The sequence below is a fragment of the Alkalihalobacterium sp. TH-98 genome (assembly GCF_057473385.1).
The window spans coordinates 57672-101879 of the sequence record NZ_JBYCKM010000033.1 but is presented as its reverse complement, the minus strand read 5'-3'; the positions used below and the strand labels follow the sequence as shown (position 1 = coordinate 101879).

Annotated in this window: 42 protein-coding genes (1 of these 42 cut by a window edge); 5 read left to right on the top strand and 37 right to left on the bottom strand. The window is 41.4% G+C overall.

Annotated features, from left to right (window positions below; genetic code table 11):
* Positions 1-271, top strand: a 271-nt coding sequence (locus tag AC2VNP_RS12600) for a hypothetical protein (protein ID WP_486917658.1), incomplete at its 5' end; no start/stop codon positions are given.
* A gap of 164 nt (positions 272-435) precedes the next feature.
* Here AC2VNP_RS12600 and hisIE read toward each other — a convergent pair.
* From hisIE to AC2VNP_RS12505, 19 genes are all read right to left on the bottom strand, one after another.
* Positions 436-1065 carry a bifunctional phosphoribosyl-AMP cyclohydrolase/phosphoribosyl-ATP diphosphatase HisIE gene (gene hisIE / locus AC2VNP_RS12595; RefSeq protein WP_486917657.1) on the bottom strand — a complete coding sequence of 210 codons (630 nt, stop codon included), beginning with the start codon at positions 1063-1065 and terminating at the stop codon, positions 436-438.
* Positions 1062-1820 carry an imidazole glycerol phosphate synthase subunit HisF gene (gene hisF / locus AC2VNP_RS12590; protein WP_275118716.1) on the bottom strand — a complete coding sequence of 253 codons (759 nt, stop codon included), beginning with the start codon at positions 1818-1820 and terminating at the stop codon, positions 1062-1064. Before hisF ends, hisIE begins: the two co-directional genes overlap by 4 nt.
* A 1-nt stretch (position 1821) precedes the next feature.
* Positions 1822-2556 carry a 1-(5-phosphoribosyl)-5-[(5-phosphoribosylamino)methylideneamino]imidazole-4-carboxamide isomerase gene (hisA, locus tag AC2VNP_RS12585; RefSeq protein WP_486917656.1) on the bottom strand — a complete coding sequence of 245 codons (735 nt, stop codon included), beginning with the start codon at positions 2554-2556 and terminating at the stop codon, positions 1822-1824.
* The gene (hisH, locus tag AC2VNP_RS12580) at positions 2549-3190 is read right to left on the bottom strand and encodes an imidazole glycerol phosphate synthase subunit HisH (protein WP_486917655.1); all 642 of its coding nucleotides are present in this window, start codon (positions 3188-3190) and stop codon (positions 2549-2551) included. The genes hisA and hisH overlap by 8 nt, the downstream gene beginning before the upstream one ends.
* A complete protein-coding gene (gene hisB, locus AC2VNP_RS12575; RefSeq protein WP_486917654.1) occupies positions 3191-3781 on the bottom strand; it encodes an imidazoleglycerol-phosphate dehydratase HisB in 591 nt (196 codons plus the stop codon).
* A gap of 1 nt (position 3782) precedes the next feature.
* Complete coding sequence (hisD, locus tag AC2VNP_RS12570; RefSeq protein WP_486917653.1) at positions 3783-5057, bottom strand: histidinol dehydrogenase; 1275 nt, start codon at positions 5055-5057, stop codon at positions 3783-3785.
* Positions 5054-5695 (bottom strand): ATP phosphoribosyltransferase, encoded by a 642-nt coding sequence (gene hisG, locus AC2VNP_RS12565; RefSeq protein WP_275118711.1) that lies wholly within the window; start codon positions 5693-5695, stop codon positions 5054-5056. The genes hisD and hisG overlap by 4 nt, the downstream gene beginning before the upstream one ends.
* Positions 5688-6878: an ATP phosphoribosyltransferase regulatory subunit gene (locus tag AC2VNP_RS12560; RefSeq protein ID WP_486917652.1), complete on the bottom strand. Its 1191-nt coding sequence runs from the start codon at positions 6876-6878 to the stop codon at positions 5688-5690. The genes hisG and AC2VNP_RS12560 overlap by 8 nt, the downstream gene beginning before the upstream one ends.
* A 946-nt stretch (positions 6879-7824) precedes the next feature.
* A complete protein-coding gene (locus tag AC2VNP_RS12555; protein WP_486917651.1) occupies positions 7825-8346 on the bottom strand; it encodes an acyltransferase in 522 nt (173 codons plus the stop codon).
* 2 nt (positions 8347-8348) lie between these two features.
* Positions 8349-8990, bottom strand: coding sequence for a pyrophosphatase PpaX (ppaX, locus tag AC2VNP_RS12550; protein WP_486917650.1), 642 nt, complete (start codon positions 8988-8990; stop codon positions 8349-8351).
* Positions 8980-9945, bottom strand: coding sequence for a nucleoside recognition domain-containing protein (locus tag AC2VNP_RS12545; protein ID WP_486917662.1), 966 nt, complete (start codon positions 9943-9945; stop codon positions 8980-8982). Before AC2VNP_RS12545 ends, ppaX begins: the two co-directional genes overlap by 11 nt.
* Positions 9946-9970: 25 nt before the next feature.
* Complete coding sequence (gene lgt, locus AC2VNP_RS12540) at positions 9971-10855, bottom strand: prolipoprotein diacylglyceryl transferase (protein ID WP_486917649.1); 885 nt, start codon at positions 10853-10855, stop codon at positions 9971-9973.
* 282 nt (positions 10856-11137) lie between these two features.
* Positions 11138-12076 (bottom strand): HPr(Ser) kinase/phosphatase, encoded by a 939-nt coding sequence (gene hprK, locus AC2VNP_RS12535; protein WP_486917648.1) that lies wholly within the window; start codon positions 12074-12076, stop codon positions 11138-11140.
* Between the two features lie 385 nt (positions 12077-12461).
* Positions 12462-12821: a phage holin family protein gene (locus AC2VNP_RS12530; protein WP_486917647.1), complete on the bottom strand. Its 360-nt coding sequence runs from the start codon at positions 12819-12821 to the stop codon at positions 12462-12464.
* Positions 12818-13021 (bottom strand): PspC domain-containing protein, encoded by a 204-nt coding sequence (locus AC2VNP_RS12525; RefSeq protein WP_486917646.1) that lies wholly within the window; start codon positions 13019-13021, stop codon positions 12818-12820. The genes AC2VNP_RS12530 and AC2VNP_RS12525 overlap by 4 nt, the downstream gene beginning before the upstream one ends.
* A gap of 19 nt (positions 13022-13040) precedes the next feature.
* Positions 13041-14150 carry a DUF4097 family beta strand repeat-containing protein gene (locus AC2VNP_RS12520; RefSeq protein WP_486917645.1) on the bottom strand — a complete coding sequence of 370 codons (1110 nt, stop codon included), beginning with the start codon at positions 14148-14150 and terminating at the stop codon, positions 13041-13043.
* A gap of 348 nt (positions 14151-14498) precedes the next feature.
* A complete protein-coding gene (uvrA, locus tag AC2VNP_RS12515) occupies positions 14499-17372 on the bottom strand; it encodes an excinuclease ABC subunit UvrA (protein ID WP_486917644.1) in 2874 nt (957 codons plus the stop codon).
* Between the two features lie 7 nt (positions 17373-17379).
* Entirely contained in the window at positions 17380-19359 is a 1980-nt protein-coding gene (uvrB, locus tag AC2VNP_RS12510) for an excinuclease ABC subunit UvrB (RefSeq protein WP_486917643.1), read from the bottom strand.
* A gap of 16 nt (positions 19360-19375) precedes the next feature.
* Entirely contained in the window at positions 19376-19510 is a 135-nt protein-coding gene (locus AC2VNP_RS12505) for a hypothetical protein (RefSeq protein WP_486917642.1), read from the bottom strand.
* Positions 19511-20441: 931 nt separating this feature from the next.
* Between AC2VNP_RS12505 and AC2VNP_RS12500 the strand changes: the two genes are divergently transcribed.
* Positions 20442-20945 carry a sigma-70 family RNA polymerase sigma factor gene (locus AC2VNP_RS12500; protein WP_486917641.1) on the top strand — a complete coding sequence of 168 codons (504 nt, stop codon included), beginning with the start codon at positions 20442-20444 and terminating at the stop codon, positions 20943-20945.
* Positions 20935-22116, top strand: a complete 1182-nt coding sequence (locus AC2VNP_RS12495) for an anti-sigma factor (RefSeq protein WP_486917640.1) — start codon at positions 20935-20937, stop codon at positions 22114-22116. Before AC2VNP_RS12500 ends, AC2VNP_RS12495 begins: the two co-directional genes overlap by 11 nt.
* A gap of 110 nt (positions 22117-22226) precedes the next feature.
* Here AC2VNP_RS12495 and AC2VNP_RS12490 read toward each other — a convergent pair whose 3' ends face one another.
* From AC2VNP_RS12490 to ftsE, 9 genes are all read right to left on the bottom strand, one after another.
* Entirely contained in the window at positions 22227-23192 is a 966-nt protein-coding gene (locus AC2VNP_RS12490; protein ID WP_486917639.1) for a nuclease-related domain-containing protein, read from the bottom strand.
* Between the two features lie 317 nt (positions 23193-23509).
* Positions 23510-23728 (bottom strand): DUF2198 family protein, encoded by a 219-nt coding sequence (locus AC2VNP_RS12485; RefSeq protein ID WP_486917638.1) that lies wholly within the window; start codon positions 23726-23728, stop codon positions 23510-23512.
* A 127-nt stretch (positions 23729-23855) separates the two neighbouring features.
* Positions 23856-25049 carry a PDZ domain-containing protein gene (locus AC2VNP_RS12480; protein WP_486917637.1) on the bottom strand — a complete coding sequence of 398 codons (1194 nt, stop codon included), beginning with the start codon at positions 25047-25049 and terminating at the stop codon, positions 23856-23858.
* 108 nt (positions 25050-25157) lie between these two features.
* Positions 25158-26621, bottom strand: a complete 1464-nt coding sequence (locus AC2VNP_RS12475; protein ID WP_486917636.1) for a S41 family peptidase — start codon at positions 26619-26621, stop codon at positions 25158-25160.
* Between the two features lie 166 nt (positions 26622-26787).
* Positions 26788-27639: a VOC family protein gene (locus tag AC2VNP_RS12470; protein ID WP_486917635.1), complete on the bottom strand. Its 852-nt coding sequence runs from the start codon at positions 27637-27639 to the stop codon at positions 26788-26790.
* 15 nt (positions 27640-27654) lie between these two features.
* Positions 27655-28047, bottom strand: a complete 393-nt coding sequence (locus tag AC2VNP_RS12465) for a DoxX family protein (RefSeq protein WP_486917634.1) — start codon at positions 28045-28047, stop codon at positions 27655-27657.
* A 309-nt stretch (positions 28048-28356) separates the two neighbouring features.
* Positions 28357-29712: a murein hydrolase activator EnvC family protein gene (locus AC2VNP_RS12460; RefSeq protein ID WP_486917633.1), complete on the bottom strand. Its 1356-nt coding sequence runs from the start codon at positions 29710-29712 to the stop codon at positions 28357-28359.
* 36 nt (positions 29713-29748) lie between these two features.
* Entirely contained in the window at positions 29749-30642 is an 894-nt protein-coding gene (gene ftsX / locus AC2VNP_RS12455; protein WP_486917632.1) for a permease-like cell division protein FtsX, read from the bottom strand.
* Complete coding sequence (gene ftsE / locus AC2VNP_RS12450; RefSeq protein ID WP_486917631.1) at positions 30632-31318, bottom strand: cell division ATP-binding protein FtsE; 687 nt, start codon at positions 31316-31318, stop codon at positions 30632-30634. The genes ftsX and ftsE overlap by 11 nt, the downstream gene beginning before the upstream one ends.
* 433 nt (positions 31319-31751) lie before the next feature.
* On the opposite strand from ftsE, the gene AC2VNP_RS12445 reads away from it, so the two are divergent.
* On the top strand, positions 31752-32690 hold the full coding sequence (locus tag AC2VNP_RS12445) for a nuclease-related domain-containing protein (RefSeq protein WP_486917630.1): 939 nt from the start codon (positions 31752-31754) through the stop codon (positions 32688-32690).
* Between the two features lie 393 nt (positions 32691-33083).
* On the opposite strand, the gene AC2VNP_RS12440 is transcribed toward AC2VNP_RS12445, so the two are convergent.
* Positions 33084-33455, bottom strand: a complete 372-nt coding sequence (locus AC2VNP_RS12440) for a c-type cytochrome (protein ID WP_486917629.1) — start codon at positions 33453-33455, stop codon at positions 33084-33086.
* A gap of 70 nt (positions 33456-33525) precedes the next feature.
* Complete coding sequence (locus AC2VNP_RS12435) at positions 33526-34395, bottom strand: YitT family protein (protein WP_486917661.1); 870 nt, start codon at positions 34393-34395, stop codon at positions 33526-33528.
* A gap of 94 nt (positions 34396-34489) precedes the next feature.
* Here AC2VNP_RS12435 and AC2VNP_RS12430 point away from each other — a divergent pair, with 94 nt between their 5' ends.
* Positions 34490-34711, top strand: coding sequence for a hypothetical protein (locus tag AC2VNP_RS12430; protein WP_486917628.1), 222 nt, complete (start codon positions 34490-34492; stop codon positions 34709-34711).
* A 39-nt stretch (positions 34712-34750) separates the two neighbouring features.
* Here AC2VNP_RS12430 and AC2VNP_RS12425 read toward each other — a convergent pair whose 3' ends face one another.
* From AC2VNP_RS12425 to hpf, 7 genes are all read right to left on the bottom strand, one after another.
* Entirely contained in the window at positions 34751-37015 is a 2265-nt protein-coding gene (locus AC2VNP_RS12425; RefSeq protein ID WP_486917627.1) for a carboxypeptidase-like regulatory domain-containing protein, read from the bottom strand.
* On the bottom strand, positions 37012-37323 hold the full coding sequence (locus tag AC2VNP_RS12420) for a hypothetical protein (RefSeq protein WP_486917626.1): 312 nt from the start codon (positions 37321-37323) through the stop codon (positions 37012-37014). Before AC2VNP_RS12420 ends, AC2VNP_RS12425 begins: the two co-directional genes overlap by 4 nt.
* On the bottom strand, positions 37313-37858 hold the full coding sequence (locus AC2VNP_RS12415) for an RNA polymerase sigma factor (protein ID WP_486917625.1): 546 nt from the start codon (positions 37856-37858) through the stop codon (positions 37313-37315). Before AC2VNP_RS12415 ends, AC2VNP_RS12420 begins: the two co-directional genes overlap by 11 nt.
* A gap of 236 nt (positions 37859-38094) precedes the next feature.
* Entirely contained in the window at positions 38095-39201 is a 1107-nt protein-coding gene (locus AC2VNP_RS12410; protein WP_486917624.1) for an HD-GYP domain-containing protein, read from the bottom strand.
* A gap of 260 nt (positions 39202-39461) precedes the next feature.
* A protein-coding gene (prfB, locus tag AC2VNP_RS12405) for a peptide chain release factor 2 (protein WP_486917623.1) occupies positions 39462-40560 on the bottom strand; the annotation gives its coding sequence in 2 pieces (ribosomal slippage) (positions 39462-40487 and positions 40489-40560; 1098 coding nt in all).
* Between the two features lie 108 nt (positions 40561-40668).
* Positions 40669-43191 (bottom strand): preprotein translocase subunit SecA, encoded by a 2523-nt coding sequence (gene secA / locus AC2VNP_RS12400; RefSeq protein ID WP_486917622.1) that lies wholly within the window; start codon positions 43189-43191, stop codon positions 40669-40671.
* A gap of 588 nt (positions 43192-43779) precedes the next feature.
* Positions 43780-44208, bottom strand: the 3' portion of a protein-coding gene (gene hpf, locus AC2VNP_RS12395) for a ribosome hibernation-promoting factor, HPF/YfiA family (RefSeq protein ID WP_486917621.1). Its footprint extends 120 nt past the window's final position; 429 of the gene's 549 nt are visible here — the last part of the coding sequence; the start codon falls outside the window, past its right edge; it ends in the stop codon at positions 43780-43782.

The following is a 44208-nucleotide window of genomic DNA, read 5'->3' as shown; positions in this document are numbered from 1 at the left end:
TTTTGCTTCCCGTTTTTTTCCGTTACTTGAGATTTCGGGCTTCAATACGGCTTTTGCTTCCCGCTTTTTTCCGTTACTTGTGATTTCGGGCTTCAATACGGCTTTTGCTCCCCGCTTTTTTCCGTTTCTTGAGATTTCGGGCTTCAATCTGGCTTTTGCTCCCCGTTTTTTTCCGTTTCTTGAGATTTCGGGCTTCAATCTGGCTTTTGCTCCCCACTTTTTTCCTTTACTTGAGATTTCGGGCTTCAATAGTGTAATAGGAATTGGTTGAATTTCAATAGGACTCAGAAACCGTTATTTGTAAAAATGATCAATATATCAGGTTTAAGCCGACTGTCCGCGAATTTAACCGAAACCCTCATTTCCTCTTAAACTCAAAAAAGAAGGTGAATCATCAACCAATAACTCACCTTCCCTCAAAACGGTCTTTTCCTATTATTTCGTATGACGCTCCTCTAGTACAGCTAGGACTTCATCCAATGGAAGCTTTTGTTCACGCAGAAGGACGAGCAGGTGGAAAAGTAAATCTGCGACTTCCCATTTCAGCTCTTCTGGATCACGATTTTTCGCTGCAATAATGACTTCGCCAGCTTCCTCACCGACTTTCTTCAAAATCTTATCGACACCTTTGTCAAATAAATACGTCGTATATGATTTCTCCGGCATTTCAGCTTCACGCTCTGCTATCAATGACTCTAAGCGAGAGAGAATTCCAAAGCGGTCTTCTTTAGCCCCTACCTCATCTTGATTTAATAAAGAGTCGGCAAAGCATGTGTACACACCCTTATGACAAGCAGGGCCACTTGGATCAACAAGCACTACTAAGGCATCTGAATCACAATCGTAACGTAAGTCAGTCACTGTTTGCGTATTTCCCGAAGTTGCCCCTTTGTGCCATAACTCTTGGCGAGAGCGACTATAAAACCACGTTTCTCTCGTTTCGATCGTTTTTTCAAGAGATTCTCGATTCATATAAGCTAAAGTTAATACTTCTTTACTTTGCGCATCTTGAACAATTGCGGGGATTAAACCTTTTTCATCGAACTTTAAATTTTCTAAATTCATCGCATGGGTACCCCCTTTTCTTTTAACAAAGTCTTTACTTCAGCTACAGATGTTTCTTTATAATGGAAAATAGAAGCAGCCAATGCCGCATCACATTTTGTTTCGGTGAATACATCATAGAAGCACTCTTTTGCACCCGCACCGCCTGAAGCAATGACGGGGACTGTTACAGCTGCGTTTACAGCTTTCGTCAGTGGTAAATCAAAGCCCGTTTTTTCACCGTCTTGGTCCATACTCGTGAGGAGAATTTCTCCTGCACCGCGACGAACAGCTTCTTTTGCCCATTCGATCACTTCCCAATCCGTTGGCGTTCGGCCGCCATGTGTATACACACGCCACGAACCGAGCTCCTCATCATACTTGGCGTCAATCGCCACAACGATACACTGGGAACCGAAGTAGTCCGCACCTTCTGTAATCAGTTCTGGCCGATTAACAGCAGCTGTATTGAGCGACACTTTATCCGCACCTGCACGAAGCACACGCTTCATGTCCGCTAATGAGTTGATGCCTCCACCAACAGTAAAAGGAATCGCCAGCTTTGCAGCCACTTCCTCAACGACTTCGACCATCGTTTCTCTTCCTTCATGAGAGGCGGAAATATCGAGGAATACGAGTTCATCAGCGCCTTGCTCATCGTAAAAAGCAGCAAGTTCAACAGGGTCACCCGCGTCACGTAAATTGACGAACTGAACCCCTTTAACGACACGACCTTCTTTAACATCGAGACATGGAATAATTCGTTTTGTCAACATCTTATTCCACCTCACTTAACGCTTGCGCCAGCGTGAATTGGTTCGTATACAGTGCTTTACCGATAATGACACCACGAACGCCTTCAGCAGCATAAGGCTTCACTTCTGTTAAATCCGCTAATTGGCTGACACCGCCGGAAACTATGACTTCTTTTCCAGTTGCCTTTGCTAGTGAGCGACATGCCTCTACGTTTGGACCTGATAGCATTCCATCGCGAGAAATATCAGTAAAAATAAATACTTCTGCACCGAAGTCAGCCATTTCTTTCCCGAGTGCTTCTGCTTTGACTTGAGACGTTTCGAGCCAGCCTTCTGTTGCAACATACCCATCACGAGCATCGAGACCGATCGCAATTTTCTCACCGCCATATGTAGCTAGCATTTCTTTTGTAAAATCAGGGTCGTTCACAGCAACGCTTCCGAGAATGACACGGTCAACGCCTTGATCTAGATAAAAAGCAACATCTTCCTTTGTACGAATACCGCCACCGATTTGTACGTTTACATTTAACTCTTTGGCTACTCGAAGAACGTACTCAAAATTAACTGGTTTCTTTGCCTTTGCTCCATCAAGGTCGACCATATGAATCCACTCAGCCCCAGCTTCAGCAAATGTTTTAGCCATCTCAAACGGCGAGTCGCCATATACCGTTTCCTGGTCATAATCTCCTTGGATCAGGCGGACACATTTTCCGCCACGCATATCTATTGCAGGATATAACGTTACTTTACTCATTTGATAGGCCCCCCTCTACCAGTTTCACATAATTTGCAAGAATACTCATTCCGATTGAACTACTCTTTTCTGGGTGAAATTGCGTTCCCATAATATTATTTCTACCGACTACAGCAGGTACTTCCCCGTCATACTCGCTGCTAGCAATCAACACTTCTTTATCGTCTGTACGAACGACGTATGAGTGAACAAAATAGACGTGACCGTTCTCAACGTCTTTTAATATCGGGTGATCTGGCTGATGAAACTCCAGCTGATTCCAGCCCATATGCGGTACTTTGTACGCTTCTCCTTCGTCCGTTACACCAGGAAACCTACGCACGGCACCAGGTAAAAGATTTAACCCTTTTGTTTCCCCGTTTTCTTCACTTTCTTCAAATAAAAGCTGCATGCCTAAGCAAATGCCGAGTAACGGCTTACCGGTGTTGGCCCACTCGATCACAAAGTCAGCCAAACCATCTTTTTTTAGAATCTCCATCGCATCACGGAAGGAACCAACCCCAGGTAAAATGAGACCGTCTGCTTTTTGAAGCTCCTCTACTTTTTCAGAGACAAAATAATCTTTATTTAAACGTTCAAGCGCCTTACTTACGCTATGTAAGTTCCCCATCCCATAGTCAATGACACCGATCATTTATAACATTCCTTTCGTCGACGGAATTCTTCCTTTAGCGCGCTCGTCAATTTGTGTCGCTTCATCTAGAGCTCTCGCTAACGCTTTAAAGACCGCTTCAATCATGTGGTGTGTGTTGTGGCCATAATGAACAATGACATGTAAATTCATACGTGCTTCAAGTGCAAGCTTCCATAAAAATTCATGGACTAATTCAGTGTCGAATGTACCGACTTTTTGACTTGGGAATTCAGCACGAAATTCAAGATGTGGGCGGTTACTTAAATCAACAACGACTTGAGCTAACGTTTCATCCATCGGGACAAACGCGTTTCCGTAACGCTTAATGCCTTTTTTATCTCCTAATGCATCTTTAAGGGCAATTCCTAAGCAAATCCCGATGTCCTCTGTTGTGTGGTGATCATCCACTTCTACATCACCATTGGCATCAACGGTTAAATCAAAGTGACCGTGCTTCGTGAATAAATCAAGCATATGAGTCATAAAAGGAACGTTTGTATTTAGATCAGATTTTCCTTCTCCATCAATTGAAAACTGTAGTTTAATTTGTGTTTCACCTGTGTTTCGTTCAATACTAGCTGTACGTTCCATTTTACTTTTCCTCCTCTAGTCGCTTATCAATAGCTCGTGCGTGGGCTTCTAATCCTTCAAGACGAGCAAGTGTTGTTATTTTTTTACCATTGGCTTGCAGTGCTGCTTGACTATAATAAATAATGCTCGATTTTTTAGTAAAATCATCCACATTTAACGGGCTTGAAAAACGGGCTGTTCCGTTCGTTGGTAACACGTGATTGGGCCCTGCAAAGTAGTCGCCTACAGGCTCTGAGCTGTAAGGGCCAAGAAAAATCGCTCCTGCATGCTTAATTTTCCCTAATAAAGTAAGTGGCTCTTCAGTTAGCACTTCAAGATGTTCAGGTGCTAGCTGGTTAACGACATCAATCGCTTCCGCTAAATCTTGCGTCACATAAATCGCTCCGTAATCTTGGATCGACGCCTCGGCAATGTCTTTTTTCGGTAACGTTTCAAGTTGCACAGCGACTTCATCGGCGACTTTTTGCGCAAGCTTCTCACAAGGTGTGACAAGAATGGCCGAAGCCATCGGATCATGCTCCGCTTGCGATAGTAGATCTGCTGCTATAAAAATAGGGTTCGCTTTTTCATCCGCTAATACAACAATTTCACTCGGACCGGCAATCATATCGATATCGACTTGTCCAAACACTGCTCGTTTCGCGAGAGCCACATAAATGTTTCCGGGACCGACGATTTTATCAATCGGTGCGATCGTTTCGGTGCCATAAGCTAACGCGGCAACCGCTTGAGCACCGCCGACTTTATACATTTCTATCACGCCAAGCTCATTGGCCGTCACAAGAACACCTGCGGGCCACGACCCATTCGCTTGCGGGGGCGAGACCATCACGATGCGCTCGACTCCAGCGACTTGAGCCGGAATGACATTCATCATAATCGAAGAAGGATAAGCGGCCCGCCCGCCTGGCACATACACCCCGACCGAATCAAGCGGGGTGACTTTTTGACCGAGCATCGTTCCATCTTCTTTTGTCGTAATCCATGTTTCTCTTTTTTGTCGAGCATGGAAATCACGAATATTTTCAATCGCTTCACGGATTGCAGCTAGAGCCTCGTCTTCTACTTCTTCATATGCTTTTTCAATTTCTTCTTTTGTCACGGCAAATGACTGAAGGCGAACACCGTCGAATTTTTCGGTAAGTGCAGCTACTGCTTCATCACCGTAGGCTTTTACTTTTTCAATAATTTGGGTTACTGCTTGCTGTTGCGTTTCTGTTCCTGCTTCAATTGTTCGCTTAAGAGAGACGTTTTTCGTTACCTTTATAATTTTCATTCGTCTTCCCCCTCAATGACTTTAGCCAAACGTTCGACCAAATCATCAATCCATTCATCTTTCATTCGATAACTGACTGGATTTACGATCAGACGAGACGTAATGTCCATAATTTTTTCTAATTCAACGAGGCCATTTTCTTTTAACGTCCGACCTGTTGAGACGATATCGACAATGCGATCGGCTAAACCAACGAGAGGCGCTAGCTCAATCGATCCATTTAGTTTAATCACTTCGACTTGCTCACCTTGTTCTTTAAAATAACGAATCGCAACATTCGGATATTTTGAAGCGACTTTCGGTGCAATCTCATTTTGCTTCTCATACGTTGGTAGTCCAGCTACCGCTAAATAACATTCGCTTATTTTTAAATCGAGAACTTCATAGACATCTCGTTCTTCTTCTAGCATCGTATCTTTTCCGGCTACACCAACGTCTGCTACTCCGTGTTCCACATACGTCGGTACATCCATCGGCTTTGCGAGAATGAAGCGCATCTTTGCATCTGGTGCATCAACGATTAATTTACGCGAGTCGTCGAACTCTGCTGGCAATGCATACCCAGCTTTTCTTAGTAAATCTGCTGCTTCTTCAAAAATACGCCCTTTAGGCATAGCTACCGTTAACCACTCACTCATCATTAGCACCTCCATTCTTTGCTTTGCCAATACAATAAATGACGTCTGCAAATTGCTCAGATAAAACATCGACATCTTTAATTCCCGCTAAGTCTTGCAGAATAACAGCGGCACCTTGCTCTCTTTTCTCCGTCGCAAGGTCGATCGCTTCTTTTCTACGCTCATTACTAAAAATGATGCACGTTTGCGGCGTTAACTCTTTCTTCGTCCCAATTGCTTCAACGAGTAAATCAAGTCGAATACCAAAGCCTGTCGCTTGGGCTGGACGGTCAAAGTTGGCCAGTAGCTCATCATAGCGCCCGCCACTTCCAAGTGGAACACCTAAACGACTGCCGTATCCCTCAAAGACAACGCCTGTGTAGTAGCTCATATGCATGACGAGGTTTAAGTCGATTTTTAAAAATTCTGTCACACCGTAGCATTCTAATGCTTCCCAAAGCTTGGATAAGTCTTGCAGGGCTTTTTCGCCTGCTTCACTTTGAACTAATTCGGATGCGGCTTGAATTTTTTCACTGCCACCGCGTAGTTTCAATAAGTCTAGGAGACGGCTTTTATCGATCGATGATAACGGCAAGCTTTTTACATGCTGACGATAGCCAACATAATTTTTTTCATATAAATAACGTCTTAACACATTGGCACGCTCTTCATTACCAACGACTTCAAGCAATAGTGCATTTACGTAGCCAATATGGCCGATCGCCACTTGGAAGTTTTCTACCCCAGCCTTGCGTAGTGTAGAGATCATAAGTGCGATTACTTCTGCATCCGCACTTGATGTTCCATCTCCGACGAGCTCAACGCCGATTTGTTCAAATTCAGCAGGTTTTCCGCCTTCGCGCTGCTGGGAGCGGTATAAGTTTGTATGATAGGAAAGGCGTAATGGATAGGCTTCATTTTTTAAGCTTGAAGCGGCAAGACGAGCTATCGGTGCCGTCATATCCGGTCTAAGGACTAATGTGTTTCCGTCTTGATCGAGTAATTTGAATAGTTGTTGATCCAGGATCGCTGAAGCTTCTCCTACGGTTTCGTAATATTCTAGCGTTGGGGTTTGAATGGCACGATACCCCCAACGAGATACTTCTTCATTTATATCATTTGCAATACGTTGCTTCGTTTCAAATAATTCCGGTAACGTGTCTCTCATCCCAATCGGTTTTTCGAACATAAATGGTTTTGACATGTTTTCACTCTCCATACTTTAGTACGATTCAGTACATTGCTTAGTACAATTTAGCGGATGTTGGTTTTGGTAAATGCTTTTGTTCGATGCTATATGTACGCACACCACAAGCGCTTCACTATAATGCTGTGTGCGGTTTAGCATTTTGCTAAAAGTTCAACGCTTTAGTTCGCTAATGTACTAACAAGATAAAGGATATTACATAGTAGTTTACACGCATCTACTACAATCGTCAACCAATATGAGCAGTATTTCTCCACCTTAATTTGGCTAAAAAATGACGTTTAAAACATATGCCGGCAGCAATAGCCATAACTATTCTTAAAGTATTTATACCACTATAGTAACACTGTTGGAAAAGAAAGGAACAGTAATGCTACAAAATGTTCAAAAATTCAGGCGATGGTGGATAGATCGAGGGTTTTGGAGGTTAGTCGAGATCTTGTTGTTGTTGACACAGTTTGGCAAATAAAAAGTTGAATTCCGACAATAAATCTTTCAAATTGGACAATAAAATTAAAAATCGGACAATAAAATATCGAATTCCGACAATAAACTAGTGAAAGCGGACGATAACAACACTAGATTAACCGAACCAACTAAAATAATGCGGTTAATTCATACTAGATTACTGCAATAAGTGGTTCACTCGGCACGAAATTGATGAAATCTACGTTGGATACTACCATATTGAATAAAAAGAGCTTCTAACAGCAACTCTTTTCACTTTTTGATGAATTATGCGGACTCAGAAGACCTTATTTGCGTTACAAAGGTATTTTATTAAAACTTAGGGCATTGAAAAGCCCTTATTGACTAAACTTTGAAGCTTTTTTCAATGAAGATTGGCAAATAAGAGCCTCTCAGTCCCCTAATACCAAAACGGTGCCAGGTACCTTTACCACTGTACAGTGGTAAAGGTACCTGGCACCGCGTTCTTTTTTTATTACTCCATAAAGTGAACGTTATTGCGCTCGTCCATCTCTTCTTTCGTGTAGATGACGCGCATTGGATTTCCGCCGACAAAGCTGCCGGCAGGAACATCCTGATGTACGAGCGTGCCCGCCGATACTATCGCGCCGTCGCCGATCGTTACACCTGGTAATATCGTCGAGTTAGCACCGATCATCACTTCATCCCCAATGATCACATCACCGAGACGATATTCCTTAATCAAATACTCATGCGCAAGGATCGTCGTGTTATAGCCGATGATTGAATTGCGCCCAATGGAAATTTTCTCAGGAAACATAACGTCCATCATGACCATTAACGCCACTGCCGTTTGGTCACCGACTTTCATCTTAAGAAACTTCCGGTACATCCAATTTTTTAAGCCGATATACGGTGTATAACGAGCCAATTGAATAACGACAAAGCTTTTCGCTACTTTCCAAAAAGGAACTGTCTTATAAATTTGGCAAAGCGAATTACTACCTTCGACGGGATACCGTTTCGTCTTTCTCACATTTACTCCACTCCAACGATTTTCAATAAATCTCTCATATCTTCTAATACATAATCCGGTTCATACGAACGAATAAATGCTTCACCTTTAATGGACCAAGCAACAGCAGCCGTCGTCGTACCCGTGTTTTTTCCACCTAAAATATCATACTGGCTGTCCCCAACCATAATTGTCGTTTCAGCCGTTGAGTTTAGTGCTTTCATCGCTTTTTCGAGCGGTTCAGGATCTGGCTTAACTTTTTCAACATCATCAATCGCTACAATCACTTCAAAAAAACGATCAAGGCCTGTGACTTCTAACCCGCGAATGGCAGTGTTCTTCATTTTCGTCGTTACAACCGCTAGCTTAAATCCTTCTTTATGCAAGCGTTCGATCGTTTCAAACACACCTTCATATTCCTTAATTAGCAAGTCATGATTAGATAAGTTGTGTTCACGATACATCGTAATCATTTCTTCGACACGTTCAGCATCAATGCCTTTAAAACTGTCAACAAGAGGTGGTCCGATAAATTCGATCACCTTTTCACGAGTATATTTCCCTGGGAAATAATGCTCAAGTGTATGCAAAAAGGATGAAATAATTAAATCATTCGTATTAATTAACGTTCCGTCGAGATCAAATAGTAGTGTATCAATTTTCATTTACAGCTTCCTTTCCTGTGACTTGCTGCTTTTGCTGTTGCTTTTTCTCATAGCGGTTCCAAATAAAGGCGATCACCATCGTTAAAACGATCGCTGTAACAATACGGATAATCAGCAAAGGCCATATGGGAATGCCCAATGGAATAAATATGAGCGTATCTTCGATGACAGCGTGACAAGCGACGAGAAAAATAAATACTAAATATAAATCTTTCTTTTTCACTCCGTCTTCTTTTACTGCTTGGATCATAACCCCTGCTCCAAACGCTAACCCGAAGAATAAGCCAGAGGCAAGCGTCGTCGAAGTGTTTTCACGGATTCCAAGCATCTTCGTAAACGGGGACATCCATTTCGAAAACACCTTTAACCAATTTAATTCTTTCATAATTTGAATAAAAACCATCAGTGGAATGACGATAAGTGCCAATTGAGCAATTCCGATTGTTGCACTTTCAATTCCTTTCCAAACGATGGCCAGCCAACCTGATACTTCCGCTTCTTTCCCCAAAGAAACAAAGCCGTATTGAGCGATTTCACTTCCACCCTGCCAAAACAGATGAATGACCCAAGCTGAGAAAAACGCTAAACCTAATCGGACCGCCAATACGACGGATATCCGGATCCCAACCTTTGCAGCTACCGCTGACTCGACAAATAGATTGTGAGAGAAGGAAAGCATAACCGCTAAAATAAAAACTTCCTTGACCGTCAGCTCCATCGTTAAAATCGCACCGATCGCGGCATATAAATTCAACACATTCCCTAAAATTAACGGGATGGCCGCTTCCCCAGGCAATCCAATCCACCCCATGACAGGTGCCAACAATCGGGCTAGCCACTCAAGGACTGGGGTATAGCCGAGAATCGTAATGATTAGCGTGATTGGGAAGATGATTTTCCCTAATGTCCAAGTTGTTTGTAATCCTACCATTAATCCCCGCTTTAGTATTCCCACCTTGAGCTCCTCTCCGAACAAGACCTTACTTCTTCTTTTTCTTTTTTGCTTTTGATTGGCCAGCTGTTGGTTTTCCAGCCGTTTCTTCATCTAAATAATTTATTGAAGCTAGACCTGTCTTCCGACGATAAATCCATATAATCACAGCACCAACAATTAAAATGATTGATACAATCTGCGCTGTACGTAAAAAGTCACCAATCATTAAGTTGTCTAAACGCATACCTTCAATAAAGAAGCGTCCGACAGAATACCAAATGACATAGCTCAGGAAAATTTCCCCTTGCTTTAAATTGACACGACGTAACCATATTAATAGAGCAAAACCTAAAATATTCCAGATTGACTCATATAAGAAGGTTGGATGATAATACCCTAACCCATGAATAGGGTCATTAATATACATTTGATTAATAATAAACTGTGGGAGCATTAAACTTTCAAGAAACTCGCGTGATACTGGACCACCGTACACTTCTTGATTCATAAAATTTCCCCAGCGGCCGATCGCTTGTGCAATAATGATACTCGGCGCAGCAATATCAAGAATTTTCCAGAAAGAAATCCCTCTTCTCCTTGCAAAAACGATAGCCGTCGCGACACCACCAATGAGTCCACCGTGGATCGCTAAACCACCTTCCCAAATCGCAAACGCTTTTAACGGGTCATCTACGTAATGCTCCCAGCGGAAAATAACATAGTAAATCCGCGCGGAAATAATCGCAATGGGTAAAGCCCAAATTAATAGATCCGTAAACGTGTCTTTCGGCAGCCCACGCTTTTCTGTTTCACGAGTAGCGATTAAAAAACCTACAACTACCCCCAATCCAATCAAAAGTCCATACCAATAAACCGTGATCGGACCTAATTCAAACGCAATTCTACTTAAAGGTTGAATCGTTTCCTCCATAATTTCACCTCTTACTTAATTTTAAGTTCGACTTCATAAGATTTTTTTAAATTCAAGTGCGTGTTCAAAAAGGTGGACAAAAAGATCCAAGAAGTTCGAGGTCGTGCAGTTGCGAGTACCACAGCGTATGCTATTAATACGTGAGGAACACAGCAACAAACCAACGAGCTACCACAGGATGTGGTGACTTCGACGTTCCCACAGGACGTGGGGCTCTTAGTCGAAGGTCTTCTACCGCCGGAGATTTTTCCCGCACTTTTTGAATATCCTCTTCAACAGCCTCTATAAATAGTCGTCTCTATCTCCTTCTTCAATCACATCCGTTAGACGCTCAGAAAATTCTTGTGCCGCATTAATGCCAAGACGCTTTAATCGGAAGTTCATCGCTGCAACCTCTATAATAACCGCTAAGTTACGACCAGGACGAACGGGAACCGTCAATTTCGGCACATCTACATCAATAATTTTTAAAGTATCTTCTTCCAAGCCCAAGCGATCGTAAGCTTTCTTTTGATCCCATAACTCTAGATTAATAACGAGTGCTATCCGTTTAAACGGACGAATCGCCCCAGCTCCAAAAAGAGTCATGACATTAATAATCCCTAACCCACGAATTTCAAGCAGATGTTTAATCAATTCCGGTGAACGACCAATTAACGTATCTTCATGTTCTTGGCGAATTTCCACTGAGTCATCCGCAACAAGACGATGGCCACGGCGAACGAGATCAAGTGCCGTTTCACTTTTACCGACACCACTAGCTCCCATAATCAGTACACCTATTCCATAGATGTCAACTAGCACACCATGAATTGCCGTCATCGGAGCGAGTTTACTTTCTAAATAGTTCGTCAGCCTACTACTTAAGCGCGTTGTCGTTACAGGTGACCGTAAAATGGGCACTCCTTTTTCTTCAGAAGCAGCAACAAGCTGAGCCGGAACTTCTAGTCCTCTAGAAATAATAATACCTGGAGTGTCATATGTGCAAAGCTTAAGCATCCGCTCTTTCTTATCAATTTCACTTAATTGTTGAAAAAACGAAAGCTCCGTTCGACCAAGCAACTGAAGACGGTTTGCCGGGTAATATGTAAAAAAACCAGCCATTTCAATACCAGGCCGGGAAATATCACTCGTTGCGATCGGCCGATAAATGCCTTCCTCTCCACTAATAAGCTCTAACTGAAAATTTTCTATCAAATCATTTGCAGTAACTTTTGCCATCCGATTATCCTCCATCCTATACATCAACATTACTTACACATTATAACCTTAAAAGTACTGAAGAAAAAAGACCAGGCAATCGAAGTAGAAGGATAGGAGGAGTGGATCTTATAAAAATGGCTAAAGAGCAAAGCTTCCGCGGGAGAACGCCCAAAAGCAAAGAGCAACCATCTTTGAGAAAAGTACTATTTTTTTATGTTCGAAATGCACAACCACTATGTTATAAGGAAATTTTTGTATTGTAAATAAAAATGCCTGTAACACGAACACGGGGGGCTATCTTAAAATCCCCCTACCCTTTAGGTTTTTTCCTTGCAGACGAAAAAGCACTGAACAATGGTAAATCATCGTTTCAGTGCTTTATGGTAGATAGTAGTAGGTTTGATTACGATTTCTTTAATGGTTCCACAATCATCTTTTGAATAAGTGTATTGAGGATTGTAATGATAATGGCTGCTAAAATGGCCATTCCGAAGCCGTCAATCACAAACGAAGACCCCATGAAGGCAGCGGTTAATTTTAGCGTAATTGCATTAATCACAAATAGGAAAAATCCTAAGGTTATAATCGTAACCGGTAATGTCAGAATAACGAGGATCGGCCGGACGATAAAATTTAAAATCGAAAGAATGATACTGGCAAAGAATGCTGCTCCAAAGCCAGCGATATGAAACTGCCCGAAGAAGTGGGCAACAATAATCAGCGTGATGCTATTGACAAGTAAGTGTATGATCCATCCCATCAATCCACAAGATCTCCTTCATTCGGAATAACGAAAGCCGCTGCTATATAACCGAGTAGCAGTGGAAATCCTGCGGTGATGAAGAAAAGAATGATAAATAGAACGCGAACGAGAGACGGGTCAATTCCAAAATAGGCAGCCAGACCACCGCATACGCCAGCTAGCTTTCGATCATGAACGGTTCGAAACAGTCTTTTTTGCATGATTTTTCACCTCGCATTTTTACGAGCGTTGCTCAATTTGAATAGATCCTGTATTGGTTTCTGCTTCTAATTTAAAACGTGGAGAACATTCTTTGTTTGCAATAAATGAAAGTGTCTTTTGAACGAAATCTTTTTTCTCTTCAACAATCTCCAGTCCATTTAAATCACACGTAAACCCGCCAACATTCGTTTCAAGCTTCCCTTCTACGCGAAGGGCGTCAGGTAACGAAACATCGATACTTCCTGTCGTTGCCTTTAAATCTGCGTAACACGGTTCAGCCACTTCATCGAGTCGATAGTGGATTGCTCCATTGACCGTTTCCACACTGACGTCAATGTTTTTGCCTTCTAACGTAATCGCACCGTTCATCGTCTTCACTTCGCACCATTCATTATGGATGGCTGAAATGTCAACTGGTCCATTCACCGTTTCCGCGTAAAGCTTTTTACTTTCTACATCTAAAAGGTGGACGCTTCCGTTAACGACTTTCGTCTCCAGCTTGCCTCCTTGAAGATTTTCCCCTTTAATATGCCCATTAAACGTATAGACCTTGACTGAATCATAGTATTCTCTCGGAATATAGCAAGTGGCCTGAATTTTGATCGTCTTAACTTTAGAATAAAACTTGACGCGATCTTCTCTTCCTTCAAAAACCGTTTCTTGCAGAAACGTTTGTCTGCCTTCTTCGGCATCACGAGCGCGGTAAACTTTCGCTTTACACTCGACACGAATATCTTGCTCTTCCCATGGAATTAATGTTACTGAACCATTTTCTAATGAGAAATCTAGTTCTTTTCCAGTAAAGTGTTTATGGTGAAAAATATGTTCAATTTCAATATAAGGGCCAAAATTAAAATCTAGATCTAAATCCTTAATTTTTTGAATCGCATTTTCAATAATGCCTGTTAAAATGCTGGCACCTGACGTTTGACGATACGTACGACGCGATTGACGTTTACTGTCCCAATCCACAAGCTTAGATAAGGCCGTTTGTTGCTTTTCCTCCGTTTTCTGCTCCTTCGTCTCTTTTGGCTCGTCTTGCTGAAGCGCATTTAATAACTTCAATCCTTCTTCTGCTGTAATTTTGCCGTCCTCAATCATTTTTAAGATCATTTTACGCTCTTCCATTTAGAACCTCTCCTCTATGGAAATCTTTTCACAACTCAATAATACATACGTCCTATGAACAAAAAAGTTACAAATTAATTAAAAATCTCTAAAAATATTCTTGAAATCTCCTTATCTTGAGACTTTTATTCATTCGATTGATACTTAGAGCACGAATAATAAGAGAAGTTGAGTTAAACAGACTATCGGCCATAGCACTCTCCTCTGTTTTTTCCATTTGTATAGTCGCTTTACATTTAGTTTTTAAAGGCAAGTTGTTTACTCATCCTGTACAGTGAAAGCGTGTGAAATTTCGATTCCACACGCTTTGCCCTACTAAAATATTTTGTTTATTACGGCTTTATGTTATTACTTTTTCAGAAGTTCTTTTTCTTTCACTCGATCTTCCATGCGCTGTAGATCTCGCTCCAAAATCGGCTTTAAATAATGACCGGTATATGAACCTTTCACCGTGGAAACCTCTTCTGGTGTTCCAGTTGCGACGATTTGACCACCTTTATCGCCACCCTCTGGTCCTAAGTCAATGATGTGGTCCACCGTCTTTATGACATCTAAATTATGCTCAATCACAAGAACGGTATCCCCGTTATCGACTAATCGCTGCAACACTTTTAATAATCGGTCAATATCGTGAACGTGAAGACCGGTCGTTGGCTCATCTAAAATATAGAGCGTCTTTCCTGTCGACCGTTTGTGTAACTGGGAAGCGAGTTTGACACGTTGCGCTTCTCCACCCGATAACGTAGTCGCTGGCTGACCTAACCTCATGTAGCCGAGACCGACATCCGCTAATGTTTCGATCTTCCGTTTGATTTTCGGGATGTTCGCAAAGAATTCAAGACCATCCTCGACTGTCATTTCCAGTACGTCAGCAATCGTCTTTCCTTTATACGTTATATCTAGCGTTTCACGGTTATATCGCTTGCCATGACAAACTTCACAAGGCACATACACATCCGGTAAGAAATGCATCTCAATTTTAATAATTCCATCACCGCGGCAAGCTTCACAGCGACCGCCTTTTACGTTAAAACTAAAGCGACCCTTTTTATAGCCACGTACTTTCGCTTCATTCGTTAAGGCAAAGACATCGCGAATATCATCAAATACCCCTGTATACGTCGCCGGATTTGATCGAGGCGTACGACCGATTGGCGACTGGTCGATATCGATCACTTTATCCACATGCTCAAGACCCGTAATTTCTTTATGCGACCCTGGCTTGTCTTTCGCTCTATGCAATTTTTGAGCGAGTGATTTATATAAAATTTCATTAATAAGTGTACTTTTCCCTGAACCAGAAACACCCGTTACAGCAACAAACACACCGATCGGAATATCGACATTCACTTTTTGTAAATTGTTTTCATTGGCTGCTTTAATTGTCAGCTTGCGTCCATCCGATTTTCGTCGCTCAGTTGGAAGCGGGATGAATTTCTTCCCGGATAAATATTCACCGGTTAAGGAATTCGGGTCCTCCATAATTTCCTTAGGCGTCCCCTTCGCCGTAATCATTCCACCGTGCACTCCAGCTCCAGGTCCAATATCAATAATGTAGTCTGCCGCAAGCATCGTATCTTCGTCATGTTCTACAACGATTAACGTATTCCCTAAATTCCGCATATGCTTCAACGTTTCAATTAAGCGGTCATTGTCCCGTTGGTGTAAACCAATGGACGGCTCATCGAGAATGTATAAGACACCCATCAAGGACGAACCAATTTGAGTCGCTAAACGAATCCGCTGCGCTTCACCGCCAGACAACGTACCAGCCGCACGTTGCAGCGACAAGTAATCGAGACCCACATTAATGAGGAACCCGAGACGCTCATTAATTTCTTTTAAAATAAGACGAGCAATGGCAATTTCTTTATCTGTCAGCTTCAGCTCATCAAAAAGAGCTTTCGCGTCTTTAACAGACAGAGCCGTCACTTCTCCAATGTGATTTCCACCGATTAAAACCGATAGACTTTCTTTCTTGAGGCGATTTCCTTTACATTTCGGGCAATGGTGTTGCGCCATATACCCTTCCATTTGTTCACGAATATAATCAGAGGACGTTTCATGATAACGACGGGCAATATTATTTAATACCCCTTCAAATAAAATGTCATTTTCTCGAATTTGTCCAAACTCATTTTCATAGCGGAAATAGATTTTTTCCGTTCCACTACCATATAACACTTTGTTTAATAACGACTCAGGAATTTGCTCCACCGGGAGATCCATATCGATTCCGTAATGATCACACACTGACTTCAACAGCTGCGGGTAATATTGTGAGCTCGTCGGTTCCCACGGAGCAATCGCATGCTCATTTAATGATCTAGAACGATCCGGAATGACGAGATCTAAGTCTACTTCTAACTTCGTACCTAAACCATCACACGTAGGACAAGCACCATATGGACTATTAAAAGAAAACATCCGCGGCTCAAGCTCAGGAATGGAAAATCCACAATGCGGACACGCGTGATGCTGACTGAATAAAAGTTCTTCTTCACCCATCACGTCGACAAGAACACGGCCGTCCCCTAGGCCTAGAGCGGTTTCGATTGAATCGGTTAAACGCGGTGCAATTCCTTCCTTCATGACAATCCGGTCAATGACAACCTCAATACTGTGCTTTTTATTTTTCTCCAGTTCAATGTCTTCAGCGACTTCACGCATCTCCCCATTGACACGTATACGGACATACCCTTGTTTCTTAATATCTTCTAACACTTTCACGTGCTCGCCTTTACGTCCAGACACGATCGGTGCTAAGATTTGCATCTTCGTGCGTTCCGGGTACTGCATAATGCGGTCAACCATTTGCTGCACCGTTTGTGAACTAATTTCAACGCCGTGCTTCGGACAAATCGGACGGCCAATTCGCGCAAAAAGAAGACGTAAATAATCATAGATCTCCGTAACTGTACCGACCGTTGAACGCGGGTTCCGACTCGTCGTCTTCTGATCAATCGAAATCGCAGGTGATAACCCTTCAATTGCATCGACGTCAGGCTTGTCCATTTGTCCAAGGAATTGACGGGCATACGCGGACAACGACTCGACATAGCGGCGTTGGCCTTCCGCATAAATCGTATCAAACGCAAGCGATGACTTTCCCGATCCTGAAAGTCCTGTAAATACAACTAATTTATTTCTCGGAATCGTTACATCGATATTTTTTAGATTGTGGGAACGTGCTCCTTTAACGATGATCTTTTCGAGTGCCATCTTACCTTCATCCTTCCGCTTTTAGCTCTAAAATTAAATCACGCAATTCTGCTGCACGTTCGAAGTTTAAGTCTTTCGCTGCTTCTTTCATTTCTTTTTCCATTCGTTCGATCATCGCGTGGCGATCTTTTTTGCTCATCTTACCCGTTGGTATTACAGCCGTATACGTTGCATCTGCTTCTGCAGCGTACGTAGCTTGAATAACGTCAGGAATTTTCTTTTGTATCGTCATTGGCGTTATGCCATGCATTTCATTATATTCTTCTTGGATTTTGCGGCGGCGGTTCGTCTCATCAATAGCGATCTTCATCGATTTGGTCATTTTATCCGCGTACATGATGACATGACCATGCACATTACGCGCTGCACGTCCGATGGTCTGAATGAGAGACCGCTCGGCACGTAAAAAGCCTTCTTTATCTGCATCCAAAATCGTCACGAGCGAAACCTCAGGAATATCGAGACCTTCCCTTAATAAGTTAATCCCGACTAGCACATCGTACGTTCCTATTCGAAGCTGTCGAACAATTTCGAGCCGTTCCAACGTTTTTACTTCAGAATGCATGTACTGTACACGAATTCCGATTTCTTTTAAATAATCGGTCAAGTCCTCAGACATTTTCTTCGTTAACGTCGTAACGAGTACTCGTTCTTTCCGAGCGACACGTTCATTGATTTCTCCGATTAAGTCATCAATTTGACCCTCGATTGGACGTACTTCGATCGTAGGATCAAGCAAGCCTGTCGGACGAATAATTTGTTGGACAACTTGTGGTGTTTTTTCTAATTCATACGGTCCTGGTGTTGCTGAAACATAGACAATTTGATTTGTTTTTCCTTCGAATTCTTCAAATTGCAGCGGCCGGTTATCGAGGGCAGACGGTAATCTAAAGCCGTGGTCTACGAGTACTTGCTTTCTCGCACGGTCCCCGTTATACATCCCACGGATCTGCGGTAACGTTACATGAGACTCATCAACGACAATTAAATAATCCTCTGGAAAGAAGTCCAGTAAGGTGTACGGTGTGTCGCCTTCTTTTCGGAATGTTAAATGTCTTGAGTAATTTTCAATCCCTGAACAGAAGCCCATTTCCCGCATCATTTCAAGATCATAGCGCGTCCGCTGTTCGAGACGTTGAGCTTCAAGTAATTTTCCGTTTTCGTTCATTTCTTTCAAGCGTTCTTCCAATTCAGCTTCAATGTTCACAATCGCACGGTTTAGTTTTTCTTCACGTGTAACGAAGTGGGACGCTGGGAAGATCGCCACATGATTTCGCTCACCTTTTATTTCACCTGTCAACGCATCGACTTCTGTAATTCGTTCAATTTCATCTCCAAAAAACTCCACACGAATACACTGCTCGTCACGGGAAGCCGGAAAGATTTCAACGACGTCACCGCGGACACGAAACGTACCACGAGTAAAGTTAATATCATTGCGGTCATATTGAATGTCGACTAGATCTCGCAATAGCTCGTTACGTTCCTTCTCCATCCCCGTTCGAAGGGAAACGACAAGATCCCGGTACTCTTCCGGCGAACCTAAACCGTAAATACACGAAACACTCGCAATAATAATGACATCTTTTCGTTCAAAAAGTGAACTTGTCGCAGAGTGGCGCAGTTTATCGATTTCATCATTAATACTGGCATCTTTTTCAATATACGTATCGGATTGAGGAACATACGCTTCGGGCTGATAGTAGTCATAGTAACTCACGAAATACTCAACCGCATTGTTTGGGAAAAACTCTTTAAACTCACTGTACAGCTGTCCTGCTAACGTTTTATTATGGGCAATAACTAATGTCGGTTTATTGACTTCTTTAATTAAGTTGGAGATCGTAAATGTTTTCCCTGTCCCTGTAGCTCCTAACAGCGTTTGGTGAACCTTTCCTTCTTCAACGCCTTTCACAAGCTCTTTGATCGCTGCTGGCTGATCCCCTTGTGGTTGATATTGAGAGACTAACTCAAAACTGTGCTCCATCGCCTGGCTCCTCCTTCTATTCACAAAAGTGCGCTCTACCCGCTATTCGTGCGGGTGGCAGCACCGGTCGCTTTTTCGTCATTTTATTAAGAGTGAACGTACTTCTGGCTGTATATAAAAACGATTTCGTTCTATTTTTCAATGTTTTCATTATAACACACAGCCCCCCCTTCTACACAATTTTAACGAACGTATATTCTCTAAAATGTTTTTATTAATTTATGTAGGATTGGATCTAAGGAGGTGTCGAGGGAGGCGGGATGTACTATAAGGATGGTATTCACACTTGATCGATGTTTAGGTTGATGTTTTTACAGGATTAGGAAAATATCAGTACTAAAGCGGTGTTTAGGTTGTTGTTTTTACAGTATAAGGAAAATACCAACGCTAAAGCGGTGTTTAGGCTGTTGTTTTTACAGGATTAGGAAAATATCAGTACTAAAGCGATGTTTAAGTTAATTTTTTTACAGTATCAGGAAAATATCAACGCTAAAGTGATGTTTAGGTTGTTTTTTTTACAGTTTAAGGAAATTATTGACACTAAAGCGGTGTTTAGGCTGTTATTTTTACAGCTTTAGGAAAATATCAACGCTAAAGCGGGGTTTAAGTTAATTTTTTTACAGGATTAGGAAAATATTGTTACTAAAACCGTTTTTAGGCTAAATTTTTTACAGATTCAGGAAAACATCAACACTAAAGCGGTGTTTAGGTTATATTTTAACAGAATTATACAGTTATAAGCTCTAAGTTACATTTTAGATCGATTATTTTATAGTATTTGGATCATCCTTACTCTAAATCTACAAAAATAGTGTCCCCCCCTACCTGCATCTATTCGTTTACAATAAAAGAGATTACGGTGGCTTCAAAAGCCAAGGTGCCCACGCACTTAATAAGGACAAACTATCAGTCTCTCGTTCATAAGGCGCTTTTTTACACGGATACTTGAAGAGTCATTTAACCGGTCTACGGCTGCAGTCCTCCCGCCACCTTATTGTCATACTTACATTTTAAAAATTTTTTCCAATATCATTGTAACTTTATTTCGTTTCATTCGTGTTATTAGTGAAAGGAGGAGCGAAATGAAAGAAACGATCGATTCGATCTATGAACTGTATTTTCCACATATTTACCGCTTTCTCCTTTCGCTTTGCCACGATCATTACACGGCTGAGGATCTTGTTCAAGAAACGTTTTTTCGTGCGCATCTTTATGTTGAAAATTATGATGGTGAAAATATCAAATCGTGGTTGTTTACTGTCGCTCATCATGCTTTTATCGATTATGAACGCAAGCGAAACCGAACGGTGATTAAAGAAGAAAGCTTCTTCTCGAAATTGTTTCAAAGAGGAAAAAGTACGGAAGAGCAAATGGTAGTCAGTGAAGAAATTCAGGAAATTATCAACCTGCTTCAACATTTGCCTGAGCAACAAAAACTGGCTGTATTGCTTCACGATTTTAACGAATTGTCCTACCAAGAAGCAGCGACTGTGATGGATGTGACTCTAGCTAACTTTAAAGTCCTGCTATTTCGCGGCCGGCAAGCGATTCGCACACAGAAAGGCGTGAATAACGATGACAGATGATTTTAAAAAGAAACTCGATGCCTATGAAAAAGGTGAACTGACAGGAAGTGAATTGGAACAATTTGAACACGAGATTGAAAAACTAGAAGTCTATCAACAACATTTGGATACAAAAGAAACCACTAAAACAAAACCGGCAAAAGAAGCCTTTAAAACAGGCTTCAATGATAAAAAACAGCGAGATATCTTAAGACGTAGCAAATGGAAAGCCAGGTTTCAGACCGCCTTTACAGCTCTCCTCCTATTCTTAGGTATTCTCATTGTTACATCAATACTCACCGCTGTTTATTACAGCTGGGGAACTCCCGATCGCAGTGAGGTATTACGGAATGTGATCGACCATACATTAACCGTTACCCAACCTGATGGACATTTAGGAGGAACGAGCGTGAATGCTAAAACGTTCTTTCGTATGGAAGCGACCCGAGATATTCGCAAAAGAGTAGGAAATGAGACCATTACGGTTGGAGATATGAAAGTCAATTTCTTATTTTCGATGATGTCTTTCCCAGAAATCAGTCATTACGGTAGACAAAATCAAACTCGACCAATTTTCTATTATCCTAGTGCTAGAGAAGTTTACGCTGAGCCTTATTGGCATCAGCTCGAACAATTACCTGAAGGCACGGTTGCCTCTGCTTATCTGTCTTTTGATCAACTCTATGAAACGAATAAAGTGTTACAATTGTTTGAAGGAAAAGATCTTGATCTGTCTTGGCTGGCTGTAGATACAGGACCAGAATTAAATGATGTTTTTCAAAGCGATGTGATATTCGATCCTATCGGTTTCCCGTCCTATCCGATTTGGCATGAAGATGACATGATCCTCACATCGAGGTCTGAGGAAAAAAGCTTTTTATTTGGTGGGATTGTTACAGAAAGCCGGACTTCGCCAGACTATGAAGTTGGGGACGAAACGATTTTACACGAGCAATTTTTAAAAACACTATCATTTCTCGAACCTCATGAAGACAAGGCAAATCGCATTACTTTCAATCGTTTAAACCTTACCGAGAGATTACAGTATTTAGAAACTGAAGGAATTTTACATTATGGGGTCGTTATTACCGGGCCAACAAAAGAAATTCTAGCCCTGCGTGAAGAACCTTGGGTAACGACTGTGCAGGTGGACGAAGTTACGTTTTGGAATTGGCATCATTTTGAAGAGTAAGCGGGAGCCGGCACGCTTTAAAAAATGGAGTTAACTTTTTAAAAAGAAGAACTAGAAACAGCGCAAACCGGGAACCATTAAATGACAACCGTATCAAACGCATACGACAGTTAGAGTTCTTCCAATTGGGGGAGCTCTAATTTGTATTTTCTTCCTTTTTTCTCTCCAGTATGCTGGAGGTTCAGAGAGGCTAGTAGTTTCGAGGCAACGGAAGTCGAAGGGATTTGAAGAAAGTTTCGTAGTTCTTGATTGGTAATTGTTTTGGCGAAAAGAAGAGCATAGTCGTTTAGCGAGAAGAGGAATGCATCGGTTGAGTGGTAATGACAATGAGGACAGATCCAACCCTGCCCTTTTCTTATCATGGAAAGCTCCTCACATCGCGAACAATGAACGCCCGTCAGCACATCCTCTTTTGCTATCCCTAGCCTTTCGAGAATGTCAGGATCCGCTGTTTGATGCTGTTTGACTAGTAATGTTGATAGTTTTTTCAATGATTTGGGAGGCATTATTTCATGCCTATACTTCTCTTCTACTGAATTTAATTTTTGAGGGATAGAGGCCGCATGAATGACGATATCGACTGGAGCTTGTTTAATAATCGTGGCGGGATTGCTAATAACGATGAATTTCGTGATGGGGACTTGGGGAAATTTATGCTGAGTTAGCCAACCTTGAAGTTGAGCTTGCTGCCGCTTTACTTGGATAATGGGATCTGGGAAACCTTCTTCTTTTTCAGAAGTTTGTCGGATGAGTTGATGGAATGTTTGATCAAAAATTAGTGTGCCAGAGATATTTTTAACTTCGAGGATAATTAAAAAATTCGGGGCCAAAATTAAGGTGTCGATTTGAAAATAGCGTTTTTCACTATCGCTGAGTCTAAGATCATGCAAGATGATATACTCTTGAGGTAAAAAGGATAGATAATAATCTATGGACTTTTCGCCATAATAACCTGCTATACTTTTCGCTAATTCTTCTTCAGCTACACGCCTTTTCGGGTGTTGGTGGGGTAATCTTCTTAACAGGGCTTGAAGCTTCAGAATTTTTACAGGGACGGTTCGGTTTTTCTTAATCAATTGACCACTCCTTTCTTCAGTTGAGTTATAATTCTTTAGCTGGTTAGCTAAATCCTTTATTATTTTCTAATTTTTTAATAAGTGATGGCTCACCTGCGTTCATATTGAAGAGGGCTGAACTTTTTATTGTCCGGTTTGACGGTTTTATTGTCCGTTTTTCAAATATATTGTCCAGTTTCTCATTTTATTGTCCGTTTTGAAATTTTATTGTCCGTTTCCCCTTTTTTATTGTCCAAACTGTGTCTTCGCGACTTTTCAGGCTATACCCAAACATCCACACATAAAAAAACTGAAGAGAGACGCACTCCCTACAGCTTTTATCCACTTCGCTTCTTCATATTCAGCGCAATTCGAACCCCTGCTATAAACGAAACCGCGGCAAAGGTCATGGCGAGCCAATTCATTTGATGTACTTGGACCGCAAAGACCATAATCATAATTGTCACAATCAAGGAACCGATGACACTATACGTAATTCTTGTTCCCACTACCACTAACAGAACTGGTAATCCAATCGCTATAAAGTAACTCAACATAAGTATCTAGCTCCCTTCTCTTATCTATCAATAGTTTTTTCAATAACACCCGATATCAACGGATAAAAAACGATTCAGCCATTTTCATGACTGAACCGATACTATAAGATGACGAAAAAATCGTTTCTTACACAACTGAATTTTGTAATTCATATTCAGCTTTCAATAAAAGTGCACCAAGTTGATGGTGTTGTCCATCGTAAAGTGCGGTTTGCGCAAAGCGAATTTCACCATCTTCATCCTTGACTTCCAACTTACAAAAAGCTGAATTTCTTTGCAACGCATCGTAAAATTGAAGTTGATCATTCACTTTCTGACCATTCACTTTTACAATGACTTCCCCTACACGCAGCTGCATTTTTGCAGCCGGCGAACGCGGAATGATCCCAAGGACCATCACACCCGACGTTTGCGGGGTGAAATGTGCTGTTTTTCTTTCATCTTGTTGCCTCATACGGATCCAAATTATTTCTCTGCCTGCTAGCGCTAAGGACGCTGCAACAAACGCAAGGTACGGATAAAAATATGCCCCTGCACTCAGCAAACCAACTAGTACTCCTAATAAAATAACGCGGCTGCCGGTCTTTTGAATAAACGGAACAGGCATTGAACTCTTAATAAGCTGATGAAAACCAACTAGAAACGGCACGAGAATGATCGAGTACGTGCCTTGCTCCCCAATCGTTAATACTGGCCAGAAATCACCGCCCGGCAAAACACCATTTGGGAGTAAGAGAAAAACAGGAACGAACCACAATCGCTTCGATTCATGACCGCCGACTAACATTCCTCGTTTGCTTTTCAAGTACTTCGGTGACGTATTTTTATGCCCATTCGTACGAATAAGAAAGCCTTCTCCTATTAAAAGAAGCGCCATTAAAATAACCGTATAAACTAGTAAACTTTCACTGAATTCAAATGTAAGGTTCCCGAAAAGTGGAGCTGAAAAAGTCCACGGTCCAAATGCGAATAAAAGCATTCCAAACATAATAATAGGAATGACAAAAGCAGGAGAAATCCACCGTACTTGTGTAGTAGCAATTGCTACTAAATAAACCGCAGTAATTGCGATTAGAAGCTCGATCGAAACTACGATACCCAAACCGATCACTGCGATTGAAATGACCAATCCCGTTATAATTCCAGGAAGCAGTGAAATGACTGTTTCATCTAGAAAATCGTATACTTTCGTATGAAAATCTTTTCGTTCGCGTTTAACCCGAGCTACTCCAATCAGGAGCATCGTAAAAAATCCGATATAAAACAAAGGATGTAAAAAGACATAACCAATACCTTGAAGTAATGTAATCAACCAATCCATAATCATTTCTCTAGTTCCTTCCCCATGATGAATAAAGAAAAAGTACATGCATAGTCTATTTTACTACACATGTACTTCGACAACAGCCTATTAATTTCCTGCTTTAAATCATTCGCTTTGTTTAATAATTAACTCGATTGCTGTTTGGAGCTGACGGTCATTTTTCTCATCACGGATCGCCTCTACAATCGCTTCATGTATCGCGGCAGCCGTTTCTTCATCAATAACCCCAGTAGCATCTAAATTGTTTGTATTCTGAAAAGCACTAACAGCTTGCTCCGTTTGCTTACTAAAATAACCATCTGTACGGCCAGGCTCAAACCCTAACCCTTTTAACATATGTTGGGCGTTTCGTACTTGCTCGTTCAACATATCATATTTTAGATCTTCTTTTACATTTAACGGTGGCAAATAGAAAAACTCAGGCTGAGATACTTCAACCGTCGGCTCTACACCTTCACCATTGATAAAGTTCCCATCCGACGTTAACCACTTAAATAGGGACAGTTTGATTTCACTGCCATCGCCTAATTGAAGCGCTTGTTGAACGGTTCCTTTTCCAAACGTTGTTTCCCCGACAAGATCATAGTTTCCAGCTTCTTTTAATGCACCTGCAATAATTTCAGAAGCTGAAGCACTTCCTTGGTCGATTAATCCGATGATTGGATAGTCTTTCTTTTCTGACAGCGAAGAAATGTATCGAACTTTTTCACCGTCACGATTTTGAATTTGAACGATTGGCTCCCCTGGAGGAATGATAAGCTTACCGATTTCTTCAGCTACATTTAATAACCCACCTGGATTGCCTCGAACATCAATGATTAAACCATCCATGCCTTGATCCTCTAGAGCAGCTAATTCTTTTTCAAAGCGTTCTGCCGTATCTTTTGCAAAAGACGTAATTTCTAAAACGCCAACTGTTTTACCTTTATGCTCTATCGTTTGTACACGAACGGATTCAATTGGGATCTCATCTCGTTCAACGCTAATCTCTATTAATTCCGAACTCGTAGGGCGATCAATCGTTAATACGACTTCTGTTCCTTTTTCACCACGAATTCGTAAGACCGCATCGTATAATGTCAGTCCCTCAATACTTTCGCCGTCAATTTTTACAATACGATCTTTTGGCATTAAACCAGCTTTTTCGGCTGGCGACTCTCGCATCGGTGATACGATCGTCACTTGACCGTTCGTCATATTGACTTCAGCACCAATACCCGAGAAATGTGAATCGAGCGACTCCATAAATTGAGATGCTGTTTCTTCATCCATATAAACGGAATACGGATCATCTAGTGCCTTCACCATTCCTTCAATGGCACCTTCTAATAACACTTTCTCATCGACTTCATGAATATAACGTTCGCTAATCAGTTCCATAGCACTTAGGAACTTCGTAACCGTATCTAGCTCTTCGTGTTTGGCATCAACAGTTTCAGCTAAGACCGGGTGCTTTTCCTCACCAACTTCACCATCTAGGCCATTCACAAACACATACATACCACTTGCACCAATTAGTAGTGAGAGAACGACAGCAAACGCTAGTGTTTTTCCTCTAATATTGTTCATGACTTTCCACCTCTCTTGCAGAAAAGGCACTACATCCAATAGATGCAATGCCTTACCATTCATATTGTTAGTATATGTTAGCCTGTACATTTTATGTTTACTTACTTATTACTACTATACTACAATCTAACGCAAGAATAAAGTGAACCTTCTTTAACATAATATTCTAATCCACGTTTAAATTAATATGATTACCTGAAGGATCTTTCGTTTGGTAGAACTCGCCTTCTTGGCTCACGAAAGCTCCCATTTGCCGTAACTGTTCTACTACCTTATTTCTTGCAGCTTCATTCGGAAACTGTATGGAGAATGCGTCTAATCCAACCTGCTTTTCTTTAGGTGAAGGGGCACCAACTCCCGCCCAAGTATTTAATCCAATATGATGATGATACCCTCCGGAAGACATAAAAAGCGCTTGGTCTCCGTAGCGACAAACGACATCGAAGCCCAATCCCTCCCGATAAAATTGTTCGGCTTCCACAAGATTGGAAACGTGTAAATGAATATGCCCCATCACTGTATGAGAAGGCAGCCTTGTCCACTGTTTTTCTCTTGCCTCGGCAAGGAGGTCTGAAAAATCCAATGGATCAACAGTCATCTCAACTTCTCCACCTCTCCAATTCCATTCGGATTGATTTCGATCTGCATATATCTCAATACCATTACCATCTGGATCTGATAAATACAGCGCTTCACTAACTAAGTGATCCGATGAAGCGAAACGAACTCCTTTATGTAGAAGGTGGTTGACTATATTGGCTAAGTCAGCACGCGTAGGCAAAAGTAAAGCAAAGTGATACAACCCAGTGGTAGGAGTTGTCTTCGGAATAGCTCCTTGGATTTGTTCAAGCATGACAAGGGTTGTTTGACCATCAGCACTTAAATGAGCAGTTTGATCTGTTTGGCTTAATACCTGAAATCCTAGTACCTCCTTGTAAAATGTTATGGCCCGTTGGAGCTGTGCCACCTTCAGGTTAACTTGTGCTACAAATGTATTTGGTTTTTGATGAAAATTCATACCAACCCGCACCCCTTACTCAAATTTATATGAAATCATGACATTATCTAATGCATACATGGACTTATTCGTAATTGCTAGATGTATAGACATGGCCAATAAAGCAAGGTCAAACTCATATCCACCTTGAAAGCCTGCAGAAAGCTTTACCGTTAAAATCGCCCCCATCATAATGATAGCCAGTAAAATAGACACAACTCTAGTCCCGATACCGACAAGGAGAGCAAGACCCCCAATCAGCTCTATCGATGCAACCACATAAGCTAATAACCCCGGAAGCCCTACACTTTCAAAGAAACCAACCGTATGAGCCATCCCACCTTGAAACTTACTCGATCCATGAATGAAGAAAATTAGGCCTAACACAACTCTTAAAATAAACGATCCGAATTCAAACTTTCTTAACATGACCTCGTCCCCCCTTATCTATTTTTGTATTCAGGTAGGAGGGAGAATAATACTGTCACTATTATTATTAGTTTATGATTTAACTTGGAGTAAGTAAATTAATTAGGTTTATATACATGAATAATTTATAACCCTTTACCGAATCAAAAGTATCACAAACTCGCTTGCCATAGAATATCTCAAAGCAAAACGCCGGTAGGACATATCCCGCCGGCGTTTAAATCGTATATTATGGGGAAAACGATAAAAAGACATGTAAATCATTTCAGATCTACACGCCTTTTTTTAAAATTGTCCATTTCGAACGATTTATTGAATATAGTTTATCGGGTTAACTGAGTTTGACTTGGCACCATTCCAAGGACCTCTATGCACTTCAAAGTGTAAGTGAGGGCCTGTCGACGCCCCAGTAGAACCCATTGTACCTATTTGCTGCCCACGACTGACACGCTGACCGTTTGACACTGAAATGGTATGCATATGTGCGTAAAGTGTTGTTAAGACTTGTCCATTCACATTATGCGAAATCATAACCGTATTTCCATAACCATTCATATATCGAGCGGCAATGACTGTTCCGCCTTCAGCTGCATAAATTGGAGTTCCTGTACTGTTTGCAATATCAAGCCCATGGTGCATTCTTCCCGCACCAGTTATCGGGTGGATACGCATTCCATAACCGGAAGAAATTCGCCCATTTGCCGGACGCATTAATGTCCCGCTTCCAGTTGAAGGTGCAGATTCAACCGTAGATGGTGATGAGTTGCTGCGACTTGGTTGCTGCTGTTGCGACTGTTGCTGCTGCGACTGTTGTTGCTCTCGTTGTTGTCTTTCAAGCTCACGTTGACGCTCTAATTCACGCTGGCGTTCTAACTCTTTCTGACGCTCTCTTTCTTTCCACGCCTCAAGCTCTTGTTTCATCGCTCGTTCTTGTTGAGCTAGGATCGCATCTGCATCTTCTAGGTCACCAAGGTAACCGTGAATTTCTTCACCTTTAGCAATCAGCTGTTTAACAATGCGATCTTTTTCTTTCTTTTGTTCCTCAAGGTGAGCCATTAAGCGCTCAAGTTCTATTAAGTGATTTTCAAGTTTTACAAGTTGTTCTTCTACTTCCGCTTTCGCTTCCTCTAGTAATCTATGATCCTCTAAGTGCGCTTCTAAAATATTACGGTCTTGTTGAGCAATCATCGTAAGTGCGCTTAGACGATCGAGGAAATCACCAAAGCTTTTAGCCCCTAAAATAACTTCAAGGTAACTCACACCACCGCCATTTTGATACATCGTGCGAGCTCGATCTTTTAGTAATTCATCGCGCTCTTCAATTCGTTTTTCAATAATGACGATTTCTTCTTTTAATAGCTCAATTTGCTCACGTACTTCTTCAACTTCTGCTTGCTTATGGTTAATTTTTTTATCTGTCTCAGCTACTTCTGTATCTATTTTTCTAATATCAGCTTCAATTTTTCTTTGTTCTGCTTCTACTCTTCTTAATTCAGCTTCTTGCTCCGCGGCTTCTTTTTGATTTTCTTTACGTTCCTCTTCAATATCAGAAATTCGATTTTCTAATGTTGAATTCGCCCAAACAAAGTTCGGTCCAAAGCCTGCAAACACTGTACTGACTGCTAATACGAATGATAACACGACTAATGTACTTCTTCGCCTCATCCACTAGTTCCTCCTCGTTCTAAATACTTCTGTTTTTTAGGCTTTTAAAAACTTTCGAACACTCATCATACTTCCCCAAACACCGATAAACGCGCCAATCACAAGAAGAATACCTGCTACTTGATAAATCGCAGGGAACACTGGGACAAGTTCAAAGAACATTACTTCCAGTCTCGAACGCATAAATTCAAAGAAATAAGAATATCCAGTTACAAGTAGAATAATAGGAATTAACGCCCCAATAATACCAATGAGCAATCCTTCGACAAAGAACGGCCAACGGATAAAGCCATTAGTAGCTCCTACTAATCTCATAATTTTAATTTCTGGCTTTCTCGCAACGATTGTCATTTTAATCGTATTTGAGATTAGAAACATCGCTGTAAACATCATACCAGCGACTAAGATAAGACCGAATGTCCGCATAAAATCAGTAACGACAAACAATCTCTCGACAACATCTTTTCCAAAGTTAACACTTTCAACGTTCGCTAACTCTTCAATTTCTGCTGCTACCGTTTCTGTTAACTGTGGTGTATCTGCTCGTACAACAAATTTATCATTAAATGGATTTTCTGAACGCAGCCCTTCAAATACTGCAGACATTTCATCCATACTTTCAATAAACTGATCTAATCCTTCATCACGGTGAACATATTCGATACTTTCAACATGCTGTACATTTTCAATTTGTTGCCTTAATTCATCTTGCTGCTCTTCATCAGCCGTTAACTCAATATATACTCGAATTTCCACGTCATCTTCAACTGTTGATGCGAGATGGTTCATGTTGAGGATTAATAATAAGAAAATCCCCACTAAGAAAAGCATAATCGTAACCGCACTGATTGAAGCGAACGTCATCCATCCGTTTCGTCCAAGATTTTTAAAACCTTCTTTCCCGTGACGAGTAAGGGTTCTAAATTTCATATCCGTAGTTCCCCCTTATTTCATCGCGGACAACACGTCCACCTTCAATGGCAATAACACGCTTTTTAATCGTATTAACGATCTCTTTATTATGCGTGGCCATAACGATAGTCGTCCCTCGATTATTGATTTCTTCTAATGTTTCCATAACTTCCCAAGCTGTATCTGGATCAAGGTTTCCCGTAGGCTCGTCCGCAATCAGAACATTAGGGTTATTCACGATCGCTCTAGCAATGGCAACCCGCTGCTGTTCTCCACCAGACAGCTCACTTGGAAGAAAACGTGCTTTATTTTTTAACTTAACAATCTCTAATACTCGCATGACCTTTTGCTTGATTGTCGTTGGATTTTCCTCGATTACTTCTAAGGCAAAAGCAACGTTTTCGTAGACGGATAACTTAGGAAGTAGTTTAAAGTCTTGGAAAACCACTCCAATTTTCCGACGAACAAGCGGAACATTTCGATCTTTAACTTTTGCTAGATTTGTACCGTCTATAGAGATATCACCTTTTGTCGGTTTTTCTTCACGGTACATCATTTTTATAAAAGTAGATTTCCCAGCGCCACTTGGACCTACAACATATACAAACTCGCCTTTACCTATCGTTATATCGATTCCGTTAATAGCACTTACGCCATTTGGATACGTCTTCCATACATCTTTCATATCTATCAAAACAATCACTTCCTACACTAGTTGGAATTCGCTTGACTTCAACAATAAAACCTAAAAATAGAAGTCTATCGCCAATACGAAGACTTTACTATCTGTTTTTCTTTGAGGATTGCTGTTGAAAGGTACTCAACAACCTCAATTTCTGTCGATTTTTCTAATCTAATATATTATAACACCTTTCATTTTACATGGGGGTTGCTTTTTATTACAATTCTATTTCAATTTCAGTAGAGATTGTGTAAGAATTTGGGGAGTTTTTTGTTTTTATGGAAAAAGGAGATCGACTTTTTTGGACTATATTTGGTGTCGAACTTTGCCGAATGCATGTGTAGAGGGGTATTGGTATTTTTTGGGTGGATTTGGTTAGGTTTTTTCTTTGAGGTTTCTAGCAAATATAATTTGTAAAAGTTGGAACCATTTCATAAAATTAAAAATGAATAAACGAGAAGGAGCGTGGTTTATGATTGTTAAAGATCGGCATGAGTCATTAGAATTAAAGTTATTTCGATCATTAAACACCCGGATGAACTTAACAGTTAGAGAAATCAACTACTATTTAAATCTTGAAAAGGGCTTTCAAGGAGAGTGTATGTTTGATGAGTTTTTAAAGAATTTATCTGGTGGACCCCTAATATTAAATGACCTTGTCTTTGAGCACAACAGCACTATTTTTCAGATCGACAGTCTTTTAATTGCCCCTAAAAAGGTATATTTTATTGAAGTAAAGAATTATGTAGGTGACTTTTTAATTGAGAACGACAATTGGTTTTCCCTCCCCAAAAAAGAAATAAAAAATCCCTTACTCCAATTAAAAAGAAGCGAAGATTTATTAAGGCGACTCCTCCAAGACAACGGGATGAACTTCACTGTTGAACCACATCTAGTCTTCGTCAATCCCGACTTTTATCTGTATCAAGCCCCTTTAAACTTACCTATTATTTTTCCCTCTCAGATACACCGCTTTCTTGAAAAAGTGAACAAGAATACACCAACTATAGATCATAAAACACAAAAAGTTATAGAAAGAATTCTATCTATATCATTAAGTGAATCCCCTTATGTTAGACACCCTCCCTACACTATCGAGCAACTGAACAAAGGCATTTGCTGCGTAAAATGTAACTCTCTATCTACTCATTCTGACACCCATGATGATTTTGTGATTTGCGCCTCTTGCGATTATAGAGAACCTATTGACAGCGCAATTTTTAGGATGGTTGAAGAGTTTAAACTCCTTTTTCCTACTATTAAAATGACCACTAACTTGATATTTGACTGGTGCAAAGTAATCCATTCGAAAAAAACAATTCAACTTAGCCTTTCCAAGCACTTTAAACAAAATGGAAATGGGAGATCGACATATTATGAGTGAATTGGAGTTATATAGGGGAACGGGTTTTCTTGAGGAGAGAGGTTTAGGTATTTCCACTTGCTGTAAAAATAATGGGCTACGTTCCGCTTTAGATCGGTATTTTTCCTTTTACTGTAAATATAATCGTCTAAGTTCTGCTTTAGATTGGTATTTTTCCTTTTACTGTAAATATAATCATCTAAGTTCCGCTTTAGATCGGTATTTTTCCTTTTACTGTAAAAATAATCGTCTAAGTTCTGCTTTAGATTGGTATTTTTCCTTTTACTGTAAAATTAATCGTCTAAGTCCCGCTTTAGATTGGTATTTTGAATGATAGCTCCGGAATTATTCCCATAAGAAAAAGACTTCTCAACTATACTGAGAAGTCTTTTATCTTATTTGCTTTTATAGATCTTATTGTTCCGCTAACCAAGCTGCAAGGTTTTCTGCTTCCTCACCTTCAACTAAACCTGGTTGCATTGGCCCCATACCTTCAGCTAACACGTGGATGATTTCATCATATGTGTAAGCTCCATCAGCTAACCCTGGACCAATTCCGCCTTCAAGATTTCCACCGTGGCAGCTCATACATTTTGCTTGGTATGTTGCCTCAGCCCTTTGTGCATCGTATGTAGCTCCTGTTGTTTCTTCTGCAGCTTCTCCAGCTTCTTCTGCTGGTGCTTCTTCTACCGGCTCCTCAGCTGGCGCAGCCTCTTCACCGCCACCGCCACAGGCTCCTAATACTAAAATAGACGCCCCTGTTAATGCCATTAAGAACTTTTTCATGATAAGCAAAGACCTCCTCACTCTAGCATATTTGCAGGAAATTATACCCTACAACGTAATTATAACTCATTTATTGGTTTTTAAAACCCTCACCAAGTACCTCAGTAGCGTTGGTGACAACAACAAATGCAGATGGGTCGGCACTTTTCACTATTTGTTTCAATTTTGTGACTTCTGTTTGATGAACGACACACATCAGAACAGGGCGCTTTTCGTTTGTGTAGCCGCCATAACCAGACAGTTTCGTGACACCTCGATCTACATCTCTTAATATACTTTGCCTCACTTCTTCTTGTTTATTCGAAATAATTAATGCAACTTTTGCATAACCCACACCCATTTGAACTAAATCAATGGTTTTCCCCGTTACAAATAAGGCAATTAAGGCATAAAGAGCAAGTTCGATATTAAAAACAATAGCAGAAGTCGTTACGATCAGACCGTCTAGAATAAAAACACAAGCACCGAGTGAGAGCCCTGTGTATTTATTAATAATCTGTGCAGCTAGGTCGGTTCCTCCTGTACTAGCCGCAGAACGGAAGACAATTCCTAATCCTAACCCCACTCCAATTCCGCCAAATAACGCCGCGAGAAGCGGGTCTGTCGTCGCTGGTTCTACATTCCTGGTTAAAAACACGACATAAGGTAAAAATAACGTCCCAATTAACGTCTTCACTCCGTATTTCATGCCGCCGAGCAGGAGGACACCTAGGATAAACAATGGAATGTTAAAAGCCCATTGTGTAAACGCTGGCTCAATCCCAAATACATCATAAACGATCGTGCTAATCCCACTAACTCCACCCGAAGCAATTCGATTAGGGAGTAAGAAAAGGTTAAAGGCAATGGCCACAATCGCAGAGCCAAGTAAAATTTGACCATACTCTAGTACCATACTAACCTTTGGATTCAGGTGATTGTCTCTTTTTCTTTTCATCATCATCATCATTATGTCTACACTCACTTCTATGAGGAGGTACCAGGCACCTTTAACGCACTAAAGGTGCCTGGTACCCTTCCGTAATTTTAATCCGTTGGATAGTATAGCACCGGATGAAAAATGTGTAAATAACAGCCAATTAACGCTTTACAAAGGTAAAATTCCTGACTTTGTATATAGCATTTCACGACTCGCTAAATTTATCCGAATGAACGAAAAAGGGGGGGAGGTGAAAAAAAGCGGTGAAGATGGAGATGAAATAGATGGTGAAGATGAAAAAGCGGTGCCAGGCACCTTCAATGCGGTGAAGCGTTGAAGGTGCCTGGCACCGTATAAAGAGAAGACCACCGCTGGGTTAGCGGTGGTTGGCGAGTTGTTCTAGGAATTGTTGGTTGTTTGCATCGGTGATCGCTGGCAGGAGTGGTTGTAACGCTTCAGCTCCCTGTTTCAAATAGACCTCTAAAGCTTTTCTTAGTTGGTCATCGACCGTTACTCCTTTGACATACGGTGTCCAATCGACATAGGCGCGGAACTTTACGGTATGCGCTTCAGCTAATGCGACGATGGTCTCCATATCTGTTCCTAAATACATTTCTAGTGCGAATAATTGAACAACAGCCTCATTGGAGCGGTCATTCTGTAACGCTTTATACTGCCATTCTCTCGCTTCTTCCCACAGCCCACGCTCCATTAAAGCCCTCGCGTGGAAGTAATTATTATAATTCCAGAAATAGTGATGACCTTTTTGGGCGGAAAAAGCCTGTTCATACTTTCCAAACCACAGATCGTAAGCTTCCCAATCTTTTTCTCTATACGCGTTTTCCACGAGCTTAAAGTAATAATCCGGATGGCCTGTCAAATCCGCTAACTGTTCCATGTACGTATAATACTGCTCATTCTCAATTCGATGATCACGTCCTCGGTCTTTGTGGGCTATGATTTCAGTGATCATTTTTAACGAGTGAACGTCATTCGGGTTGGCCTCCAAATCTCTTTGATAAGCCGCTAAAGCCTCATCCAATCGTTCTTTCAAAAGCAACCGATCAGCGGCTGTTAACTCTCGAGCCTTCACTTGGAAAAACGGAATATCACCGACCGTTTCATCCTTTAACCGGTGCCCCGCACTTCTTCCAACTTCCATCCCAGTTTCATCGAGTGCCCGTACGGACCAAGAAAATTGTCCTTCGGGATTAGCAAGCCCTAATAGTGTTTCTGGCTCTAAAATAACATTTCCATCCTCGTCTATAGAATACGAACCTGATGACTCTAAGTACCAAAGCTCATGAATAGGGACTGTAATCGCCGTCTCTTTGATCCCTGCCCACGCTGTAAACGTAATCCCGCCATTTTTCATCGGAACGAAGATTAATACTTCGTACGTTTCAGCTTCTTCTATAGGCACCCACTCAAACGTCATCTCGTCCTCTACAATCGCGACATTGTTCACCGGCTGAACGACATCCATTAATGGGCGAAATGTAATATCATACGTTAGTTCCGTACCGTAATCGACATTTAACCAATCATACATATCCGCAGCCCATGAATAGCCGTCCACATGATGAAATTGGAGACCTAAGCCTACTTGATAGCTGTTCGGCACGACATCCTGAAAATGATAATACCCATTCTCATCCGTTTGCGTGACATAGTAGTCCATCTCAACATGAGCACTACGATGAACATTCGAAGAATCTCGTAAATAAACGTACACATTTTTAAGAGGGTTTCCGTCCGTTCTTTTAATTTGGCCTTCTACCGTTCCAAAGTCCTTCTTCTCCCCGCCATCCGCCTGAATCTGCTCAATTCGTTTTTTTATCCCAATGAGCGGGTAGTCATTCTCATCATAGTATTGATAATCCTCTTCGAATGTTGACCTTTGTAACGCAAAATTCTCTTCCCATTCTTCGATAACCTCATAGGCTTCAGCTAACCGCTTGTCACGAAGCAGGGCTTCTACATAGAGCTTCGTCCACGATTCTGAAGGTTCATACGTTAGATCATGCTCTGCTAGTCGCTCTCTCTCCTCCTTTTTGATTTGTAAAAGAAGATCTATGGCTTGTTGGGAAGCGCCGTCCTCTAAAAGAAACTGGGCACGCGTCAACATGAATTCTTCATTAAAATAGTACGAAGCATGGTTCTTCCATTCGCTTTCCTTTTCAAGTAAAAACGCAATCGCTGCCTGGGCTCCTTCTGTTTTTCGAATATAGTGAGCATATTCGTTCACCGCACTTCCGTAATCCCAGTTGTATTGTTTGCTATTTTCAATATAAAAAGCGAGGTACGGTGCAATTTCATCGAGGGTAAATCCGCTCCAATACGCTTCCGTTCCCTCCCCCATTGAAAGACTAGGACTAATATAAATTGGATGATCGTTTCCTCTAGGCCACGAAGAGACGATATATTTGTTGATAAGATCTAGTTTTCTTGAGGTGGTAGTCGCGTTTTCAATGAGCTCGATGATTTCTGCACCCGCTTGCGGCTTATTTTCTTGCAGCATTCGGTTTACTTGGTATTCGTTGACTAAAGGTATTATTAAAAAAATGATAAGTAAAAATAAACCGATAAAGCCTACACTACCAAAAAGTAAATGCTTTCTTTTCATCCGTACCTTCGTCATTTTTCTCCCAACCTCTCCTCGATCATTTCACTCCAGTAGATGCTTCCTTTCATATCAACCAGCTCGCCCTTGTGTTCGGTTTCTTGGTTAAGAGAGACGAAGGGTAACGTTATGACCAACAGCAGCGCACAAACCGTTGCTGAGGCAGGTACTAATGGTATATCAACTTCATGATTCAACCATCTGTTCAGTCGTTCACCCCACGTTTTCGGGTGGGTTCGTTTGAGGACAGCTTCTGTTTTTTGAAAAGTGTGTTCTTCTAATTGTTGTTGCAACTTTTGTTTTATATGTTGACGATTATCGTTCATACATTTCACGCTCCAACCGTTCTTTTAATAACTTTCTTCCACGAAACAGATTGCTTTTCACTGTGTTTTCTTTCATATCAAGCAATTCGCTAATCTCGGACACTGAGTAACTTAAATAATAGTAGAGCGTTAGCACTTCCCGATATTGATAGTCTAGCGCTTTCAGATGGTTAACTAACTCTTCGTCTCCTTCGATTTGAAGGACAATATCCTCAGCGGAGGTAAAATCAACCGCATCAACGTCCTCTTCGTCCCGCTTTCGCAGGAAAATATGGCGAAAGCTCCATCTTCTGAGTCGCCGGCGACAAAGGTTAATCGTAATCGATGTCATCCAGCTTTTTAATTTATTGGCATCAAGCAGCGTATTAATTTTTTCATAGGCCGTAACAAATAAATCTTGCACGACCTCTTCTGCTTCATAGCGATCTTTCAGTAGAAGAAGGGCCACCCTAAAAAAGTAATCCCCATACAACTGCATAAGCTCCTGCAGCCCTTCCTCCTCCTTATCCTTCAAACGCCGCACTAATTCGTCCATGTGACCTCTCCCATTTCCAGCATCGTTCCAACTACTCTCTCTAAGGGTATCTATACAATAGTGCCACCTCAACCCTAAAAGGTTGCAAAAGAAGAAAAAAATTTTCAAAAAGGAAAAAAAGAAGATTTGAGAATGGGAAGTTATAAAAAAAGAGGAGACAAAATGGGGATAAAAAGAGGATAAAAAAACGGTGCCTGGCACCGTAATACCACCGTAATGGCAACCAACATTAAAAGTTAGAGCAGTGCTTCTGCTTCTACTACTTCGAGGCAGAGGTTGGCTCTAGCAGATAAATCTACTTCATACGGGGTTACTTTTTGCTGCTCTTCATCTCTAATAATTCGCACGACAGGCCGTCCCGCTGACTTAAAATCATAATTACAGACAATGCCTGTGCGACCGTCATTTAATGTAACCGTTAGTCCTTGCGGGTAAATCGCAACTGAATCTTTAAATAGTTTCACCTGGTGGGTATCAAACTGTGTTCCGCTACCGGCATACAAGATTTCTAATGCCCGGTGTGGTAACATCGCCGGCCGGTAGACCCGGTGACTCGTGAGTGCATCAAAGACATCAGCAACACTCATGATTTTGGCGTATCTATGAATTTCTTCTCCCTTCAAACCTCGAGGATAGCCACGACCATCCATTCTTTCATGGTGCTGCAGTGCACAATGCGAGACAGGAATAGGAATTTCATATACTTTTCTTAAAATCTCAAAACCTAATTCACAATGCGCCTTCACTTGGTCATATTCCTCTTTCGTTAGTTTGTCAGGCTTATTAATGACTTCAAGCGGGATGTACATCTTTCCTAAGTCATGAAGTAATGCACCTAGACCAATTTCTTCAATGTTCTTGATCGGCATCCCATTTGCAATCGCTAACTGACAGGAATAAATGGCTACATTGACGCTGTGAGTATACAAATAGTGATCGTGAACTTTTGTCGTTGCAAGTAAGTTTAAAGCCACTCGGTTTTCGGATAAGCAACTTAATATCTCTTTAAAAACTTTTTGAAAACTCCGAAGCGCCCTTCCTGTCTTTATCATGTTTTGTGTAATCGATGGTTTTCCGTTAAAGTCAGCAAGAGCATTTAACCCATCCGTTATGACGTGTACAGCTTCCATCCTTAACTCTTCAGGGATGGACTCAATCACATCAATGCCTTCTGAGTCGTCATCTTCTATGTATATAGTAAAAATATTATATTTTTTTAAGCTTGCTAATAGATTTGGAGTTAGCTCCGTTCCTTGTCGTAACAGGATATTACCGTTGTCATGGCGTATGGTCTTCCCTAATTTCACTCCCGGTTGGCATCTATCTATCGTAATTAACCGCATACCGTTTTAGCCCCCTGCCGCTTATTCTCTATCCGAATTTGGTAATTTAATTGTCTATGTAATCATTACTCCCATTTTTAATAAACCTTGTTGCCCTATAAGCCTATCGACTCATACATATTTTACTATTAACGGTACAGTAAATCGACAAGTTTTTCCCTATTTCTACAAATAAATGTCGAATATAATAATAAAAAATGGTACGTGGCACCTTTATCGGACTAAAGGTGCCACGTACCATTTAAAACGTACCATTTAAATTACATCATCGAACGCAGATAGGAGTCGATGAAACCGTCGAGATCGCCGTCCATGACGGCGTTTGTGTTTCCAATTTCAAAATTCGTACGGTGGTCTTTGACTAAGCTATACGGGTGGAACACGTACGAACGAATTTGACTACCCCAGCCGATGTCCTTTTGTTCACCACGGATTTCTGCAAGCTCAGCTTGTTGCTCTTCAATTTTTAATTGATAGAGCTTCGCCATAAGCATTTTCATGGCACGCTCACGGTTTTTAATTTGCGAACGTTCGGTTTGGCATGTCACTACTGTATTCGTCGGAACGTGTGTAATACGGACAGCTGAATCGGTCGTATTAATATGCTGTCCACCCGCTCCACTTGCACGATACGTATCGATCTTCAACTCTTCCGGTGACACATCAATTTCTACATTGTCATCCAGCTCCGGCATGACTTCACACGATACGAATGACGTATGGCGTCTGCCTGAAGAATCAAACGGTGAAATACGAACAAGACGATGAACGCCTTTTTCCGCTTTCAAATAGCCGTACGCATTATGCCCTTTAATGAGCAGCGTGACACTTTTAACTCCCGCTTCGTCCCCAGGTAAGTAATCGAGCGTTTCGACTTTGAAGCCTTTTTTCTCCGCCCAGCGCGTGTACATACGAAGCAGCATCGAAGCCCAGTCTTGTGACTCAGTACCACCTGCCCCAGGGTGTAACTCTAAAATCGCATTATTTTTATCATAAGGCTCGCTTAACAACAACTGAAGTTCGTACTCATTTAGCGCTTTCGCTAAACTTGTAACGCCTTCGTCCAACTCATCCATAAATGAGTCGTCCCCTTCTTCTTTCGCTAGCTCATACGTCACTTCAAGATCATCGTATTTCTCTTGTAACTCTTTATACGTCACAACCATTTCTTTCAACGCATTCGATTCATTGATGATTTGCTGCGCCGTATCTTGATCATTCCAAAACTCCGGTTCAGCCATGCGTTCATCCAATTCGCTCATTCGAGTCTCTTTGGCTTCTAAGTCAAAGAGACCCCCTAAAGTCCGCTAATCGCTTAGCCATTGTTGACAATTCTTGCTTTACTTCTGTTAAATCCATCTGTCCTTCACCTCATTAAGTAATTGAACCTTTTTAATATATGCCAAACGCTTGTAAAAATTGAGTGCAAAGAAGCAGATGCAACAAGCGCATCTGCTCCGAAATCACTTACATTCTACCGCAGCACTGCTTATATTTCTTACCGCTACCGCACGGGCAAGCGTCATTTCGACCAACTGTATTATTATTTCGTACAGGCATCTTCTTTTCTTTGCTTCCTTCACCAGCGGCCGCACTCATATGAACCGCTTTTCCTTCAGCGACTTCTTTACGCTCAAGGTTTTGCTCGACTTGGGCTTTCATGATGTACATTGCCACTTCATCTTCAATCGAAGCGACCATTTGCTCAAACATTTCAAAGCCTTCAAACTTGTATTCACGAAGCGGGTCGTTTTGCCCGTAAGCACGTAAATGGATCCCTTGACGCAATTGATCCATTTGGTCAATGTGGTGCATCCACTTGCGGTCAACCGAACGGAGCATAATTACTTTTTCAAACTCACGCATATGCTCGCTCGTAAACTGCGCTTCTTTTTCATCGTAAGCGGCTTTCACTTTTTCTAAAATCAGTTCTTCCATTTCTTCTGGATCTAGACCTTTCAAGTCTTTCTCCGTAATTTCACCTTCAGGCAACAACATCGTTTTAATGAAATTCTCGACAGCCGTTAAATCCCAGTCCTCAGGAACTTCCGATTCAGGCGTGTGCAACGCAACATTACGCTTCACAACCGACTCAATCATCTTCTGTACGATATCACGAAGGTTGTCAGATTCGAGCACTTCCATACGCTGTTTGTAAATAATTTCACGTTGCTCACGCATCACATCATCGTATTGTAAAATTTGTTTACGCGCATCGAAGTTGTTTCCTTCGACTCGCTTCTGAGCTTGTTCAACCGCACGGCTTACCAGTTTACTTTCAATCGGTTGATCTTCTTCTAAGCCTAACCGGTCCATCATCGTCTTCATGTTATCCGAACCGAAACGACGCATTAACTCATCTTCCATCGATAAGTAGAATTGCGATGTACCCGGGTCCCCTTGACGACCGGAACGACCACGCAACTGATTATCAATACGACGCGACTCGTGGCGCTCTGTACCGAGAACAAATAAACCACCAAGATCTTTTACACCATCACCAAGCTTGATGTCCGTACCACGACCAGCCATGTTTGTCGCAATCGTCACAGCACCTTTTTGCCCAGCGTTTTCAATGATCTCAGCTTCACTGAAGTGATTTTTCGCATTTAAAACGTGGTGAGGAACTCTCTTCTTCTTTAAAAGATTAGAGACCAGCTCAGACGTTTCAACACTTACCGTACCAACGAGAACCGGCTGACCTTTTTTATGAAGTCCTTCGATTTCGCTGACAACCGCATTGAACTTCGCTTGCATCGTTTTATAAATTAAATCTGGACGATCTTCCCTAGCAATTGGCTTGTTCGTCGGGATGCTCATAACGTCCATACCATATACTTGCTGGAATTCTTCTTCTTCCGTTTTTGCAGTACCCGTCATCCCGGCAAGCTTTCCATAACGACGGAAATAGTTCTGGAAAGTCGTTGAAGCAAGCGTCATACTTTCACGTTGGATCTCAAGACCTTCCTTCGCTTCAATCGCTTGGTGAAGCCCATCACTATAACGACGACCTTTCATCAGACGACCCGTAAACTGATCAACGATAACGATTTCACCTTCATCAACGACATAATCCGTATCACGGTGCATCACAACATGCGCTTTTAACGCTTGATTAATGTGATGATTCAGCGATACATACTTTTGATCGAATAAGTTATCAATATTAAAGCCTTTTTCCGCTTTATTGACCCCTTCTTCTGTTAAAAGAACCGTTTTTGTTTTTTCATCGACTGTATAGTCATCTTCTTTACGAAGAGAACGAACAAATGCATTCGCTTGAATATATAAATTGGTTGTACGTTCAACAGAACCTGAAATAATAAGCGGTGTTCTCGCTTCATCAATTAAGATCGAGTCTACCTCATCAATTACAGCAAAATAAAGCGGGCGCTGAACCATTTGGTTTCTATAGAGCACCATGTTATCACGCAGGTAGTCAAATCCGTATTCATTGTTCGTACCATAGGTGATATCCGCAGCATACGCTTCTTGCTTTTCTTCTTTTGAAAGACCACTTACGTTTAAGCCAACTGTTAGTCCTAAAAACTCATACAGCTCTCTCATGATTTCGCAGTCACGACGAGCTAAGTATTCGTTGACAGTAACAACGTGAACACCTTTTCCAGTTAACGCATTTAAATAAACCGGTAGTGTTCCAACAAGTGTTTTACCTTCCCCGGTTTTCATTTCCGCAATGTTTCCATTATGTAAAACGATCGCACCTAAAAGCTGCACTCGGAACGGTCGCATTTTTAAGACACGTTCAGATGCTTCGCGAATCACCGCATACGCTTCCGGTAGTAGTTTATCTAAAGATTCACCATTATTGTAACGATTTTTGAATTCTTCGGTTTTCGCACGTAACCCATCATCCGATAGTTTCTTCGTATCATCAGCTAACGCTTCAATCGCATCAACGATTTTCTCATATTTTTTCAACTGTCGTTGACTCGGATCACCAATTACTTTTTTCAATAATCCCATCATAGTAATTCTCGTCCTCTCTTCCTCTCATTTCGACGAATGGTAGCGGATAGTTGTATCCTCTATGACCAACTCTACACACTTAATCTCAATTTTATCAGTTTGCACCTTGACTTACAAGGTAACACCTTTTTCCACAGTTCCTACTACTTCGATGCCCGGCAAAAGAAACCCTTTAATTTTTCTCTGGGTGGTGGCAGTGCGCGGTGAAGGCAGTTGAGGTAGCAGGTACCTTTATCACTGTGAAGGGATAAAGGTACCTGCTACCTCATTAATTAAACGACACTTATTTGCTTAAAATTGATCACAAGCTGTGTCAAAAACAATAAATACAGGCCTCTGGGTTTCATATGAAGTCAGAAAGTTCACTTTTCCAAGAAATAAGGCCCCTGGAGTCCCTAATTTCCATTTCTCCGACATCCCGTTCCCGCTTTCATCCATAGATATCACCTTACCCGAGCAAAACCACCAATAGGCTATACCTTCCCTACCCAAGCATGTTCCACCACGCAATTGACCCTACCATCTCCTCGCCCCCAAAACAAAAAGAGCACAGCTGAAAATTCAGCTGCACTCTTCTCTATTTTACGATCACTCAGGCTCAATTAAGCCGTAGCGTCCGTCTTTACGACGATACACAACATTAGTTTCTCCGTTTACCGAATTGTTGAAAACGAAGAAGCTGTGACCAAGCATGTCCATTTGTAGAACCGCTTCCTCAGCATCCATTGGTTTGAACGTGAAACGCTTTGTACGAACGATATCAATATCTTCGCTGTCGATGTCTTCCCCAGTGGAAGGCTCAATATCATTTTTGAACATATATTTAAGGGTACCGTCTTGACGGAACTTACGATTAACTTTAGTCTTGTGCTTACGGATTTGACGCTCTAGCTTTTCGACTACAAGATCAATCCCTGCATACATATCCGCATGCTTTTCTTCAGCACGCAGTAATAGTTGCGGCATTGGGATCGTAACCTCAATAATATTCTCGTTATTTATTACTTGCAATTTCAC

What these genes read in the sequence shown, in the direction of transcription:
- hisIE (WP_486917657.1), bottom strand. Translation starts at nt 1,065, where the DNA reads ATGAATTTAGAAAATTTAAAGTTCGATGAAAAAGGTTTAATCCCCGCA.
- hisF (WP_275118716.1), bottom strand. Translation starts at nt 1,820, where the DNA reads ATGTTGACAAAACGAATTATTCCATGTCTCGATGTTAAAGAAGGTCGT.
- hisA (WP_486917656.1), bottom strand. Translation starts at nt 2,556, where the DNA reads ATGAGTAAAGTAACGTTATATCCTGCAATAGATATGCGTGGCGGAAAA.
- hisH (WP_486917655.1), bottom strand. Translation starts at nt 3,190, where the DNA reads ATGATCGGTGTCATTGACTATGGGATGGGGAACTTACATAGCGTAAGT.
- hisB (WP_486917654.1), bottom strand. Translation starts at nt 3,781, where the DNA reads ATGGAACGTACAGCTAGTATTGAACGAAACACAGGTGAAACACAAATT.
- hisD (WP_486917653.1), bottom strand. Translation starts at nt 5,057, where the DNA reads ATGAAAATTATAAAGGTAACGAAAAACGTCTCTCTTAAGCGAACAATT.
- hisG (WP_275118711.1), bottom strand. Translation starts at nt 5,695, where the DNA reads ATGAGTGAGTGGTTAACGGTAGCTATGCCTAAAGGGCGTATTTTTGAA.
- AC2VNP_RS12560 (WP_486917652.1), bottom strand. Translation starts at nt 6,878, where the DNA reads ATGTCAAAACCATTTATGTTCGAAAAACCGATTGGGATGAGAGACACG.
- ppaX (WP_486917650.1), bottom strand. Translation starts at nt 8,990, where the DNA reads ATGAAAATTGATACACTACTATTTGATCTCGACGGAACGTTAATTAAT.
- lgt (WP_486917649.1), bottom strand. Translation starts at nt 10,855, where the DNA reads ATGGAGGAAACGATTCAACCTTTAAGTAGAATTGCGTTTGAATTAGGT.
- hprK (WP_486917648.1), bottom strand. Translation starts at nt 12,076, where the DNA reads ATGGCAAAAGTTACTGCAAATGATTTGATAGAAAATTTTCAGTTAGAG.
- AC2VNP_RS12525 (WP_486917646.1), bottom strand. Translation starts at nt 13,021, where the DNA reads ATGCAAAAAAGACTGTTTCGAACCGTTCATGATCGAAAGCTAGCTGGC.
- AC2VNP_RS12520 (WP_486917645.1), bottom strand. Translation starts at nt 14,150, where the DNA reads ATGGAAGAGCGTAAAATGATCTTAAAAATGATTGAGGACGGCAAAATT.
- uvrA (WP_486917644.1), bottom strand. Translation starts at nt 17,372, where the DNA reads ATGGCACTCGAAAAGATCATCGTTAAAGGAGCACGTTCCCACAATCTA.
- uvrB (WP_486917643.1), bottom strand. Translation starts at nt 19,359, where the DNA reads ATGGAGCACAGTTTTGAGTTAGTCTCTCAATATCAACCACAAGGGGAT.
- AC2VNP_RS12505 (WP_486917642.1), bottom strand. Translation starts at nt 19,510, where the DNA reads ATGAAAACATTGAAAAATAGAACGAAATCGTTTTTATATACAGCCAGA.
- AC2VNP_RS12500 (WP_486917641.1), top strand. Translation starts at nt 20,442, where the DNA reads ATGAAAGAAACGATCGATTCGATCTATGAACTGTATTTTCCACATATT.
- AC2VNP_RS12495 (WP_486917640.1), top strand. Translation starts at nt 20,935, where the DNA reads ATGACAGATGATTTTAAAAAGAAACTCGATGCCTATGAAAAAGGTGAA.
- AC2VNP_RS12485 (WP_486917638.1), bottom strand. Translation starts at nt 23,728, where the DNA reads ATGTTGAGTTACTTTATAGCGATTGGATTACCAGTTCTGTTAGTGGTA.
- AC2VNP_RS12480 (WP_486917637.1), bottom strand. Translation starts at nt 25,049, where the DNA reads ATGGATTGGTTGATTACATTACTTCAAGGTATTGGTTATGTCTTTTTA.
- AC2VNP_RS12475 (WP_486917636.1), bottom strand. Translation starts at nt 26,621, where the DNA reads ATGAACAATATTAGAGGAAAAACACTAGCGTTTGCTGTCGTTCTCTCA.
- AC2VNP_RS12470 (WP_486917635.1), bottom strand. Translation starts at nt 27,639, where the DNA reads ATGAATTTTCATCAAAAACCAAATACATTTGTAGCACAAGTTAACCTG.
- AC2VNP_RS12465 (WP_486917634.1), bottom strand. Translation starts at nt 28,047, where the DNA reads ATGTTAAGAAAGTTTGAATTCGGATCGTTTATTTTAAGAGTTGTGTTA.
- AC2VNP_RS12460 (WP_486917633.1), bottom strand. Translation starts at nt 29,712, where the DNA reads ATGAGGCGAAGAAGTACATTAGTCGTGTTATCATTCGTATTAGCAGTC.
- ftsX (WP_486917632.1), bottom strand. Translation starts at nt 30,642, where the DNA reads ATGAAATTTAGAACCCTTACTCGTCACGGGAAAGAAGGTTTTAAAAAT.
- AC2VNP_RS12445 (WP_486917630.1), top strand. Translation starts at nt 31,752, where the DNA reads ATGAATAAACGAGAAGGAGCGTGGTTTATGATTGTTAAAGATCGGCAT.
- AC2VNP_RS12440 (WP_486917629.1), bottom strand. Translation starts at nt 33,455, where the DNA reads ATGAAAAAGTTCTTAATGGCATTAACAGGGGCGTCTATTTTAGTATTA.
- AC2VNP_RS12435 (WP_486917661.1), bottom strand. Translation starts at nt 34,395, where the DNA reads ATGATGAAAAGAAAAAGAGACAATCACCTGAATCCAAAGGTTAGTATG.
- AC2VNP_RS12425 (WP_486917627.1), bottom strand. Translation starts at nt 37,015, where the DNA reads ATGACGAAGGTACGGATGAAAAGAAAGCATTTACTTTTTGGTAGTGTA.
- AC2VNP_RS12420 (WP_486917626.1), bottom strand. Translation starts at nt 37,323, where the DNA reads ATGAACGATAATCGTCAACATATAAAACAAAAGTTGCAACAACAATTA.
- AC2VNP_RS12415 (WP_486917625.1), bottom strand. Translation starts at nt 37,858, where the DNA reads ATGGACGAATTAGTGCGGCGTTTGAAGGATAAGGAGGAGGAAGGGCTG.
- AC2VNP_RS12410 (WP_486917624.1), bottom strand. Translation starts at nt 39,201, where the DNA reads ATGCGGTTAATTACGATAGATAGATGCCAACCGGGAGTGAAATTAGGG.
- secA (WP_486917622.1), bottom strand. Translation starts at nt 43,191, where the DNA reads ATGATGGGATTATTGAAAAAAGTAATTGGTGATCCGAGTCAACGACAG.